Source organism: Kitasatospora sp. NPDC093806, assembly GCF_040683335.1.
Classification (GTDB): domain Bacteria; phylum Actinomycetota; class Actinomycetes; order Streptomycetales; family Streptomycetaceae; genus Kitasatospora.
In genome coordinates, this window is the sequence record NZ_JBFBDO010000043.1 from 1 (window position 1) to 55,112 (window position 55,112).

The 55,112-nt window shown below is 74.2% G+C and carries 55 protein-coding genes (1 of these 55 running past the window's edge); 31 read left to right on the forward strand and 24 right to left on the reverse strand.

The annotated features are described in order from the left end of the window. Positions 1-428: 428 nt before the first annotated feature. Positions 429-1,016 carry a sigma-70 family RNA polymerase sigma factor gene (locus tag AB0N76_RS20780; RefSeq protein ID WP_363559019.1) on the reverse strand — a complete coding sequence of 196 codons (588 nt, stop codon included), beginning with the start codon at positions 1,014-1,016 and terminating at the stop codon, positions 429-431. Here AB0N76_RS20780 and AB0N76_RS20785 point away from each other — a divergent pair. Next, positions 927-1,130, forward strand: coding sequence for a hypothetical protein (locus tag AB0N76_RS20785; protein WP_363559023.1), 204 nt, complete (start codon positions 927-929; stop codon positions 1,128-1,130). The genes AB0N76_RS20780 and AB0N76_RS20785 overlap by 90 nt on opposite strands. A gap of 238 nt (positions 1,131-1,368) precedes the next feature. Then, positions 1,369-1,758 carry a hypothetical protein gene (locus tag AB0N76_RS20790; protein ID WP_363558964.1) on the forward strand — a complete coding sequence of 130 codons (390 nt, stop codon included), beginning with the start codon at positions 1,369-1,371 and terminating at the stop codon, positions 1,756-1,758. 272 nt (positions 1,759-2,030) lie between these two features. Here the strand turns inward: AB0N76_RS20790 and AB0N76_RS20795 are convergent, their stop codons facing one another. Beyond that, entirely contained in the window at positions 2,031-2,873 is an 843-nt protein-coding gene (locus tag AB0N76_RS20795; RefSeq protein ID WP_363558965.1) for an MHYT domain-containing protein, read from the reverse strand. A 367-nt stretch (positions 2,874-3,240) separates the two neighbouring features. Then, complete coding sequence (locus tag AB0N76_RS20800) at positions 3,241-4,743, reverse strand: cytochrome P450 (RefSeq protein ID WP_363558966.1); 1,503 nt, start codon at positions 4,741-4,743, stop codon at positions 3,241-3,243. Between the two features lie 314 nt (positions 4,744-5,057). Here AB0N76_RS20800 and modA point away from each other — a divergent pair, with 314 nt between their 5' ends. The 3 genes from modA to AB0N76_RS20815 all read left to right on the forward strand — a co-directional run bounded on the left by modA (position 5,058) and on the right by AB0N76_RS20815 (position 8,039). After that, positions 5,058-5,897: a molybdate ABC transporter substrate-binding protein gene (gene modA, locus AB0N76_RS20805; protein WP_363558967.1), complete on the forward strand. Its 840-nt coding sequence runs from the start codon at positions 5,058-5,060 to the stop codon at positions 5,895-5,897. Then, entirely contained in the window at positions 5,894-6,805 is a 912-nt protein-coding gene (locus AB0N76_RS20810; protein ID WP_363558968.1) for an ABC transporter permease, read from the forward strand. The genes modA and AB0N76_RS20810 overlap by 4 nt, the downstream gene beginning before the upstream one ends. Before the next feature lie 130 nt (positions 6,806-6,935). Then, positions 6,936-8,039, forward strand: coding sequence for an ABC transporter ATP-binding protein (locus AB0N76_RS20815; protein ID WP_363558969.1), 1,104 nt, complete (start codon positions 6,936-6,938; stop codon positions 8,037-8,039). Between the two features lie 89 nt (positions 8,040-8,128). On the opposite strand, the gene AB0N76_RS20820 is transcribed toward AB0N76_RS20815, so the two are convergent. Together AB0N76_RS20820 and AB0N76_RS20825 are read right to left on the reverse strand one after the other, a co-directional pair. Then, positions 8,129-8,794 carry a response regulator transcription factor gene (locus AB0N76_RS20820; protein ID WP_363558970.1) on the reverse strand — a complete coding sequence of 222 codons (666 nt, stop codon included), beginning with the start codon at positions 8,792-8,794 and terminating at the stop codon, positions 8,129-8,131. Continuing rightward, positions 8,791-10,113 carry a histidine kinase gene (locus AB0N76_RS20825; RefSeq protein WP_363558971.1) on the reverse strand — a complete coding sequence of 441 codons (1,323 nt, stop codon included), beginning with the start codon at positions 10,111-10,113 and terminating at the stop codon, positions 8,791-8,793. Before AB0N76_RS20825 ends, AB0N76_RS20820 begins: the two co-directional genes overlap by 4 nt. Before the next feature lie 230 nt (positions 10,114-10,343). On the opposite strand from AB0N76_RS20825, the gene AB0N76_RS20830 reads away from it, so the two are divergent. The 12 genes from AB0N76_RS20830 (at position 10,344) to AB0N76_RS20885 (ending at position 22,467) form a co-directional block, all read left to right on the forward strand. Beyond that, complete coding sequence (locus AB0N76_RS20830) at positions 10,344-11,252, forward strand: ABC transporter ATP-binding protein (RefSeq protein WP_363558972.1); 909 nt, start codon at positions 10,344-10,346, stop codon at positions 11,250-11,252. Next, entirely contained in the window at positions 11,249-12,028 is a 780-nt protein-coding gene (locus AB0N76_RS20835) for a hypothetical protein (RefSeq protein ID WP_363558973.1), read from the forward strand. Before AB0N76_RS20830 ends, AB0N76_RS20835 begins: the two co-directional genes overlap by 4 nt. A gap of 100 nt (positions 12,029-12,128) precedes the next feature. After that, positions 12,129-12,464: a hypothetical protein gene (locus tag AB0N76_RS20840; RefSeq protein WP_363558974.1), complete on the forward strand. Its 336-nt coding sequence runs from the start codon at positions 12,129-12,131 to the stop codon at positions 12,462-12,464. Positions 12,465-13,022: 558 nt separating this feature from the next. Continuing rightward, positions 13,023-13,964, forward strand: a complete 942-nt coding sequence (locus AB0N76_RS20845; protein ID WP_363558975.1) for a hypothetical protein — start codon at positions 13,023-13,025, stop codon at positions 13,962-13,964. Positions 13,965-13,984: 20 nt separating this feature from the next. Then, positions 13,985-14,746 carry an iron-containing redox enzyme family protein gene (locus AB0N76_RS20850; protein ID WP_363558976.1) on the forward strand — a complete coding sequence of 254 codons (762 nt, stop codon included), beginning with the start codon at positions 13,985-13,987 and terminating at the stop codon, positions 14,744-14,746. 193 nt (positions 14,747-14,939) lie between these two features. Beyond that, positions 14,940-15,869, forward strand: a complete 930-nt coding sequence (locus AB0N76_RS20855; RefSeq protein ID WP_363558977.1) for an aminotransferase class IV — start codon at positions 14,940-14,942, stop codon at positions 15,867-15,869. Next, entirely contained in the window at positions 15,847-17,325 is a 1,479-nt protein-coding gene (locus tag AB0N76_RS20860; protein WP_363558978.1) for a hypothetical protein, read from the forward strand. Before AB0N76_RS20855 ends, AB0N76_RS20860 begins: the two co-directional genes overlap by 23 nt. A 109-nt stretch (positions 17,326-17,434) precedes the next feature. Then, entirely contained in the window at positions 17,435-18,544 is a 1,110-nt protein-coding gene (gene menC / locus AB0N76_RS20865) for an o-succinylbenzoate synthase (protein ID WP_363558979.1), read from the forward strand. Beyond that, a complete protein-coding gene (locus AB0N76_RS20870; protein ID WP_363558980.1) occupies positions 18,544-19,200 on the forward strand; it encodes an RraA family protein in 657 nt (218 codons plus the stop codon). Before menC ends, AB0N76_RS20870 begins: the two co-directional genes overlap by 1 nt. After that, a complete protein-coding gene (locus AB0N76_RS20875; RefSeq protein ID WP_363558981.1) occupies positions 19,197-20,699 on the forward strand; it encodes a M81 family metallopeptidase in 1,503 nt (500 codons plus the stop codon). Before AB0N76_RS20870 ends, AB0N76_RS20875 begins: the two co-directional genes overlap by 4 nt. Before the next feature lie 11 nt (positions 20,700-20,710). After that, positions 20,711-21,280 carry a nitroreductase gene (locus AB0N76_RS20880; RefSeq protein WP_363558982.1) on the forward strand — a complete coding sequence of 190 codons (570 nt, stop codon included), beginning with the start codon at positions 20,711-20,713 and terminating at the stop codon, positions 21,278-21,280. Further along, a complete protein-coding gene (locus AB0N76_RS20885) occupies positions 21,280-22,467 on the forward strand; it encodes an aminotransferase class I/II-fold pyridoxal phosphate-dependent enzyme (protein WP_363558983.1) in 1,188 nt (395 codons plus the stop codon). The genes AB0N76_RS20880 and AB0N76_RS20885 overlap by 1 nt, the downstream gene beginning before the upstream one ends. A gap of 61 nt (positions 22,468-22,528) precedes the next feature. On the opposite strand, the gene AB0N76_RS20890 is transcribed toward AB0N76_RS20885, so the two are convergent. The 6 genes from AB0N76_RS20890 to AB0N76_RS20915 all read right to left on the reverse strand — a co-directional run bounded on the left by AB0N76_RS20890 (position 22,529) and on the right by AB0N76_RS20915 (position 27,846). Beyond that, positions 22,529-23,419 (reverse strand): AraC family transcriptional regulator, encoded by an 891-nt coding sequence (locus AB0N76_RS20890; RefSeq protein WP_363558984.1) that lies wholly within the window; start codon positions 23,417-23,419, stop codon positions 22,529-22,531. A 169-nt stretch (positions 23,420-23,588) separates the two neighbouring features. Further along, positions 23,589-24,341, reverse strand: a complete 753-nt coding sequence (locus AB0N76_RS20895) for a PhzF family phenazine biosynthesis protein (RefSeq protein ID WP_363558985.1) — start codon at positions 24,339-24,341, stop codon at positions 23,589-23,591. 10 nt (positions 24,342-24,351) lie between these two features. Next, complete coding sequence (locus tag AB0N76_RS20900) at positions 24,352-24,834, reverse strand: DUF2000 domain-containing protein (protein ID WP_363558986.1); 483 nt, start codon at positions 24,832-24,834, stop codon at positions 24,352-24,354. Between the two features lie 31 nt (positions 24,835-24,865). Continuing rightward, the gene (locus tag AB0N76_RS20905) at positions 24,866-25,840 is read right to left on the reverse strand and encodes an EamA family transporter (RefSeq protein ID WP_363558987.1); all 975 of its coding nucleotides are present in this window, start codon (positions 25,838-25,840) and stop codon (positions 24,866-24,868) included. A 249-nt stretch (positions 25,841-26,089) separates the two neighbouring features. Beyond that, positions 26,090-26,803 carry an aminoacyl-tRNA hydrolase gene (locus AB0N76_RS20910; protein WP_363558988.1) on the reverse strand — a complete coding sequence of 238 codons (714 nt, stop codon included), beginning with the start codon at positions 26,801-26,803 and terminating at the stop codon, positions 26,090-26,092. Between the two features lie 110 nt (positions 26,804-26,913). After that, positions 26,914-27,846: a hypothetical protein gene (locus tag AB0N76_RS20915; protein WP_363558989.1), complete on the reverse strand. Its 933-nt coding sequence runs from the start codon at positions 27,844-27,846 to the stop codon at positions 26,914-26,916. 158 nt (positions 27,847-28,004) lie between these two features. On the opposite strand from AB0N76_RS20915, the gene AB0N76_RS20920 reads away from it, so the two are divergent. Both AB0N76_RS20920 and AB0N76_RS20925 read left to right on the forward strand, forming a co-directional pair. Next, positions 28,005-28,376: a YbjQ family protein gene (locus AB0N76_RS20920; RefSeq protein ID WP_363558990.1), complete on the forward strand. Its 372-nt coding sequence runs from the start codon at positions 28,005-28,007 to the stop codon at positions 28,374-28,376. A gap of 190 nt (positions 28,377-28,566) precedes the next feature. After that, positions 28,567-29,760: an NAD(P)-binding domain-containing protein gene (locus tag AB0N76_RS20925; RefSeq protein ID WP_363559020.1), complete on the forward strand. Its 1,194-nt coding sequence runs from the start codon at positions 28,567-28,569 to the stop codon at positions 29,758-29,760. 93 nt (positions 29,761-29,853) lie between these two features. On the opposite strand, the gene AB0N76_RS20930 is transcribed toward AB0N76_RS20925, so the two are convergent. After that, positions 29,854-30,216 (reverse strand): helix-turn-helix domain-containing protein, encoded by a 363-nt coding sequence (locus AB0N76_RS20930; protein WP_363558991.1) that lies wholly within the window; start codon positions 30,214-30,216, stop codon positions 29,854-29,856. A gap of 76 nt (positions 30,217-30,292) precedes the next feature. Between AB0N76_RS20930 and AB0N76_RS20935 the strand changes: the two genes are divergently transcribed. Continuing rightward, positions 30,293-31,180, forward strand: a complete 888-nt coding sequence (locus AB0N76_RS20935; RefSeq protein WP_363558992.1) for an NAD(P)H-binding protein — start codon at positions 30,293-30,295, stop codon at positions 31,178-31,180. Between the two features lie 55 nt (positions 31,181-31,235). Here AB0N76_RS20935 and paaE read toward each other — a convergent pair whose 3' ends face one another. From paaE to paaA, 5 genes are all read right to left on the reverse strand, one after another. Next, a complete protein-coding gene (paaE, locus tag AB0N76_RS20940) occupies positions 31,236-32,333 on the reverse strand; it encodes a 1,2-phenylacetyl-CoA epoxidase subunit PaaE (protein ID WP_363558993.1) in 1,098 nt (365 codons plus the stop codon). Continuing rightward, positions 32,334-32,846 carry a 1,2-phenylacetyl-CoA epoxidase subunit PaaD gene (gene paaD, locus AB0N76_RS20945; RefSeq protein WP_363559021.1) on the reverse strand — a complete coding sequence of 171 codons (513 nt, stop codon included), beginning with the start codon at positions 32,844-32,846 and terminating at the stop codon, positions 32,334-32,336. A gap of 173 nt (positions 32,847-33,019) precedes the next feature. Continuing rightward, the gene (gene paaC / locus AB0N76_RS20950) at positions 33,020-33,910 is read right to left on the reverse strand and encodes a 1,2-phenylacetyl-CoA epoxidase subunit PaaC (RefSeq protein WP_363558994.1); all 891 of its coding nucleotides are present in this window, start codon (positions 33,908-33,910) and stop codon (positions 33,020-33,022) included. 17 nt (positions 33,911-33,927) lie between these two features. After that, positions 33,928-34,221, reverse strand: coding sequence for a 1,2-phenylacetyl-CoA epoxidase subunit PaaB (gene paaB / locus AB0N76_RS20955; protein ID WP_030234269.1), 294 nt, complete (start codon positions 34,219-34,221; stop codon positions 33,928-33,930). Further along, positions 34,218-35,252: a 1,2-phenylacetyl-CoA epoxidase subunit PaaA gene (gene paaA, locus AB0N76_RS20960; RefSeq protein ID WP_363559022.1), complete on the reverse strand. Its 1,035-nt coding sequence runs from the start codon at positions 35,250-35,252 to the stop codon at positions 34,218-34,220. The genes paaB and paaA overlap by 4 nt, the downstream gene beginning before the upstream one ends. A gap of 238 nt (positions 35,253-35,490) precedes the next feature. Here paaA and AB0N76_RS20965 point away from each other — a divergent pair, with 238 nt between their 5' ends. Next, a complete protein-coding gene (locus AB0N76_RS20965; protein WP_363558995.1) occupies positions 35,491-36,390 on the forward strand; it encodes an aminoglycoside phosphotransferase family protein in 900 nt (299 codons plus the stop codon). A 149-nt stretch (positions 36,391-36,539) separates the two neighbouring features. Here the strand turns inward: AB0N76_RS20965 and AB0N76_RS20970 are convergent, their stop codons facing one another. The 3 genes from AB0N76_RS20970 to AB0N76_RS20980 form a co-directional block, all read right to left on the reverse strand. Continuing rightward, positions 36,540-38,153, reverse strand: a complete 1,614-nt coding sequence (locus tag AB0N76_RS20970; protein WP_363558996.1) for a M20 family metallopeptidase — start codon at positions 38,151-38,153, stop codon at positions 36,540-36,542. An 872-nt stretch (positions 38,154-39,025) separates the two neighbouring features. Further along, positions 39,026-39,685, reverse strand: coding sequence for a response regulator transcription factor (locus AB0N76_RS20975; protein WP_363558997.1), 660 nt, complete (start codon positions 39,683-39,685; stop codon positions 39,026-39,028). After that, positions 39,682-41,202 carry a histidine kinase gene (locus tag AB0N76_RS20980; RefSeq protein ID WP_363558998.1) on the reverse strand — a complete coding sequence of 507 codons (1,521 nt, stop codon included), beginning with the start codon at positions 41,200-41,202 and terminating at the stop codon, positions 39,682-39,684. Before AB0N76_RS20980 ends, AB0N76_RS20975 begins: the two co-directional genes overlap by 4 nt. A gap of 158 nt (positions 41,203-41,360) precedes the next feature. Between AB0N76_RS20980 and AB0N76_RS20985 the strand changes: the two genes are divergently transcribed. The 6 genes from AB0N76_RS20985 to AB0N76_RS21010 all read left to right on the forward strand — a co-directional run bounded on the left by AB0N76_RS20985 (position 41,361) and on the right by AB0N76_RS21010 (position 45,918). Beyond that, the gene (locus AB0N76_RS20985; RefSeq protein WP_363558999.1) at positions 41,361-42,206 is read left to right on the forward strand and encodes a methyltransferase domain-containing protein; all 846 of its coding nucleotides are present in this window, start codon (positions 41,361-41,363) and stop codon (positions 42,204-42,206) included. Between the two features lie 48 nt (positions 42,207-42,254). Continuing rightward, complete coding sequence (locus AB0N76_RS20990) at positions 42,255-42,557, forward strand: GNAT family N-acetyltransferase (protein ID WP_363559000.1); 303 nt, start codon at positions 42,255-42,257, stop codon at positions 42,555-42,557. Further along, entirely contained in the window at positions 42,557-43,054 is a 498-nt protein-coding gene (locus AB0N76_RS20995) for a (4Fe-4S)-binding protein (RefSeq protein WP_363559001.1), read from the forward strand. The genes AB0N76_RS20990 and AB0N76_RS20995 overlap by 1 nt, the downstream gene beginning before the upstream one ends. 69 nt (positions 43,055-43,123) lie before the next feature. Continuing rightward, positions 43,124-44,137: an aldo/keto reductase gene (locus AB0N76_RS21000; RefSeq protein WP_363559002.1), complete on the forward strand. Its 1,014-nt coding sequence runs from the start codon at positions 43,124-43,126 to the stop codon at positions 44,135-44,137. A 155-nt stretch (positions 44,138-44,292) separates the two neighbouring features. Further along, positions 44,293-44,883: a TetR family transcriptional regulator gene (locus tag AB0N76_RS21005; RefSeq protein WP_363559003.1), complete on the forward strand. Its 591-nt coding sequence runs from the start codon at positions 44,293-44,295 to the stop codon at positions 44,881-44,883. 123 nt (positions 44,884-45,006) lie between these two features. Further along, positions 45,007-45,918 carry an ADP-ribosylglycohydrolase family protein gene (locus AB0N76_RS21010; protein ID WP_363559004.1) on the forward strand — a complete coding sequence of 304 codons (912 nt, stop codon included), beginning with the start codon at positions 45,007-45,009 and terminating at the stop codon, positions 45,916-45,918. 59 nt (positions 45,919-45,977) lie between these two features. Here the strand turns inward: AB0N76_RS21010 and AB0N76_RS21015 are convergent, their stop codons facing one another. Then, positions 45,978-46,244 (reverse strand): GlsB/YeaQ/YmgE family stress response membrane protein, encoded by a 267-nt coding sequence (locus AB0N76_RS21015; RefSeq protein ID WP_363559005.1) that lies wholly within the window; start codon positions 46,242-46,244, stop codon positions 45,978-45,980. 198 nt (positions 46,245-46,442) lie between these two features. Here AB0N76_RS21015 and AB0N76_RS21020 point away from each other — a divergent pair, with 198 nt between their 5' ends. Together AB0N76_RS21020 and bla are read left to right on the forward strand one after the other, a co-directional pair. Then, positions 46,443-47,702: a glycosyltransferase gene (locus AB0N76_RS21020; RefSeq protein WP_363559006.1), complete on the forward strand. Its 1,260-nt coding sequence runs from the start codon at positions 46,443-46,445 to the stop codon at positions 47,700-47,702. A gap of 67 nt (positions 47,703-47,769) precedes the next feature. Next, a complete protein-coding gene (gene bla, locus AB0N76_RS21025) occupies positions 47,770-48,759 on the forward strand; it encodes a class A beta-lactamase (RefSeq protein ID WP_363559007.1) in 990 nt (329 codons plus the stop codon). A gap of 7 nt (positions 48,760-48,766) precedes the next feature. Here the strand turns inward: bla and AB0N76_RS21030 are convergent, their stop codons facing one another. From AB0N76_RS21030 to AB0N76_RS21040, 3 genes are all read right to left on the reverse strand, one after another. Next, the gene (locus tag AB0N76_RS21030; RefSeq protein ID WP_363559008.1) at positions 48,767-49,795 is read right to left on the reverse strand and encodes a TIGR03842 family LLM class F420-dependent oxidoreductase; all 1,029 of its coding nucleotides are present in this window, start codon (positions 49,793-49,795) and stop codon (positions 48,767-48,769) included. A gap of 152 nt (positions 49,796-49,947) precedes the next feature. Continuing rightward, positions 49,948-51,378, reverse strand: a complete 1,431-nt coding sequence (hydA, locus tag AB0N76_RS21035) for a dihydropyrimidinase (protein WP_363559009.1) — start codon at positions 51,376-51,378, stop codon at positions 49,948-49,950. An 11-nt stretch (positions 51,379-51,389) separates the two neighbouring features. Then, complete coding sequence (locus tag AB0N76_RS21040; RefSeq protein WP_363559010.1) at positions 51,390-52,232, reverse strand: nitrilase-related carbon-nitrogen hydrolase; 843 nt, start codon at positions 52,230-52,232, stop codon at positions 51,390-51,392. A 366-nt stretch (positions 52,233-52,598) separates the two neighbouring features. Here AB0N76_RS21040 and AB0N76_RS21045 point away from each other — a divergent pair, with 366 nt between their 5' ends. Next, the gene (locus AB0N76_RS21045) at positions 52,599-53,489 is read left to right on the forward strand and encodes a hypothetical protein (protein WP_363559011.1); all 891 of its coding nucleotides are present in this window, start codon (positions 52,599-52,601) and stop codon (positions 53,487-53,489) included. After that, positions 53,381-55,112, forward strand: partial view of a hypothetical protein gene (locus tag AB0N76_RS21050; RefSeq protein WP_363559012.1) — the 5' portion only. The gene runs 767 nt beyond the window's last position; only the first 1,732 of its 2,499 coding nucleotides appear in the window; it begins with the start codon at positions 53,381-53,383; its stop codon lies beyond the right edge, outside the window. Before AB0N76_RS21045 ends, AB0N76_RS21050 begins: the two co-directional genes overlap by 109 nt.

A 55,112-nucleotide genomic window follows, 5' to 3' on the forward strand; every position in this document is an offset into this window, starting at 1 on the left:
CGGCGTCCAGGGCTGCGGTGTCCAGGGCTGCGGCGTCCAGGGCTGCGGCGTCCAGCGCCACGGCGGCCGCCCGGGCCTGCCGGTAGGCGCCCAGCGCGCCCCGACCACCCATCGAGCCCCGGCCTGTCGCGTCCCGGCTTGTCGCGTCCCGACCTGTCGAGCCCCGGCCGACGCCATGCGGCGACCGCCCGGGCCATGGCCGCCAGCGGTGCGACGCCCGACGGAGCGGCGTCCAGGGCTGCGGTGTCCAGGGCTGCGGCGTCCAGGGCTGCGGCGTCCAGCGCCACGGCGGCCGCCCGGGCCTGCCGGTAGGCGCCCAGCAGTTCGATCCAGCGGCCCTCGTCGGCCAGGGAACGGAGCCGGTGCTCCTCGTACGTGATCACGATTTTCAGCGTACGGGCCGGGGCGGCACGGAAGCTGACTTGCCGTCAGTTCGGTGCGTCGGCCCCGCCGCCGGGCGTCCCGGCCGAGCGGCCACCCGGCTGCCCGCCCGGCGACCCGGCCCCCGCCTCGCGCTCCCGTTCGAGGACGGCCCGCAGCCGGACCAGGGCCCGCCGCCGGGTCACCGCCAGCGTGGAGCGGTGCACGCCGAGCAGCTCGGCGGCCTCCTCCATGCTGTACCCGTCGAGGTCGACCAGCGCCACCGCCCGGGCCTGCTTGACCGTCAGACAGCGCAACAGCCGGACCACCTCCCAGTGCGCCTGCAGCTCGTCCACGCCGCCGCCCGCCGGATCGGCGCCCCCGCCCCGGACGGCCCGGGCGCCCCGCACGCCCCCGGCCGCCGCGGCCGCGCCCGCGCAGTCGGCCGTCCCGGCGCGCTCGGCCGCCGCGCCGGGCTCCGGCCGGAGCACGCGGCGCCGGTCGCGGCGCCACTCGTCGCGGACGATGTTGGCCATCGTGGTGAACGCGTACGCATAGGGCTGCGGATGGCCGAGAAAGCGGTCGGGACGCCGGGCGATGCGGAGATAGGCCTCATGCACGACATCCCCCGCACCGAACGCATTTCCGAGCAGCAGCGCGGCCGCCCGATGGAGCCTCGGCAGCAATTCCGTGAACACCCGGTCGAATTCCGCCGATTCGGCCCCGGAACGGAGATCCGCTCCTCCTCCGCCCTGACAGCCCGCCGTTGACTCCATGCCGCCCCCTCGGAAATCGGCACCCCGAAGGCCTGGTTGGCGAACGCCGGACCAACCGGCCTGTGACGCAGATCACATCATAGTTCGTCATCCCACCGTGTGCACTCATTCGTGTGCAATACGTCACCGACCGCGCGGCGCAAGGGAATTGGGAATCCCGGGGCATTCCGGGATCCCCCGCCGACCCGCCGACCGTCCGGGGACGTACCCCAGGAGCGAGGAGAAAACGCCAATGACCGGATGCATCACCCGGAACATCGCCAAGCTCGGCATGGTGGCCGCCGCCACCCTCGGCGTGCTCGGCACCACCACCCTCCCGGCCGCCGCCGTCACCCTCCCGACCGGTGCCGCCGCCGGAACGACCGTGATCACCGCCAAGCAGGCCGCCACCACCCCCGTCGCGATCACCGCCTCCTACCGCTGCGTCATCACCGCCGACTACGGCTGGCGCTGGGAGGGCAACTGCCGGATCTACTCCGGCGAGCTGCGCACCATCACCTACTGCGCCAACGGCACCTCCAGCACCGGCCTGTGGATCGGCGCCCGGCCCGAGCCGTGGGCGGTCTGGGGCAACTGCCCGGGCTCCAGCTGGACCCGGATCGTGTTCCAGAGCCGCGGCTGACCGTACGGCCTGATCAGGGGTGCCGTCCGGCGCGGGGCGGCACCCCTTCCGTCGGGGCGGTGGCGGCCGCCGTCCGGCCGCCGGCGGCGCGGATCCGGTCCTCGTACGCGGCGAGGTCCCGGTGGTCCTGGCCGGTGGTGACCGCGAGCAGCGCGTCCCGGTCGGCCGGACGCAGGTCGACGGCCGGTCCCGTTCGAACTCCCGGCGGGCGAACACGGCGCCGGCGAACTCTCGCCCCTGCTCGTCGGTGAGGGCGCCCGCGAGCCGGGCGGTCAGGCGGCGCGGTCGTGCCGGTCCTTAGGGTCGGGCCGGTCGGCCGACGACCGGGTCCGGGGGTGGACGGTCGCGAAGTCCTCGATGGCGAACTCACCGGCCTCCCGGTAGGCCGCTCGTTCCTGGGCGGTCGGGGAGAGCGCGACGAAGGCCGAGGTGAGGAAGAGGAAGGAGCCGAGGCCGACGGCCAGCGGGAAGACGAACTCCATCGGGTTGGCCCCGCCGAGCCCGGTGCGGGCCGGTTCCAGGTGGACGTGGATCGCGGCCATGCCGGTGTAGTGCATACAGCTCACCGCGAGGCCCATGACCAGGGACGCGCCGACGGCCGCGTAGACGTTGCGGATGGTGACGGCGGCCCAGAGCGCGGCGGTGGCGGCGCCGACCGCGATGAGCACCGAGAGCGCCACCGTCGCGGCGTCGTAGCGCAGTCCGCCGTGCAGCCGCATGGCGGCCATGCCGAGGTAGTGCATGGCCGCGACGCCGAGTCCGGTGGTGAGGCCGCCGGCCAGCAGGGCGAGGCCGCGGTGGCGCCCGTGGGCGACCGCGGCCAGTCCGAGGCCGGTCACCAGGACGGCCACCAGCAGGCTGAGTACGGTGAGTCCGACGTCGTAGCGGAGTTCGGTGCCGTCGACGGCGAAGCCGAACATCGCCACGAAGTGCATCGTCCAGATGCCGGAGCCGATCGCGGCGGCTGCGGTGAGCAGCCAGTTCCGGCGGGAGGCCCCGGACGCGGCGAGGGCCCGCAGCATGCACCGCAGGCCCAGCGCGGCGCCCGCGCACGCCATGACGTACGAGAGCGCGGGCGTCAGCCAGCCGAAGCTGAAGTGGTTCATGGTGCCCATGGGACCTCCGGTCGACCGGTCGGGCCCGGGGCGGTTCAGGCTGCGCCCGGGCACCCTGGGCCGGGCGGACTCCGGGCGGTGGCGGACCGAGCGGCCGGCCCGGATCGGGGTCGACCGCCTTGTCATATGCCAGCCGCACGTGCGCTTCCGGCCTGGGGTGCGTGGGACGCTATCGGCGGGCCGGAATTGGTTCCGCGAAGATGTGAAAAGCTGCGCGCAGCGGAAGGGTGCTGTGTTCGAATGGACCGGTCCTGTGCCGCCCGGCCGGTGCGCCGGGCGGACGGAGTTGGGCTGACAGAATCTGATATCTGAAATCCGTCAGCTGTCATCTGTTATCTGTCAGTTGTCAGCCGTCGACTGTCAGCCGTCACCCCCGCGACGTCAGCCGGATCCGCATCGGACTGTTCACCTCCAGCGTGATCCCCTGCCCCAGCCGCACCCCACGGTCGATCACGTCGACGTCGAACTCCCGCAGCAGCACGCCCAGCGACAGCACCGACTCCAGCATCGAGAAGTGCTGCCCGATGCAGGCGCGCGGCCCGGCGCCGAACGGGTACCAGGCGAAGCGGTGCCGCTCCTTCTCCCGCTCGGGCAGGAAGCGGTCCGGGTCGAACCGGTCCGGCTCCTCCCAGTGGTCCGGGTGCCGGTGGGCGACCCACGGCGCCACGATCACCTGCGCGCCCGCCGGGATCCGGTACCCGCCGATCACCGTCTCGGCCACCACGCGCCGCCCCACCTGGGTGGCCGCCGGGTAGAGCCGCATCGCCTCCTTCAGCACCCGGGTGAGGTACGGCAGCGCGTCCAGGTCGGCGGCCGTCGGCTCCCGCCCGGCCAGCACCGCGTCGGCCTCCTCCCGCGCCAGGCGCCGCTCCTGCGGGTGCTTGGCGAGCAGGTGCAGCGCGAAGGCCATCGAGGTCGCCGTGGTCTCGTGTCCGGCGAGCAGGAAGACCAGTACCTGGTCCCGGAGTTCGGCCGGATCGAGCCGTTCGCCGTCCTCGCCCCGGGCCCGGGTGAGCAGCTCCAGCAGGTCGTCCGAAACCGGCCCGTCCGCCCGGCCGGCCCCCTCGCCCCCGCCACCCCCGTCGCCCCGGGTGGCCCGCACCGCCCGTTCGGCGATGATCCCGTCGCACACCTCGTACAGCTCGCGCCGCGCCGCGGCACCGCGCCGGTTGGCGGCCGTCGGCCAGGAGCGGGGCAGCAGGACGGGCGCGAAGCCGCGGTCGAGCACGTACTGGCTGAGCACCGGGAAGCAGCGGCCCACCACCTCCACCGCCGCCTCGACGTCCGTCCCGAACAGGATCCGGGAGACCGTGCGCAGCGCGAACCGCGACATCTCCTGCGAGGCGTCGACCACCCCGTCCGGCACCGCCCGCCACCGTTCGGCGAGCGCCGCGCTCTCCAGGGCGATGGCGTTCACGTAGCCGTCCACCCGGCGGCGGGTGAACAGCGGCTGGATCAGCCGGCGCTGGCGCAGGTACTCGGCGTCCTGGCTGGTCAGCAGCCCGTTGCCGACGGTGGTCCGCAGCTCGGCGTAGAAGTTGTTCTCCTTGCGGAAGTTGGCCGCCTCGGTGCCCAGCACCTGGTGCGCGCCCTCCGGGGAGAACACCATGAAGAACTCGGCGCGCAGCCCGGGCGGGCCGGCGGTGAACCGGACGACGTCGCCGTACTCACGGCGGGCGGCGAGGTAGGTCTTGAGCGGCCGCCGGGTCAGGTCGAACAGCGACCCGACCAGCGGGTGTCCGGGCGGCCCGGGCACCCGGGCGACGGCGGTGGCGGTGGTGGCAGGGGCGGCGGGGGTGGCAGGGGCGGCGGTGGCGGCGGCAGTGGTGGGAGCGGCGGTGTCGTCGGAGCCGGCGTCGGCGGTGGTCATCGGCGTATCCCCATCCTTGGCGATGTCCTCGGCGATGTCCTCGATGGCATCCTCGGTGGCGTCCTCGATGGCGTCCTCGTGGCGCTCCCTCCAACGTAACTGACGGGTAATCAGCGGAGAAGGGCGACAGCCGCCGCCACGCCCGGCCGTTTGCGCCTTCCGACAGTCACCCCGCCACCCGCAGCACCCCTCGCCTGTGCGATGAGACAGGCGATTCTCCGCCCGCATCTGCGGCACTATGATCGGCGTAACGGCCGCACCTGCGGCTTTCACCCCGCGCCCCTTCCGGCGCGCCCAGGAGGGGAACCGAAGGAATGACCATCCGCAGACTCACGGTCGCCGCCACGGCGGCCCTCGTCCTCGCCCTCGGGGCGACCGCCTGTGGCAGCGGCGGCGACGGCGACGCGCCGAAGAGCACCGCCACCGCCGGCAACGGCACCGCCCCGACCGCGGGCACGTCGGCCGGCGCTCCGAAGGCCTCCGGCGCGATCACCGTCTTCGCCGCCGCCTCGCTCAAGGAGAGCTTCACCGAGCTCGGCAAGAAGTTCGAGGCCGCCAACCCGGGCGCCAAGGTCACCTTCAACTTCGGCGGCAGCTCCGCCCTCGCCACCAGCATCAACTCCGGCGCCCCGGCCGACGTCTTCGCCGCCGCCAGCCCGGCCACGATGAAGACCGTCACCGACGCGGGCGGCGCCGCCGGCGAGCCGAAGACCTTCGTCCGCAACACGCTCGCCATCGCCGTGCCCAAGGGCAACCCCAAGCACGTCGCCGGCCTGGCCGACCTGGCCGCGCCCGGGGTGAAGGTGGCGCTCTGCGCGAAGGAGGTCCCCTGCGGCGCCGCCGCGCTGACCGCCCTCAAGGCCGCCAACGTGAACCTCACCCCGGTCACCCTGGAGCAGGACGTCAAGGGCGCGCTGACCAAGGTGGAGCTCGGTGAGGTCGACGCGTCGCTGGTGTACCGCACCGATGTGAAGGCCGATGCTGCGAAGATCGACGGCGTGGACTTCCCCGAGGCCGCCAAGGCCGTGAACGACTACCCGATCGCCGCGCTGGCCAAGGCGCCGAACAAGGACGGCGCCGCCGCCTTCGTCGCCTACATCCAGTCGCCCGAGGCCCAGCAGGTGCTGACCGCGGCGGGCTTCCAGGCGCCGTGATCCGTCGCACCACCCGCCCCTCCCCCACCGGAGGCACGCCCGGCGGACCCGACGGCGGGCCCGGCGGCTGGTCCGCCGAAGGGCCCTCCGGCGGGCCGTCCGGCAAGCCGCGCCGTGGGCGGCGGCGGGCGCACCGGGTGCCGGTCGCCCTGCTGCTCCCGGCGCTGCTCGGCCTGGCCTTCCTGATCCTCCCGCTCGTCGGGCTGCTGATCCGGGCGCCCTGGAGTTCGCTCTCGGAGCAGCTCACCAGCCCGCAGGTGTGGGAGGCGCTGCGGCTGTCCCTGGTGTCCGCCACGGCGGCGACGGGGGTGTCGCTGGTGCTGGGGGTGCCGCTGGCCTGGCTGCTGGCCCGGACCGAGCTGCCCGGCCGGCGGCTGGTCCGGGCCCTGGTCACGCTGCCGCTGGTGCTGCCGCCGGTGGTCGGCGGCGTGGCGCTGCTGCTGGTGCTCGGCCGGCGCGGCATCGTCGGCTCCTGGCTGGACTCCGCCTTCGGGCTCACCCTGCCGTTCACCACCACCGGCGTGGTGATCGCGGAGGCGTTCGTCGCGATGCCCTTCCTGGTGATCAGCGTCGAGGGCGCGCTGCGCGCCGCCGACCCGCGCTACGAGGAGGCGGCCGCCACGCTCGGCGCGTCCCGGCTGACCACCTTCCGCCGGGTGACCCTGCCGCTGATCGCCCCGGGGATCGGCGCCGGCGCGGTGCTGGCCTGGGCCCGGGCGCTCGGCGAGTTCGGGGCGACGATCACCTTCGCGGGCAACTTCCCCGGCCGCACCCAGACCATGCCGCTCGCCGTCTACCTCGCGATGGAGTCGGATCCGCAGGCGGCGATCGCGCTCTCGCTGGTGCTGCTGGTGGTGTCCGTCGCGGTCCTGGCCGGACTGCGCGACCGCTGGCTGTCCACGCCGTGACGCCGTCCCCGCCGTTCCCGGCGTCCGTGACATGCGTAGCGTCCGTGGCGTCCGGGGCCACCGGCTGCCCCTCCACCCGCCCGCGCCGCCCGGAGCGCGCTCCGGGCCCCCTCCTCGGGACGCCGCTGCGATGACCCCCGCCACCACCTCCGCCACCGACCGGGCGGGCGATCCCGGCCGGCCCGGCCTGGACGCCCGGCTGCGCGTCGACCGCGCCGCCTTCAGCCTGGACCTCGCGCTCGCCGCCGCCCCCGGCGAGGTGGTCGCGCTGCTCGGCCCGAACGGCGCCGGCAAGTCCACCGCCCTGCGCGCGCTGGCCGGCCTGCTCCCGCTCACCGACGGCCACCTGCGCCTGGACGGGCACGTGCTGGAGGACCCGGCCCGGCGGCTGCACACCCCCGCCGAGGAACGCCCGGTCGGCGTGGTCTTCCAGGACTACCTGCTCTTCCCGCACCTCAGCGCGCTGGACAACGTCGCCTTCGGCCCGCGCTGCCAGGGTCGCCCCAAGCGCGAGGCGCGGGCCGAGGCCGCCGCCTGGCTGGCGCGGATGGACCTCGCCGACCACGCCGACGCCCGTCCGGCCCGGCTCTCCGGCGGCCAGGCCCAACGGGTGGCGCTGGCCCGCGCGCTGGCCGTCCGCCCGCGACTGCTGCTGCTGGACGAGCCGCTGGCCGCCCTGGACGCCCGCACCAGGCTCGACGTCCGGGCCCAACTACGCCGGCATCTGGCCGAGTTCGAGGCGGTCGCGGTGCTCGTGACGCACGACCCGCTGGACGCGATGGTGCTCGCGGACCGGCTGGTGGTGATCGAGCACGGACGCGAGGTGCAGTCCGGCGGACCGGCCGAGATCGCCCGGCGCCCGCGGACCGACTACATCGCCCGGCTGGTCGGACTCAACCTGTACCGGGGCACGGCCGACGGACACCGGGTCACCCTGCCGGACGGGGCCGTGCTGGCCACCAGCGAGGAGCTGTCCGGCCCGGCGTTCGTCGCCTTCCCACCGGCCGCGGTCACCCTGCACGGCGAGCGGCCGCAGGGCAGCGCGCGCAACGTCTGGGAGCTGACGGTCAACGGCCTGGACCTGCACGGCGACCAGGTCCGGGCCGACCTGGCGGGCGCCGTCCCGATGGCCGCCGACCTGACCCCGGCCGCGGCCGCCGAACTCCGCCTCGCGCCCGGCTCGACCGTCTGGGCGGCGGTCAAGGCCGCCCAGACACACGCCTACCCGGCCTGAGCCCCGCCCCGCCCCGCCGGTCATCGACCTCGCACCGGCATCGGCGCTACTCGGCGGGCGGCACTCGGCATCGCCCCACTCGGCGGACGCTACTCGGTCGGCGCCACGAAGCCGGACTCGTACGCGGCGATCACCGCCTGGGTGCGGTCCCGCGCGCCGAGCTTCGCCAGCACGCTGCTGACGTGCGTCTTCACCGTCTGCACGCCGAGGAACAGCTGCTCGGCGATCTCGCCGTTGGTCAGCCCGCGCGCCACCAGGCGCAGTACCTCGGCCTCGCGCTCGGTCAGCGCGGCCCGGGCCATCGTCTCGCGCGCCGCCGGGTTGGCCTGACCGGCCGCGAGGCGGCGGATCTGGGCGGGGAAGAGCAGCGACTCCCCGGCCGCCACCAGCCGGACCGCCTGGGCGATCTCGGCGGGCCGGGTGCGCTTGAGCAGGAAGCCGTCGGCCCCGGCGCGCAGGGCCTGGTAGACGTAGTCGTCGATCTCGAAGGTGGTGACGACCACGATCTTCGGCGCGTACCCGCCGGGGGCGGCGGCGTCCCGGACGAGTTCGCGGGTGGCGGCGAGGCCGTCCGTCCCGGGCATCCGGACGTCCATCAGCACCACGTGCGGGCGCAGCCGACGGGCCAGCGCGACCGCCTCGGCGCCGTCGGACGCCTCGCCGACCACCCGCAGGTCGCCCTGCGCCTCCAGGACGGCCCGCAGTCCGGCCCGGACCAGTTCCTCGTCGTCGGCCAGCAGAATGTCGATCATCACGCGCCCAAGCGTAGGGGCACCCGGACGGCCAGCACCCATTCGCCGGACTCGGCGCCCGCCGTGGCCTCGCCGCCGAGCAGCACGGCCCGTTCGCGGATGCCGCGAAGTCCCTTGCCGCCTCGGCGCGATGCGCCGAGACGCGTGCCGGCCCCGGTCACGGTTCGGGTACCTGCACCGGCGCCACGTGCGGACGCGCCGGACCCCGTCCCGGACGCCCCCGGCGCCGGACCGAGCGCGGTGGCGCAGCGCAGCTCCAACCGGCCCTCGCGGACCGCGATCCGGATGCCGATCGGTTCGCCGGGCGCGTACTTGAGGGCGTTGGTGACGCCCTCCTGGACGATCCGGTAGGCCTCGCGGGAGAGCACCCCGGGCAGCGTCCCGGCCGGGACGTCGACCCGGGCCTCGACGGGGCTGCCGGCCGCCCGGGCGGTGTCGAACAGGGTGGGCAGCTGCTCGATCCCGGGCCGCTCCCGCGCGTCGGGGCCGTCCACGCCGCCTGCCGTGCCGGTGGGCGCGGTGTCCGGGCCGCCGGTGTCGCGGAGCAGGGCGAGGGTGCGTTCCAGGTCGTCCATCGCCTGCCGGCCGGTCTCCTCGATGACTTCGAGCGCCCTGGCGACGAACGCCGGGTCGCCCACCGCCCGCGCGGCGCCCGCCTGAAGGACCGTCACCGTCAGCGCGTGGCCGATGGAGTCGTGCAGTTCGCGGGCCAACAGGTTGCGCTCCAGCAGGCGTTCGGCGCGCAGTTCTGCGGCGGCCAGCCGCTCGGCCGGGGACGGCCCCAACAGCCGCACCGCCATCTCCAGTTGGAGCCGACCGGCCCAGACGGCCAGCCAGCCGAGCGCGAACAGCAGCACCGGCGCCAGCAGCGGGTACCAGGTCTGCCCGTCGGTGGCGGGCGGGCGCCACCCGAACAGTTCGGGGGTCCGGCCGAGTACGAGCTCCACGGCGGTGGCCGGCACCAGGATCGAGGCGACGCCGACGACCGTGCCGAGGGCCGCCCGGCCGACCAGCCAGAGCGCGGTGCGCCACCGGTCGGACCAGCCGCGGGCGGGCTCGGCGGCGATGTCCTGCTCGCGGTCGGGGACGAGCAGCAGCCGCGCCTGCACGCCCTCCGCCCGGCGCATCGCGGGCAGCAGCGCCACGAGCACCAGCAGCGCGACGTCCGTCGGTACCGCCCGGACCAGCACCTCGCCGAGGTCCCACCGGTAGGTGCCCGGATAGACCATCAGGACGACGCCGACGAAGACCCATCCGATCAGGAGGTGCAGCCACCGCGCGTAGGTGGCGGCGCTCAGCAGGGGCGCGATTATCCGGGGCATCGCGCCATCCTGCCAGGTCAGCGCCGTGGCCGGCCTCCCCCCCGGGAGGGAGTCGGGTCCCCTCCCGGGCGGGATCCGCCGGACGGGCCGGCTCCGGTCTGATGGAGGACGTCGGAAGGACCGGAACACCGGCACAGCACCGACACCGGCATCGGTACCGATACCGGCACCGGCACCGGCACCGGCACCGGCAACAGAGCGACGACGCACGGGAACCAGGAGGGACGGACGTGATCAAGGTTGAGGGCCTCAGCAAGGAGTACGGCGGGGTGCGGGTGGTGGACGGGCTCGACTTCGAGGTCCGCCCCGGGGTGGTGACCGGCTTCCTCGGCCCGAACGGCGCCGGGAAGAGCACCACCATGCGGCTGATCCTCGACCTCGACCGGCCCACCGCCGGCCGCGCCCTCGTGAACGGTCGCCGGTACGCCGAACTCGACTCCCCGCTGCGGCAGGTGGGCGCGCTGCTCGACGCGCACGCCCTGCACGGCGGCCGCACGGCGCGCGGCCACCTGCGCTGGCTGGCGGCGAGCAACGGCCTACCGGAGCGCCGGGTGGACGAGGTGCTCGGCCAGGTCGGATTGGCGGACGCCGCTGGGCGGCGGATCCGCGGCTACTCGCTCGGCATGCGCCAGCGCCTCGGCGTGGCCGCCGCCCTGCTCGGCGACCCGCCGGTGCTGATGCTCGACGAGCCGGTGAACGGCCTCGACCCGGAGGGCATCCGCTGGATCCGCACCCTGCTGCGGGAGTTGGCCACGCAGGGGCGCGCGGTGCTGGTCTCCTCGCACCTGATGACGGAGATGGCGCTGACCGCGGACCACCTGGTGGTGATCGGCCGGGGCCGGCTGCTGGCGGACTCCGCGACCCGGGAGTTCATCGACCGGCACGGCCGCACCCGGGTCCGGGTCCGCGCGGTCGACCCGGCCAGGCTGGACGCCCTGCTGCGCGGTTCCGGCCTGGCCGCCGAACCGCTGCCCGACGGCGCCTGGGAGGTCAGCGGCGCGGAACCGGAGCGGATCGCCGCCCTGGCGGCCGCCAACGGCGTGGTGCTGTACGAGATCGCCGTCCAGCAGGACTCATTGGAGGAGGCCTTCATGCGGATGACCACCGACAGCGTCGAGTACCGGGCGGTGGCGGCATGAGCGCCGTGCTCGCCCCGGCCGGGAAGACCCGCGCGACCCGCGCGGTGCCCGCCGCCCTCCGCTCCGAGTGGCTCAAGTTCGCCACCCTGCGCTCCCAGTGGATCGCCCCGGTCTGCGCCGTCGTCCTGACCGTGGGGATCACCGCCGCCGTCAACGCCGCCTACGGGAAGGTCGACCACTCGCTGGGCGAGGATCCGGCCGACGGCCTCTACTACGGCCTGCTGTTCGGCCACGTCGCGGTGGCGGCCCTCGGGATCCTCCTGGTCGGGCAGGAGTTCAACACCCGCATGATCGGCGTCTCGCTGACCGCCGTCCCGCACCGCGGCCGGCTCTACGCGGCCAAGCTCGCGCTGGGCGCCGGGCTGGGACTGCTGACGGGGGTGGTCTCCACGGCCGGCTCCGCCCTGGCGGTCGCCGGCACGGTCGGACTGGACCTGTCGACTCCCGGCCTCGGCCGGAGCTTCCTCGCCGCCGTGCTCTACCACCCGCTGCTGGTCGTGCTCTGCCTCGGACTGACGGCCGTGCTGCGCAACTTCAGCGCGGCGCTCGGCCTGCTGACCCCGATGCTGTTCCTCGGCACGACCCTGCTGGCGGCGATCCCCGGGGTCCGCGAGGCGGGACAGTTCCTCCCCGACCGGGCCGGGCTGTACGCAATGCGCACCCAGCCCGACCCGGCGATCCACTTCGGGCACTGGACCGGCCTGCTGATCATGGCGCTCTGGGCCGGGGCGGCCGCGTACGGCGGACTGCGCTCCCTCCGCCGCTACGAGGTCTGACGTCCGGGAGCGGGACGGCCCACGCCATGTGCAACCGACGAGTTGCACATGGCGTGGACGGCATGGGACCCTCGGGCAACGAATCGAGGAGGTTCAGCGCATGGTCGCCGACAGGATCGAGCGTGAGATCGTCATCGCGGCAGCCCGCGAGCGGGTCTGGGAGGTCCTCACCCGGACGGAGTTCCCGGCCACCCGGATCGAACAGGCCGAGCCGCCGGCCACCCTCACCCTCCGCAGGACGCCGGACGAGCCCGCCACCCTGATCGAGTTCACCCTCACCCCGGAGCCCGGCGGCCACACCCGACTGCGCGTGGTGGAACGCGGACCCGCTGGCCTCCCGCAGGACGACGCCGACTGGACACAGCGGCTGACCGAACTCGCCTGCCGGACGGAGCGCCTCACCCGGCCCACGACCCGACGGGCGACTGACAGCTGACAGCTGACGGATGACAGATGACAGATATTGAAATCTGTCATCCGTCAGCTGTCAGTCATCAGCCGCCATTCCGGCGCCCGATCGCGGCGATTGTGAAGAGAAATTACGCGCGGATTAAACGCGAGTAAAATAGCGTAACCCTACTCTCCAGTTGACCGCAGGTGGCGAGAAGTAGTCGACTCAAAATTCCCACGAGCAATCTTCCAAATCATTGGAGAAAATCGAGCAGAACTCGATGACCGCCAACCGCAGGCTGACCCGGACACATTCACCCAAGCCCCTGGCCGGCACCGGCCACACCGCTCTGACTTCGCACTTCTCCCCCCGAGGCGCCCAGCCCCGGCACTCCTCGCACACCTGTGCCCAGTCGTCCGTGACATTTCCGGGACCAGCGGTGCACAAATGATCGGCCCGCGAGCTTCGGCCAACGTTCGATTGATCCTTGTTCTGTCGAGCACGATCAACGTAGGGTTATTTTGATCGTTGATCTAGGGCAACCCCCGCTGTTCCACCACTCCCGCGCACAGAGCACCATCTCGGATATGCCTGGGGAGAGTGATGAAGCAACCCGATAGGACAACGCTCCTCGATGTCACGCTTCGTGACGGGGGCTACGTCAATCAACACTCGTGGACCATCGAGCAGGCCGTGCGGGTCGTACGGACCTGCGCGAGCGCCCGCATCCCGTTCACGGAGGTCGGCTACCTCCGCCCCCGTCGCCACCGCGTCGACGGGGCCGAGGCGCCGGCGGCCTCCTGCCCGCCCCACTACCTGGACGGTCTCCAGGAGGTGGCCGGATCGACCGGGGTCACGGTGATGGCCCACGTCAAGGACACCGAGCCGAAGGACCTGGCCCGGCTCGCCGACCACGGTGTGCGCCTGGTCCGGGTGCCCACCAGACCGGACCGGGTGGAACGCCTCGCCCCGTACGTCGCGGCGGCGCACGAAGCGGGCCTGGAGTTCGCCGTCAACGTGATCCGGGTCAGCGAGTTGGAGGACGAGACCGTCCTGGCCGCGGCGGCCGCCGCCGCGGCGCTGGACGCCGACATCTTCTACCTGGCCGACTCCAACGGGAGCCTGTTCCCGGAGGACGTGGCCAGGCTCGCCGCGAAGGTCCAGCACGAGAGCGGCCTCACACTCGGCTTCCACCCCCACGACGGCATCAGCATGGGGTTCTCCAACGCGCTCGCCGCGATGCGCGAAGGATTCACGTACGTCGACGCCTCCCTCGCCGGCATGGGCAAGGGGGGCGGAAACCTGGCGCTGGAGCTGGTCGCCTCGTACCTGCGCGCACACCGCGGGCAGGACCTCGTGGTGTCCCCGCTCGTGGAGACCTCCGCCGACCTGCTGGCCCCGTGGAAGGGGGCGGATCTCCGGGCCCAGTTCGAGTCCGTCGCCAGTGGCCTCCTCGACCTCAATCTCGACGCCCTGGAGGAGATCACGCGGGAGAGCCCTGAAGGGCTGCTCGCGCTGATCGACGGCACCACGTCCACCCGTTGACACCGATCAAGGAGAGCAAGATGTCATCCGACACCTTCATCGAGGAGATCGAGGCGATCATCGCCGAGCGGTCCAAGATGACGAGCCCGCTCTACCAGCTCATTCTCGACGGCAAGGCGACCGAGCGACTGCTGCAGACCTTCGTGGCGCAGCGCTGGCCCATCAAGAGCTGGTGGACCCGTAACCTGATGGGCGTCGGGCACCGCGCCGACGACCTGGAGCTGCGCCGTTCCTTCATCGAGAACGCCTACGAGGAGGAGACCGGCGGTCTGACCGACTCCAAGCGTCACGTCGACACCTTCGAGGACTTCGGCCGCGCGGTGGGCGTCGCACCGGAGTCGCTGCCGGGCGTCACGCCGTTCCCGGAGACCGTGGCGATCGTCGAGCACAACAAGAACGCGTGCAACAACACCAACGTCCACTTCACCGTGGGCGCCACCTCCGTACTGATGCTGATGGAGGGTCAGCCGCCGATCACCAACCGGGCCGGCCACAGCATGATGGCCGTCATGCGGGACGCCTACCAGCTTCCCGACTGGGGCTACGAGTTCTTCGTCCACCACGCCTCCGGTGACGCCGACCAGTCCGGCGTCAGCGAGCTGGAGGACGAGCACACCGAGCCGCTGCGCCAGCTGCTCGTCCGCTACTGCGACACGCCGCAGCGACAGGAGGACGCGAAGGCCAGCCTGCGCCAGGCGATCGAACTGCGCCACCGCCACTTCGACGCGATCCTGCGCGAGGGCTACGACCCCACCGAGCCGGTCTTCGTCTACTCCGCGTAGTCGTCGGCCACATCCCGTGCAGGCGGCGGCACTTGCCGCCGCGTCATTCCCTCGGCCGCCGGCCACGGGATCACGGGGCAGTCGTCAGCGAGTGGTCATCGGCCGGATGAGGGCGCCGTAGGCCCCGCGAGGACCGGCAGCACCGCGCGGGAGCGCGCGTCTCAAAGAAACCGGAGAACGATCGGATGACCACGTGACCGTCTACCCGCACGTCTTCTTCCAGGACCGCTGGGTGAGTTCCGCCGAAGCCGTCGTCCCGATCGGCAGTCTGGCCATGCGCTACGGACTGTCGGTGTTCGAGGGCATCCGGCTCTACGCACCACTCGACGGAGGACGTGCCAGAGCGTTCCTGCTGGCGGAGCACCTGGACCGGATGGGGCGTTCGCTGCAGGCGATGCGCTTCCCGGACCCCGGACTCTCCGCCCTGCCGGACATCATCACCGAACTGGCGGAACGGAACGACATCAGGCAGGACGCCTACGTGCGAGTGGCGGCCACACCGCTGAACGCCGGTCAGCTGGGGGAGCCCGCGCTCCCCCGGCTGAGCGTCACCGCCTCCCCGATGGGCCGCAAGCGCTGGCTCAACGAGGGCCGCTCGATGGCCCTGCAGATCAGCGACCGGGAGCGCGGCTCCTCTGCCGTGCACCCCCCGCACGCCAAGAACATCGCCAACTACGCAGGCCCCCGGCTGGCGTGGCTGGCGGCCAAGGAGGCGGGATTCGACGGCTGCGTCCTGGTGAACCGGCACGGCCGGCTCGCCGAGGCGCCCACCGCGGCACTCTTCCTGGTCCGGGACGGCGTGCTGTACACGCCGGCGCTGTCCGAGGACGTGCTCCCCAGCATCACCCGGGCCTGGGTGCTGCGGACGGCGCCCACGCTCGGCATCCCGGTGGAGGAGACGGAGCTGACGCGACAACAGGCCTGGTCCGCCGACGAGGCGTTCCTGTGTGGTACCGGCCTGGAGTTCGCTCCCGTCGCGTCCTTCGACGGCCACCTGTGCCGTCTCCACGAGAAGCAGCCGATCACCCGCCGACTCGTCATCGAGTACTTCCAAGACGTCCGCCGACCGGCCGGCCCGGCCCCCGCCCAGGAGGTGGCCGGTGTCAGCGGCCGACGCGACTGAGGCCCTTCCCGGCGGACCGCCGCCGACCCGCGGCCCCGATCCGGCGACGAAACCCGGCACCACGACCGAACCCGGCGCCCCGAGCGAACCCAGCGCCCCGAGCGAACCCGGCGCCCTGATCGACTGGCACACCGCCCTCGACACCGCCGCCCGCCTCACCGGCCTGGGCGACCGGCTGGCCGAACTCACCGAACGGGCCCAGCGGACGGCCCCGGCCTTCCGCAACCGGGCCTTCCCGCTCTCGCCCCTCCCGCTCTACCTGCGCGGCGAGGCCGTCGAGCGGACAGGCCGACGCCTGGAGGAATACGTCCGGCTGCTGGAGAAGGTCGTCCTGCTCCACCGCGGCGAGAAGCGGGTCCGCGACTGGTACCGGCTCAGCCGGGCGGCGGTCGAGTTGATCGACGCCGAGGGCGAGCGCGGCCCGGGGATCGGCGTGTGCCGGCTCGACGGCTACCTGGAACAGGGCACCGAGCGGCTGAGGATCCTGGAGAACAACGCCGACGCCCCCGCCGGGACGCTGTTCACGCCCAGGATCCACGCCGCCGTCCGGGACGTGCTGCGGCAGGCCGGGGTACCCGGGCAGGAGCACCACGCCCGCACCGCACCGGACGACCGCGCACTGCTGGACGCCCTGCTGGCCGGCCTGCCGGCCGCCCGCTCGGGGCGAACCGCGGAGGTCCGGGTCGCGGTGCTCCAGCCGCGGGGCCGGGCCAACCGGGAGAGCGGCGAGATGGCCGAACTCTTCAGCGCCCCGGGGGTGGAGGCGTTCGTCGCGGACCCACGGGAGCTGAGGGTGGTCGGCGGGCGCGTCCACGCGCGCGGCGGCCCGGTCGACGCGTGCTGGAACAAGATCAACACCGTCGCCTGGGGCACCCTGGTCGACGAGGACCCGGAGCTGGTCCGGACCTGGGTGCGGATCCTGCGCGACACCGACCTGGTCCACCTCAACTCCTTCGGCGCACGGTACATCGCCGAGTCCAAGCTCACCCTGGCCTTTCTGCAAGAGCCGGAATTCGCGGACCTGTTCGAGGACCGGGAGCGGCTGCCGGCCGAGGAGCTGCTGCCCTGGAGCCGCGCGCTGCGGCCCGGCTCCGAGCCGGACGAGCGGCTGCTCGCGGAGCAGCACCGTTTCGTGCTGAAGGAGCCCTACGACATTCGCGGCGACGGGGTCGTGGTCGGCCGCGCGGCCTCCCGGGCCGGCTGGCGGGCCACCCTGGCCGCTGCGGCCGAGCGGGGCGGGATCGTCCAGGAGTTCGTCCCGCCGACCGCGTACCCGGTGGTCCGCACCGACGGGCCGGTCCCCGTGGTGGCCATGCCGGTCAGCCTGGACACCTACCTGATCCACGGGAAGGTCGCCTTCCTCGGGTCCAAGGCGAGCCTCAACGCCCGGGTCAACGTCTTCCAGGGCGGCCAGAAGCTCTCCGTGCACGTGACCCCGCCCGATCCGACGGGATGACGGTCCGACGGAATGACGGTCCGACGAGATGGCGAGCGGGCCGGCAGCCGAGCGGACCAGCGGACCAGCGGACCAGCGGGCGCGAGGACGAGACGATGAGAGGACGAGCATGAAGATCAGCACGATCACCCTACGACTGGTCACCGCGCCGCTGACCCGGCCGTTCGAGAACCGCTGGCAGCGCTACGAGACCTGGACCAAGCTGATCGTCGAGGTGGAGGGTGAGGGCGCGGTCGGACGCGCCGAGTGCACGGCCATGGAGACGCCCTTCTACAACTACGAAACCATCGTGACGGCCTGGTACGTCATCGAGGAGTACCTCGGCCCGCTGCTGCTGGCGGCCGGCGAGGGCGATCCGCTGACCTGCCTGCACCTGTGGCGGGAGATCAACGGGCACGAGGAGGCCAAGGGCGCGCTGGAGACCGCCCTGTGGGACCTCCGGGCCAGGCTCAACGACCGGCCGCTCAGCGTGGAACTGGGCGGCGCCCTGCGGCCGGTGCCGGTGGGCGCGACCGCCGGCATCGAGTCGAGCATCGACGAACTGCTGAGCAACGTCGAAGCCAACGTCCGGGCCGGGTACCGGCGGGTCCGGCTGAAGATCCGCCCGGGCTGGGACGTCGAGCCGGTCCGCGAGGTCCACGCCGCCTTCCCCGCACTGCCGGTGATCGCCGACGCCAACGCCGCCTACGACGAGAGCCACCTCGACGCGCTCACCGCCCTGGACGGGTTCGGACTGCTGGCGGTGGAACAGCCGTTCCCCCGCCACCTGCTGGACGCCACGGCCGAGTTGCAGCACCGCCTCTCCACCGCCGTCTGCCTGGACGAACAGCTGCACTCGGTACGGGAGGCCCAGGAGGCGGCGCGGCTGGGGGCGTACCGGATGGCGAACATCAAGACCGGCCGGGTGGGCGGTCTCGGCGAGTCGGTCCGCATCCACGACTTCTGCGCCGCCGAGGGCATCCCCACCTTCGTCGGCGGCAAGTGGGACCAGGGGATCGGCCGGTGGACCAACCTCGCGCTGGCCACCCTGCCCAACATGACCCTGCCGAGCGACGTCGGCCCCAGCGACACCTACTACGACGACGACGGAGCCGCGCCCCGGCTCGCCTTCGAGCGGCCCGGCTGGGTGAGCCCGCTGCCCGGGGCCGGCACCGGGGTGGAGCCGACGGGCACGCTCGCGGTCGAACGCGAACTGAAGCTGACCAAAGGAGAGCGGTAATGGCGTCCAGTGTCCAGGTCCTCGCCGAACACGGCACCGGAGCGGTGAGCGACGCACTCGACCTGCTGGGCCACGGCGGCACCGGCCTGGCCGGCCTGCGCCGGGTCTCCGGCAGCGGCAGCGTGGCCGGCCCGGCCTACACCCTCCGCTACGCGCCCGTGGAGGCGGGGCGGTCCGCACCGGCCGGGGACTTCGTCGACGACGTCCCCGAGGGCGCGGTGGTGCTGATCGCCAACGGCGGCCGCACCCACTGCACCGTCTGGGGGGACATCCTCAGCTCCGTCGCGCTGCGCCGGGGCGTGGCCGGCACCGTCATCGACGGCGCCTGCCGCGACGTCGGCGAGAGCCGCGCCCTCGGCTACTCGCTCTGGAGCCTCGCGGCGTACATGAAGTCCGGCAAGCACCGGGTCCGGCTCGAAGCGGTGCAGGTGGGCGTGGTCGTGGCCGGCACCCCGGTCTCCCCCGGCGACATCGTGGTCGCCGACGACTCCGGCGCGCTGGTGGTGCCGGCCACGGTGCTGGAGCGCACCGCGGAGACGGTGCTGGAGGTGGCCCGGGTGGAACGGCTGATCCGGGCGGACCTGGAGGACGGCGTCCCGCTGCGGGAGACCCGCGCGCGGCACGGCTACAACGCCCTCGGGCTGGCCGGACGATGAGCGCGCCGCCGCTACGGGCGGTGGTGGGCGGGCTGGTGCACGAGTCGAGCACCTTCATGGTCGAGTACCTGGGGACGGCCGGGCTCGACGCCTTCGACCGCCACCGCGGCCGCGACATGCTCGACGAGTTCAGCGGCACCGCCGCCGTGACCGGCGGCTACCTCGCGGCCTGCGCCGAGGCCGGGGTCGAGGCCGTCCCCGCCTTGCACGCCCGCGCGGAACCGGGGCCGGCGGTCGCCGGGGAGACCTACCGGCAGCTGGAGTCCGAACTGGTCGACGCGGTGCGGGAGGCGGGTGACTGCGGCATCGTCCTGCTCGACCTGCACGGGGCCGGCGTCGTCCACCCGACCGGCTCGCTCGACCTCGCCGTGCTGCGGGCCGTCCGCGCCCGGCTGCCCGACGCGGTCATCGCCGTCACCATGGACCTGCACGCCAACGTCGCCGGGGAACTGGTCGACCTCGCGGACGTGGTGACCGGCTTCCACCGCTATCCGCACACCGACTCGGCCGAGCGCGCCGCACTCGCCGCCCGGTCCGCCATCGCCGCGGCCCGCGGCGAGATCCGCCCGGTGGCCCGGTTCCGGCGGGTGCCCCTGCAACTCCCGCCCTCCCCCACCGTCGAGGGCTTCCCGGGCAGCCGGCTGATGGAGCTGGCCAAGGAGGTCGAGCGGCTCCCCGGCGTGCTCTCCTGCACCGCCTTCCACGGGTTCCCCTACGCGGACACCGAGCAGGCCGCCGCCAGCGTGGTGGTGGTCACCGACGGCGACGCCCGGCTGGCCGAGGAATGCTGCGCCCGGCTCGCCCGCTGGCTGGAGGAGCACCGCGAGCTGTTCCGCCTGGACCTCCTGGAACCGGCCGAGGCGGTCCGGGCGGCCCTGGAGTCGAAGGAGGGCACCGTCGTCATCGGCGACTCCACGGACAACCCGGGGCTGGGCGCGCCCGGCGACAGCACCCATCTGCTCCGGGCACTGCTGGCCGTCCCCGAGCCGACCTGCCTCGCCACCCTGTGGGACCCGCCGACCGTCGCCGCCGCCGTCCGGGCCGGCGTCGGCGCCACCGTCCCGCTCCGGCTCGGTGGGCGCCACGGCTGGGCCAGCGGCCCCCCGGTCGAGGCGGTCGGCACGGTGCGGGCGATCACCGACGGCGTGGTCGTCGGGACGGCGATGCGCAAGGGCAACCGGGTCGACTTCGGCACCTGCGCACGGGTGACCGTCGGCGCCACCGAGGTGATCGTCGCCTCCCAGCGGCGCCAGGTCCTCGACCCGGAGATCCTGCGGCTGCACGGGATCGTCCCGGAGCGCCAGCGGGTCATCGGGGTGAAGTCCAGCAGCCACTTCCGGGCGGGCTTCGCGGACGTCGCGGGCCTCGTGCTGGTGGCGGACGCGCCCGGGCCGACCACCCGCCGGATCGAGTCGATCCCGCGCAGCGGGCCGTCCTCCACACTCTGGCCGATGTCCACCCGGGCACCGGTCCAGTCGTCCGGACCGACCGAGAGGTGACGGGAACCCCGATGGACGTCATGAACGCCGTACTGACCAGGCGCAGCGTCAACCGGCTGGGCGGGCCGCCGCCCTCCGAGGAGCTGATCCTGGAACTCCTCCGGGCCGCGTCGACCGTGCCCGACCACGGCCGGCTGAAGCCCTGGCGGCTCACCGTCCTGCAGGGCGAGGAGCGCAAGGCGCTCGGCGAGGCGCTGGCCGCCGTCGCACCGCCGGAACAGGCCGCCCGGGCCCGCGAGAAGCCGTTCCGGGCGCCGATGCTGATCTCCATCGTCTTCTGCCCCGACCGGCACCACCCGAAGGTCCCCGAATGGGAGCAACTGGCCTCCGCCGCGACCTTGGTGAATACTCTTCACCTGTTGCTCCACAGCCGGGGATGGGGCGCGATCTGGCGGACCGGGGCGGTGATCGACGCACCCGAGGTCCGGGCGTGCGCGGGGGTGGGGGCGACCGAGCGGCTGCTCGGCTGGCTCTACGTCGGCCGGCCCGACCCCGAGGCCGCCCTGCCGCCGCGGCCGCCCTTCGACCCCGGCACCAAGATCCGGTTCCTCGGCAGCGCCGACCCTTCGGAGACCTCCTGATGACCACGGACCCGACGTCCGACGCGTGGCGGCCGGCCGCCCGGGTGCGCTCGTTCCACCCCTCCGTCTTCAGCGCGATGACGGAACTCGCGCAGCGCACCGGGGCGATCAACCTCGGCCAGGGCTTCCCCGACACCGACGGGCCCGAGCTGCTGCTGAAGTACGCGGCCGAGGCCCTGCACGACGGTCGCAACCAGTACCCGCCGGCGGCCGGCCTCCCCGAACTGCGTGAGGCCCTGGCGGAGCACCAGGAGCGGCACGGCCTGCGGTACGGCCCGGAGGAGGTGGTGGTCACCACCGGCGCCACCGAGGCCATCGCGGCGGCGGTGCTGGCCTACTGCGGGCCGGGGGAGCGGCTGCTCACCTTCGACCCCTGCTACGACTCCTACGCGGCCGTCGCCGCCCTGGCGGGCGCCGAGTTGGTCGCCGTCCCGCTCGTGCCGGACGGCGACGGATTCGCGCTGGACGCCGAGGCGCTGCGGGCCGCCGCGGCGGCCCGCCCGGCACGGATGCTGCTCCTCAACTCCCCGCACAATCCGACCGGGAAGGCCTTCACCGGCGCGGAACTCGAACAGATCGCGGCCGTCTGCCGGGAGTTCGACCTGGTCGTGGTGACCGACGAGGTGTACGAGCACTTGGTGTACGACGGTCGCCCGCACCGGTCGATCGCCGCGCTGCCGGAGATGCGGGACCGGACGGTGGTCGTCTCCTCCGCCGGCAAGACCCTCAACGCCACCGGGTGGAAGGTCGGTTGGGCGATCGGGCCGACCCGGCTGACCGGGCCGCTGCTCGGCGCGAAGCAGTTCCTCACCTTCGGTTCCGGCACGCCGTTGCAGTACGCGGTGGCGCAGACCCTGCGCTCCGGCCCCGCGTTCGAGGAGTGGGTGCGATCACTGCGCGACGGGCTGCGCGAACGGCGGGACCTGCTGCGGACCGGGCTGGGGGAGGCCGGGCTGCGGACCTTCCGAGCCGAGGGCGGGTACTTCGTGCTGGCCGACGTCCGCTCCTGGAACTTCGAGGACGACCTGGAGTTCTGCCACCGCCTGCCCGAGCTCGCGGGCGTGGTGGCGGTGCCGGTGAGCGCCTTCCACCAGACCCCGGGCGCGCCGCGCTGGCTGGCCAGGTTCGCGTTCTGCAAGCGGCCGGAGCTCCTCCGCGAGGCGGTCTCCCGGCTGGCGGCGGTCTAGGAACTGCTGCCCGGCCCGCCCGACGGGGCGGGCCGGGCCAGGCGGGCAGGACGGGGCGGGCTCAGCCGGCGGCTTCGCGGGCGAGCAGGAACTGCCCCGGCGTCACCCCGGTGTAGCGCTTGAAGACCCGGGTGAAGTGGGCCTGGTCGTAGAAGCCGACCGTCTGGGCCACCTCCGCGAGCGACCGCCCCTCGGTCAGCAAGGAGCGCGCCCGCCAGACCCTCAGCTGGATCTGGTAGGCGTGCGGCGGTACGCCCATCGTGGCCGAGAACGACCGGACCAGGTGGTGCACGCCCACTCCGCTGACCTCCGCCAGCCGCTGCAACGGGATGTCGGTCTCCGGCGCGGCGTGCAGATAGTCACGGGCGATCCGGACCGCGCTCGTCGGCCGTCCCCGGCCCGGGCCGGGGCTGGGGACGGAGAGGGGGCCGACGCCGGGGCCGTGGCCGTGGCCGGGAAGACCGTCGGCCGCCCGCCCGGTCAGGGCCGAGCCGACCCGCAGCAGGGCCGTGTCCCGGGCGAGCGCGGACGGGGCCGGGGCGGCGAGCACCTCGTGCGCCCGGGCGAGCGCACGGGCCAACCTCCGGTCCTCCACCACCCCGTTGCCGAAGCGGACGGCGGACTCGTGGACGCCCGCGAACCCGCGCAGGGCGTCGGGCGCGAGGTACAGCACCCGGTACCGGTACCCCTCCGGGGTGGCGCCCCGGCCGGTGTGGATCTCGCCCGATCGGATCAGGAAGGCCGAACCGGAGGGCACCACGTGCTTCCGCCCCGCGCACTCGAAGGCGGCCGCCCCGGAGTCCACCAGCGCCAGCGTCATGCCTTCGTGGGCGTGCCGCGCGTAGACGTGCTGGCGGAAGTACGCGTGGAGCAGTTCGACGCCGACCACGGGCCGGAGGAACACGGACCGGTCCGTCCCCGGCACGCCCGCATCGTTCACCTGCGTAGGCATACCGCCAGGCTACAACGACCGGGCCGGGCGCCTTTCTTGTCCCCGCGTCAGAGACTCTTGGGAGCGGCCCGATTGACGATGCGTCGATGACAGGCCGCACACCCGTTCGCCACCGTGGCCATGAGAAGGCCCCCGGTTGAGGGCACGAGCAGGCAAGGGCGCGCCCAGGTCAGGGCGCGACCGCAACCGTTCTCGTCCGCTCCTCCACGACCCGCCCCTCCAGCCGCACCCTGCCGTTCGCCAGCAAGGCGGCCCCGATCACCGAGCCGCGGCCGGAGGCGACGGTGAGCCCCCTGCCCAGCGAGGCCGCCAGCCGCACGGCGGCGGAGCCGCAGGCCTCGTCCTCCTCGACGCCCCAGGCGTGGGCGAAGGTCCTGGCCCGGACCGTACCGGCGGCCCGGTCCGCCCAGGACCAGATCATGGTCCGCTGCCAGTGCTCCCCCGGCTTCGGCGGCCGTGCCCCGTCCACCGCCGCCGGGTGCTCCAGTTCGACCAGTTCCCAGTCCGGCGCGGATCGCGGATCCAGGTCCACGGTGCCGGTGGCGGGCCCCGCCGAGCGGGGCACCGGCTCGCCCAGCCGTACCGGGCGCAGCACCCCCACGCCGGTGCCCCGCTCGCGGCCGAGCAACCAGGCGGTGCCGACCAGCGGATGGCCGGGCGCCGAGATCTCCGCGGCGGGAGTGAAGATCTGCACCCGGCCGCTGTCCGGGTCGTCGACGAACACCGTTTCACTGTAGCCGAGTCCGGCGGTGAGCGGCTGCCGGGCCGGGCCCGGCACCCGCGCACCGTCGAGGACCACCCCGAGCGGGTTGCCGTACCTGCCGTCGGCGTCGGCGAATACCCGCAGGACCCGGACCGGAACGCCCGCTCCTTCGGTGCCCGTCATCCCGTCAGCGCCCGTCATCGCGTCGGTGTCCGTCATCGGGCGACCGTCAGCCGTGCATGGTGGCGCCGCGCACCACCCGGTCGACGTCCTTCTTGTCGCCGCGCACCGCGATGCCCGCCAACAGCAGCTCGGCGCTGGGAACATCGGCGATGGTGGCCCGGTTGTCCTCGTCGTTGTTGGTGGCGAAGATCGCCTCCGGATAGACCGCGACCAGGACCTCGCGCTGCAGGGCGCGCTGGTGGATGGTCTTCATCCGCTCGGCGGTGGTGCTGAAGATCAGCACGGGCTGGCGGAACATCGGCAGGTACTTGACGCCGTCGCCGTCCACGTACGGATCGCCGGTGACACCCTCGACGGTCGCCGCGATGCCGCTGGTGGCGAACGCGGTCACGTTGAGCTTCTGCCAGACCGCGAGGTCTTCCCGCAGCACGACGGCGATCTTGGTGTCCCAGTCAAACCTGGTGGGCGCGTTGGGGGTGTCGGGAGTGTCGGGGGTGTTGGGAATGTCGGGGGTGTTCGGAGTGTTCATGGAGAGCTGAACCAGGCTTTCTCGCGAAGCGTCAGGAAATGTTCTGCTTGTCGAACTCGTCGACGGAAGCGGTCGGCGCGGGGCCGCCGGCGGGCCCGCCCCGGGCCACCACCCGGGTCTCCTGACCCGGACGTCCGGCGGCCAGCACCACCAGGCCCAGGCAGACCACGAAGGCCCCGCCCCACTGGACCCAGGTCGGGCGCTCGTGCACGATGACGAAGGCCAGCACGACCGCGGTCACCGGCTCCGCGAGGTTGAGCGTCGCGACGGCGGTCGGCGAGACCCGGCGCAGCCCCCTCGCGTTGAGCCAGAACCCGAGTGCGCTGGTGACCGCGCCAAGGTAGAGGCCCATCAGCAACCCGGACGGGGTCGTCAGCCAGCCGGCCCCGCCGAACGCCAGCACCGGGAGCAGCAGCACCCCCGAGAGCGCGACCGCCACCGTGGTGACCTCGGTGACCTCGGCCCCGGCGTCCAGCAGTCGTCGGCTGAGCACCGTGTAGAACGCGACGCTGGTGCCGGCGGTCAGGCAGAGCGCGATGCCGATCGCGTCGGAACGGCCGTCGCCGATCGCCCCGCTCGCCGCCACCGTGCCGACGATGGCCAGCGCCGTCGCCGCGTACCAGCGCCGGCCGGGCCGCTCCCCCCGCAGGAGGAAGGCCACCACCCCGGTCGCCACCGGGACCACGGCCACGGTGATGATCGACCCCATCGACACCCCGACCCGGCCTATCCCGCTGAAGTAGCAGCTCTGGTAGACCGCCACCGAGGCGCCGAGCAGCACCGTGGTCCAGGGCAGCGAACGCGCCGCGGCGAACCGTTTGCGCCGGGCCAACGCGAACGCCACCAGACAGAGCCCGCCGATCAGCACCCGCGCGGCCCCCACCGCCGCCGCGTCGACCTCCCCCGGCCCGAGGGTCCGCGCCACCCCGCTGGTCCCGAACAACGCGGAACCGAGCAGCACCGACAGCACCGCGTTCGAGCCGGACCTCCCCGCCTGCCCCGTCATGCCCCGCTCCCCCTTGCACCTGATCGCGCCGTTCACCGTGCCGTGGAGCGCATGCCCACGTCACCGCACACGAAGATGCCTCGGGGGCGGCCAATCCGTCTTGTACGAAATTGACCGCGGTGATCGTCACGCGCGCGGCGAGGCGTCACCGCCCGCGGTGACAGGACTCCCGAGCCCGCGAGCCGCTCGCCCGCCTCCGTCCCCTCCCGGCGCGCTGACCCGGCTCGAAGACCTCGGCGGGGTCAGCCGTCAGCCGCGCAGCGCCGGGTGGTCCGCGATCACCGTGCAGCTTCCCGGGGCGATCTCCGTGAAGCCCGCGTCCTGCACCAGCGGCAGTCCGCTCGCCACCAGTTCGGCCCAGTTCTCCGGCGTCGCCGTGCGGACGGCGAGCGCGAAGCCGCTCTCGGCCCACTCCTTGCGCTGCGCGTCGTCCAGCCGCCACCAGGCGAGCTGTGCGGCGTGGCCGGTCTGGGCCATCGTCTTCCCGGCGCTCATCTCCAGCTCCGGGTTGAGCCACAGCACGGGCGTCCCCGGCGCCGGGGCGTCGACCGGACCGGTCTCCTCCAGGTCGGTGCCCGACACCTGGAGCTTGGCGAGCTCCTTCGGCCAGCCGTCGAGCGGAATCGGCGGGAACACCCGCACCTCCGCCTCCCGCCCCGACACTGTGACCCCGGGCAGCTCGCCGGCCTTGCGCCACTCGCCGCCGCGCGCCCGCCGGACCACCTTGCGGATCCGCGCGTCCTCCCAGGCCGCGACCCGCTCCGCCCACTCGCCGTCGGCCTCGGTGACCCGGGGGTCGCTCAGCAGGGTCAGCACGGCCCTGGCCGAGGTCTCCAGCGCGTCGGTCCGCCCGGGCGGCTCGGCCTTCTCCAGCCGGACGACCAGCGGCAGCACGTGCTGCGGCCGGGCGTCACGGTCCTCGGGCGTCGGGGCGGGAACGGGGGCGTCGAACGGAGAAGTCACCCGACCAGCATGCCAGCCCCCGCCGCGCGGCGATCACGCCGGTGCCCCGCCCCGCCCGGGCCGCCGCGACGGTTCGGCGCGGCGGTTCGGCGCGGCGGCGCGGCAACCGGTCAGCGCCGGTAGCCGCGCTGCGGGTCGCGCTCCTCCGCGTCCTCGTAGGGCAGGAACCAGCCCTCCGGGTGGGTGGCCGTGAGCAGCAGCTCGGCGCGCTGTTCCGCGTTCAGCTCCGGGTCGCCGTCGTCCGGCCCGTAGACGCCGAACAGCTCGTCGTGGCAGCCGTCCCAGTCGTAGTCGTACAGGTCGGCCGGCAGGTCGCCCATCATGTCGGCGACCGATTCGGGCTGCGCGCCGAGCAGCGCGCGGGCGTCGACCAGGGCCATCCGCAGCGCGATCTCCTCGGCCAGACAGCGCGGCAGCGGCCACTCGCCGAGCGCGAGGTCGTCGGCGAGGTCGTCGAAGGTGCGGCCCATCGTGCGACGCCAGGCCCGGTGCAGCCGCCAGGTGCGCTGCGGCAACCGGCCGAAGACGGTCCAGTCCGCCTCCTCGCCGTCGACGACCGGTTCGTCCTCGTGCTCGTCGAGGTCGTCGTAGGCGGCGTCGGCCAGCCCGATCAGCTGGGCATGGAGCAGGCAGGCGGTGCGCGGGGTCAGCGTCCAGTCGCCGGCCGCCCCGCCGCCCTCCTCCTCGTCGCCGTCCAGCGGGAACAGTTCGGCGAAGTCCGGCGCGAAGTCCTCGGTGACGCTGATCTCCAGCGTTCCACCGATCGCCTCGACCCCCGGGATCGCCGCCACCAGCCGGTCCGGGTGCAACAGCGCGCCGAGTGCCGCGTTGGCGTCCTCGGACACCTCGCGGAGCAGCTCCCGGCGCTGTCCGGCCGGATCGATGCCCTCGAAGTCCAGTTCCTCCACGGCCGCGACGGCCGCGGCGCGCAGCGCCGGCCAGTCGGTGATCCGCAGGCCCAGGACCACTGTCGCCTCGACCTCCTGCGCACCGGAGTCCTCCGCCGCGCCCGGCCCCTGTGGATGATCACTTCGCTCGCCCATGGGGCTACGGTACGGCTTTTCGGGCGTACGATCACCGGTCTGTACCGGCTACCCTACGCGTTCTCGCCGTTACCGCGTCGCGCTCGCTCCGGCGCCCTCCCCGACGACCCCCGCGCGCCTCTGTTCGAGGACGTCGCGACACCCGCAGGATGGGCCCCATGGCAAACATCGACGAGTACGGCGGCGGGCAGCGCCCGGACGCCCAGGTGCTGGTAGTGACCACCAATGACATCCCCGGCTACCGGGTCGACCACGTGATCGGCGAGGTCTTCGGCCTGACCGTGCGCAGCCGGCACATCGGCAGCCAGATCGGGGCCTCGCTGAAGTCCCTGGTCGGCGGCGAGCTGCGCGGCCTGACGAAGACCCTCGTGGAGAGCCGCAACGAGGCCATGGAGCGGCTGGTCGAGCAGACCAAGGCGCGCGGCGGGAACGCGGTGCTGATGTTCCGGTTCGACGTCACGGAGGCGGCGGACGTCGGCACGGAGGTCTGCGCCTACGGCACGGCGGTGGTGATCTCCCCGGCCACCTGACCCCCGGCCGTCTGGGCGGCCGTGTTCGAACGGCGGCCCCGGCATCGGCACGCCGGGGCCCACCGTCGCTCGCCCTCCTTCTCGCCCCCTCGTTCGCCGGGAACACGGCCCGCCCGGCCGATGTTTCACGGGCGTGACTGTTTACGGTGCAACCAACCTCGACGCCGCACGAGCCTCGGCGAGCCAAGCGGTGAGCGGCGCGGCGAGCGACGCGGCGGGCCATGCGGCGGGCCACGCCGTACGGCGGGTCGACGTCGTGGTGATCGGTGCCGGCCAAGCGGGCCTGTCCGCCGCGTACCACCTGCGCCGCCGCGGCTTCACCCCCTACTGGGAGGACGCCGGCGAGATCCGCGACGGGGCCCCGGGTGGCGACGGCGGATTCGTCGTCCTCGACGCCGACGCCGCCCCCGGCGGCGCTTGGGCCCACCGCTCGCCCTCCCTGCGGATGGCCACCGTGCACGGCTTTCACGACCTGCCCGACTTCGAACTTCCCGAACCCGACCCGAACGCTCCCGCTCGCGAGGTCGTGCCGGGGTACTTCGCGGCGTACGAGGCCAAGCACGCGCTCCCGGTGGTGCGCCCGGTGCGCGTCCTCGCGGTGCGCTCGGAGTCCGCGCGGCCGGACGCCCGGCTGCTGATCGAGACCGACTCCGGCACCTGGTCGACCCGGGGCCTGATCAACGCCACCGGCACCTGGTCCCGCCCGTTCCTGCCGCACTACCCGGGGCACTTCGGCGGGCGGCAGCTGCACTACGCCGAGTACCGGGGACCCGAGGAGTTCGCGGGCAAGCGCGTGCTGGTGGTCGGCGGCGGGGCGTCCGCGATCCAGGTGCTGTCGGAGGTCGCGGCGGTCGGCGAGACGGTCTGGGTGACCCGGACCCCACCGGTCTACCACGCTGGGCCGTTCACCCCCGAGTACGGGCGCACGGTGGTCGCCAAGGTCGAGGAGCGGGTCCGCCAAGGGCTGCCTGTGCGCAGCGTGGTGAGCGTGACCGGCCTCGGGCCGTCGGTGGCCTACCGCCGGGCCGAGGAGTTGGGCGCGCTGCGCCGCCGCCCGATGTTCGACCGCCTCACCGAGCGCGGGGTCGCCTGGGGCGAGGAGGAGCTCGCGGTCGACGCGATCGTCTGGGCGACCGGTTTCCGCCCCGAGGTCGGCCATCTCGCCCCGCTGGGCCTGCGCTCGCCCGGCGGCGGCATCGCGCTCACCGGTACCCGCGCCACCCTCGACCCGCGCGTCCACCTGGTCGGCTACGGCCCGTCCGCCAGCACCGTCGGCGCCAACCGGGCCGGCCGGACGGCGGTCAACGAACTGGTCAAGCTCCTCGGCGACCCGGGCACGGCCGCCGCCGTCGGCGAAGGCGCGCGGGTGGCGGCTGAGGACTGAGGGCTGACGGCTGACCGCCGACGGCTGACAGATGACAGATGACAGATGACAACTATCAGCTGACAGATTTCAGCTGACGGATTCTGTCAGCTGTCAGTCCGCCACCCGGAGTTGTCCGCGATGCGCCTCCGCCCAGCCGCCCAGGTCGCGCAGCACCGCGTGCAGTGACTCGCCGAGAGCGGTGAGCGCGTACTCGACCCGGTACGGGGGCTCGGGGCGGGCGGTTCGGCTCACGTATCCCTCGTCCTCCAGCGTGCGCAGCACGCGGGTCAGCATCCGGCGGCTCAGGTCCGCCACCGACCGGTCCAACTCGTTGTACCCGTAGGGACGTTCGACCAACAGGCTGATCAGCACGACGCTCCAGCGATCCCCGATCCGGTGCAGGACCGCCGTCGCCGGACACTCCCGGCGATCCGGCGAGGTGACGCGGACCGGCGCGCTCGCGCCAGTGGACACGGATGTTCCTTCTTTCGGCAACCCACTCACCCGACTCATGATCGCTCCAACAGGACCACGGAGTCGAGGAGTTCACATGTTCGCAGTAACCGGCGCGTCCGGGCGGCTGGGCCGGCTGGCCCTCGGCGCGGTGCTCGACCTGGTCGCCGACCGGGGCGAGGTAGTCGCGCTCACCAGGAACCCGGGAGTCGTGGCCGCCACCCCGGACCGGCCCGAAGTCCGGTTCCGGGAGGCCGACTTCGCCCGCCCCGACACCCTGCCCCGCGCCTTCGCCGGCGTCCGTCGGCTGCTGCTGGTCAGCACCGAACGGTCCCCCGACCGCCTCCGGCTGCACGCGGCCGCGATCGAGGCGGCCGTCGCCGCCGGGGTGGAGCACCTCGTCTACACCTCGGTGGTCCGGGCCGCCGACCCGGGCAACCCGGTCCCCGAGGCCCGCGACCACGGCCGGACGGAGGAACTGCTCGCCGACTCCGGTCTCGGACACACCGTGCTGCGCTTCAACGTCTGGCCGCAGATGCTGCTGCTCACCGGGCTGGCCCGGCTCGCGGTCGGCGCGGGCGAGCTGCCCAGCAGCGCGGCGGACGGCCGGGTCGGCTACATCAGCCGCGAGGACACCGCCTGGGCCGCCGCGCGGGTGCTCACCGGCGCGGTCGAGGTCCCCGGCACCGTCCTGGACGTCACCGGCCCGGGCCTGACCGACGCCGAGGTCGCCGCCGCGCTCACCGGGGCGACCGGCCGGCCGGTGCGGCACCGGCCGGTGGCCGACGCGGAGGTCGCCCCGGCGCTGATCGCGCTCGGCGTGCCCGAGCCGCTGGCCCGGGCCTGGGGCGAGAACGACCCGTTCCGCCGGGCCGGCTGGTTCGACATCCCCGACGACGGCACCACGCACCGGCTGCTCGGACGGGCACCGGTCGCGCTCGCGGACTTCCTCGCCGCCCACCGGGCCGAGCTGCTGCCCGGCTGACCCGGTCCGACCTGGTCCGACCCGTCCGACCCAGCTGACCCGGACGGGTACCGGGTCAGCGGTCGTAGTCGACCGTCACCCGGTCGGTCACCGGGCGGGCCTGGCAGGTGAGGACGTAGCCGGCCGCCAGTTCCTTCTCCTCCAAGGCGAAGTTGCGCCGCATCTCCACCTCCCCCTCCGTGACCAGGGCGCGGCACGTCCCGCAGACCCCGCCCTTGCAGGCGAACGGCAGGTCCGGCCGGGAGCGCTGGGCGCCGTCCAGGATCGACCGGTCGCGCGGGAGGGTGAGCGTGCTGCCCCGCCCGTCCAGGACGACGGTGACCTCGCTGCGCGCGGCCGCGTCGGCGCCGCCGGCCGCGTCGAGGGCGTCGTCCGGGCGCTCGGCGACCGGCTCGTCCTCGGCGTGGAACAGCTCCTGGTGCACCCGGGCCGTCGGCACGCCCAGCCCGGCGAGCAGGTCCCGCGCCCCGGCGACCATCCCGAACGGGCCGCACAGCCACCAGTGGCCGACCGAGTCCACGTCCACCAGCGCCTTCAGCAGCGCCTCGACCCGCGCCGGGTCCAGCCGCCCGCTGAGCAGTTCGGCGTCCCGGGTCTCCCGGGACAGCACGTGGACAAGCTGGAAGCGCCCCAGGTAGCGGTCCTTCAGGTCGGCCAGCTCGTCGGCGAACATCACGGTGTCGCTGCGGCGGTTGCCGTAGAGCAGGGTGACGGTGGAGGCGCGGTCGGCGGCCAGCACGGACGCGGCGATGGAGAGCATCGGCGTGATGCCGGAGCCGGCCGCGAGCAGGACGTGGTCGGCCGGTTCGGCGAGGTCGGGGCTGAACAGGCCGGACGGCGTCAGCACCTCGACCTCCTCCCCCGGTCGCGCGTCGCGCACCAGCCAGCGGGAGAACAGCCCGCCGGGCACCTCGCGCACGGCGATCCGCAGCGGGCCGCCGACGGGGGCGCAGATCGAGTACGAGCGGCGCTCGTCGACGCCGTCCACCACCCGGCGCAGCGTCAGCGTCTGCCCAGGCCGGAACGCGAACGCGTCCGCGAGCCCGTCCGGCACCGCGAAGGTCACGGCGACGGCGTCGTCGCAGAGCCGCTCCACCCCGGCGATCCGCAGGGGGTGGAAGGTCGGGCGGCGGGCGGGTCGGACGGCGGCCATTCAGATCTCCTTGACGCGTTCGAAGGGCTCGCGGCAGTCGCGGCAGCGCCACAGCGCCTTGCAGGCGGTGGAGCCGAAGCGGGACAGCTCCTCGGTGTCGGTGCCGCCGCAGAGCGGGCAGAGGACGGGGGTGGCGGCCGGGGTCCGGGCCGCTGTCTCGGCGTGCCTGGTCGGGCCGAGGCTCAGCAGGACGCCGCCACCGGGCCGGGGCGGGGCGATGCCGGCCTCGGCCAGTTTGCGCCGTCCCTCGGCGGTGATCAGGTCGGTCGACCAGGGCGGGTCCAGCCGCAGCCGCACCCGGACGTCCGCGAAGCCGGCCGCGCGCAGCCGTCGGTCGACGTCGGCGGCCATCTCGGCGACGGCCGGGCAGCCCGAGTAGGTCGGGGTGAGCCAGGCGGTCACCGCGCCGGCCACGGCCGCTTCGTCGGCCGGGGACTCGGCCTCGGCGCCCGCGAGCTCGGCGCCCTCGACCTCCACGTCGGCGAGTACGCCCAGGTCGGCGAGGGTGAGCATCGGCAGCTCCGGGTCCGGGACGGCCGCCGCCACCTCCCAGGCCCTGCTCCGCGCGCTTGCCCCCGCTACCCCAGCGGCCCCAGCAGCACCAGTGGCCCTAGCAGCCCCGATGGTCCCAGCAACCCCAGCAGCCCCGGCAGCCCCCGCAGTCCGGGCGGTCCCGGCCACGGCCGTCACCACGTCGCACCCGGGTGCGCGCGGGCCAGCACCTGCAGCTCCGCCAGCAGCAGGCCCAGCGCCTCGGTGTGCACCCCGTCCCGGCCGGCCCGGCCGCCGACCGTCGCCAGCGCCGCCGCGTCCGGCACGGCGAGCCCGGCCTCGGCGACCACGGCGGCCAGCGAACGCAGCACCGGCTCCCGCAGTGTCGCCGGGTCCACGCCCACCCGCAGCTCGACCGGGTGCGCCGTGAACAGCTCCTCCAGCAGCGGCCAGACCGCGTCCAGCCCGGCCTGCATCCGCGCGGCCGAGTACGGCGTCCCGTCACCGAGCCGCAGCGTCCAGGCGGTGGCGTACTCCCGGTGGTAGGCCAGCTCCTTCACGCCGCGCGCCGCGACCGCCGCCAGCACCGGGTCGGCGTGCCCGGCCAGCGCCTCGTACAGGGCGCACCGGGCGGTGGCGAACACCAGCAGCCGGGCGATCGAGTACGCGAAGTCCCCGTTCGGCGCCTCGACCAGGCGGACGTTGCGGAACTCGTGCTCCTCGCGCCAGTACGCCAGGTCGTCCTCGGTGCGCCCGGAACCGTCGGCCTGGCCGGCCCGGGTGAGCAGCTGGCGGGCCTGGCCGAGCAGGTCGAGGCCGAGGTTGGCGAGCGCGACCTCCTCCTCCAGTTCGGGGGCGCGGGTGCACCACTCGATCAGGCGCTGGGAGAGGACGAGCGCGTCGTCGCCCAGCATCAGGCAGTAGGCGGCGAGCTCGGCGCCGTCCAGGCCGGCCGGCACGGCGGTGTCCACGCCGAGCAGCGGGTCGGCGAAGCCCGTCCCGTATGCCCAGCGGCCCTCGCCCTCGGGCCCGGGGGACGCCTCGGCGAGGCTCAGGTAGACGTGGTCGTCGTGGTCATCGGTCATGGTTCGGCTGCTCCCGGTCAGATGTGCGGGACATCCTCGGGGATGTCGTAGAAGGTCGGGTGGCGGTAGACCTTGTCACCGCTGGGCTCGAAGAAGGGGTCGCGCTCGTCCGGGGTGGACGCGGTGATCGCGTCGGAGCGGACCACCCAGAGGCTGACGCCCTCGTTGCGGCGGGTGTAGAGGTCGCGGGCGGCGAGCAGGGCCATCCGGTCGTCGGACGCGTGGAGCGATCCGACGTGCACGTGGTTCAGGCCTCGCCGGGGGCGCACGAACACCTCGTAGAGCGGCCAGCCGGCCTTGGACTCGGTCACTTTCCGTTCTCCTCCTGGGCGTGCTCCGGGGCGTGCTCGGCCACCGGTTCCGGGTGCTGGTTCTCGGCGCGGCGCTTCTCCGCGCGGCGCTTCTGCGCGTACGCGACGGCGGCCTCGCGGACCCAGGCGCCGTCCTCGTGGGCCGACCGTCGGCGTTCCATCCGCTGGGCGTTGCACGGGCCCTGGCCGCGGATGACCCGGGTCAGCTCGGACCAGTCGGGCTCGCCGAAGTCCCAGCTGCCGCGGTCCTCGTTCCAGCGCAGCGCGGGGTCGGGGAGGGTCACGCCGAGGTGCTCGGCCTGCGGCACGGTCATGTCGACGAAGCGCTGGCGCAGCTCGTCGTTGGAGTGCCGCTTGATCCGCCAGGCCATCGAGCGCGCGCTGTTCGGCGAGTCGGCGTCCGAGGGGCCGAACATCATCAGCGACGGCCACCACCAGCGGTCCACCGCGTCCTGGACCATCCGCCGCTGCGCCTCGGTGCCGCGCATCAGCGTCATCAGGAGCTCGTAGCCCTGGCGCTGGTGGAACGACTCCTCCTTGCAGATCCGGACCATGGCGCGGGCGTACGGGCCGTAGCTGCAGCGGCAGAGCGGGACCTGGTTGCAGATCGCGGCGCCGTCGACCAACCAGCCGATCACGCCGACGTCGGCGAAGGTGAGGGTCGGGTAGTTGAAGATCGACGAGTACTTCTGGCGGCCGGAGATCAACTTCTCCGTGAGCTCGGCGCGGTCCACCCCGAGGGTCTCGGCGGCGGCGTAGAGGTACAGGCCGTGGCCGGCCTCGTCCTGGGCCTTGGCGAGCAGGATCGCCTTGCGGCGCAGGGAGGGGGCGCGGGTGAGCCAGTTGCCCTCGGGCTGCATGCCGATGATCTCGGAGTGCGCGTGCTGGGCGATCTGCCGCACGAGGGTGGCCCGGTAGGCGTCGGGCATCCAGTCGCGGGGCTCGATCCGCTGGTCGGCGGCGACGACCGCCTCGAACCGCTCCTCCGCCTCGGCCTGCCCGGGCTGCGGCGCCTGCCCCGGCTCTCCCACCTGGCCCGCTCGCGCCGTCCGCTCGGGGAGCGGCTCGGCCACCTCTGCTGTCACCACGATCCCCTCTCAGTCTCTGCTGGCCCGGCCTGGCCGGTCGCCCGCGACGGGCAACCGACTGACCGTTCGGTCGGTACCATTCTGCGCGGTCGGACGGGGGGCTGACAAGGGACCTCGGCCGGCGTCGCCCCGCGGCGGAAAATCGGTGGCCTCCCGGCCGCCCCGCGCGGAGACTTCCGAGGTGACGCTTCACCCTGACGAGATCCCGGCCGACGAGGCACTGGTCCGGTCCCTGCTGGCGGCGCAGCGGCCGGAGTGGGCCGACCTCCCGCTGACGCGGGCGGGCGCGGGCACCGACAACAACATGTTCCGACTGGGCGACGAGCTGCTCGTCCGGCTGCCGCGGACCCCGGGCACGGGGCAGGCCGTACGGAAGGAACAGGAGTGGCTGCCCCGGCTGGCGCCGTTCCTCCCCCGCACCATCCCCGCGCCGGTCCACGCCGGGGCGCCGACCGGGGCCTTCCCGTTCGCCTGGTCGGTCTACCGCTGGATCGACGGCGCGGAGCCCGGGCCGGACACCGTCCGGGACTGGGCCGCCTTCGGTGCCGACCTGGCGGCCTTCGTGCGGCAGCTGCACGGCACCGACCTCATGGGGGCGACCCGTGCGGCGGACCTCAGCTGGTACCGCGGCGGCAGCCTGCGGGCGTGCGACGAGTGGGTCGAGCGGTGCTTCGTGGACTGCCGGCCCCTGGTCGGCGGGGAACTGGACGTCGACGCCCTGGCGGAGCTGTGGCGCGCCGCGCTCGCCCTGCCGGAGCCCGCCGGGCCGCACGTGTGGCTGCACGGCGACCTCAAGCCCACCAATCTGCTGGTCCGGGAGGGGCGACTGCACGCGGTCATCGACTTCGGGGCGCTCTCGGTGGGCCTCCCGGACGCGGAGCACTCGACGATCTGGGACCTGCCGCCGCTGGCCCGGCAGGCCTACCGGGACGCGCTGGACCTCGACGAGCCGACCTGGGAACGCGCCCGCGCCTGGGCCATCGCGGTCGGCCTCAGCGGGATCTCCTACTACTGGCAGAGCTTCCCGGCCTTCGTCGCCGAATGCCGGGCCCGACTCCGGGCGATCCTGGCCGACAGCTGACGATCGACGGGTGGCGGCCGACGGCTTGTGAATGACGGCTGACGGATGACGACTGACGGCTGACAGATTTCAAAATCTGTCAGCCGTCATCTGTCATCCGTTATCTGTCAGCTGTCATCTGATATCTGTCAGCCGATACTTGTCAGCGCTCATCCCTCCGACCGGTCGCGCAGCCACGGGAGCGGCACGGCGAGGAGTGCGGCCAGCAGGGCGATCCGCGGCGCCAGCTGATCGATCCGGATGTGCTCGTGCCGGGCGTGGGCACCCCCGCCGATGGCCCCGAAGCCGTCCAGGGTGGGCAGCCCGCGCGAACCCGGCAGGTTGGTGTCACCCGCCCCGCCCGCCGGCGCGCCGTCCAGCTGCTGGCCGAGCGCCGCGGCGAGCGAACGCACGTGGCGCAGCAACGGGTTGGCCGACCGCTCCGGCCAGGCCGGCCGGCTGGACAGCACCTCGGTCCGCACCCGTGCCCCGGGCCGGAGCGCGGACAGCCGGGCGAGGCTGTCCAGGGTGCGACGCTGCGCCTCGGTGGTGGCGAACCGCAGGCCGAGTTCGGCCTCCGCCCGCCCTGCCACCACATTGGCCCGACTGCCGCCGCTGATCCGGCCCGCGTTGAGCTCGGTGCCGGGCTGGGTGACCAGGCCGCGCACCGCGACCAGCTGGTCGACGAGCTCGTCCACCGCCGAGACGCCCTCGGCGGCGTCGTTGCCCGCGTGCGCCTCGCGTCCGGTGACGGTGAGCCGCACCCGGGTGGAGCCGCGGCGGGCGGTCTTGAGCCGTCCGTCGGCGTGCGGCGGTTCGAGGCCCAATACCGCGGCCGCACCACGCAGTTGGCGTTCGACCAGGCGGCGTCCGTCGGGGCTGCCGACCTCCTCGTCGGAGACCACGACCAGGCGGACGGTCCGGTGCGGGCGCTGACCGAGGTCGGCGAGCAGGGCGAACGCGCCTTCCAGGATGGCGAGTCCGCCCTTCATGTCGACCACGCCGGGCCCGCTGAGGGTGCCGTCCTGCTCGGTGACCGGCCAGTCGGAGAGGATCCCGGCGGGCCACACGGTGTCGTGGTGGCCGACCACGAGCAGGTGCGGCAGTGCCTCGTCCCGGCCTTCCCACTGGAGTACCAGGTGGTCGCCGGCCGGGCCGGGTTCGCGCTGAACGGTGGCCCCGGTGGCGCGGAAGCCGGCCGCCAACTCCTCGGCGAGTGCGTTGAGTCGGGGTGCGTCCCCACTGGGGGACTCGATGCCGGCCAGGTCCGCGCAGCGTCGCCGGACCGCGCCGGCCAGGGTTCTGGCACGCGTGGTGAGGGCCTGGGGCAGACCGGGAAGAGCGGCGGTGGGGCCGGGTTGGCCCTCGCTGTCGGGGGCGGCCGAGGTGTGGGGGGCCGGCGCGGAAGGTGGCGCGGCGGCGGGCGTGGGGGCGGCCGGGGCGAGGGCGGTTCGGGCGGTGCCGGTTCTGGTCGTACCGGGCTCGGCCGCACCGGGTGTGGTGTCGGCGGTCCTGGTCGGCTCGGCCGCGGTGGCGGCCTTGGTGGTGCCGGAGCCGGTCGCGGTGGCGACGGCGGCAACGGTGGTGGTGCCGGCGATGGCGGTGGCAGTGGTGCCGGTAGCCGTAGGGACAGCGGCCGCAGGGGCGGCGGCCGTGGAGGCGCTGGCAGTAGCGACGGTGCTGGCAGTGGTGGCGTTGGCAGTGGTGGTGGCGTTGGCTGCGTTGGCGACAGCGGTCGGGGTGGCCGCCGGCGCGGTGGACGGACGGACGGCTTGAGGACTCAACGCTCGCCTCCGCGGCCGCCGCCGGTATACAGCGGCCGCACGGGCCGGCCGGGATTCCCGGACCGGACCACGCGAGCCGGGCGGACCGGAACGGCTGGAACAGTGGACCACCGGAAGGGTCCGTCCGGTCCAAGTGCGCTGGAACGGCTGGGCGGCGTCTGTGGCATTGCGTCCTCCTCGCTCGATCCGGTGGCCCCGATCGTCCCGGAGCCACCGTGGACGGCGGCTTCGTGTCCGGTGGGCGCAGAACGACGCACCACCGCAGGGAAGCCGAGATGTGAGCCTAGAAGAACCGTTCGGTTTCCTGCGAGGTGGCCCTGCTCCCAGCGTGCCGGGACCGGGATCCACCGCGGTGCGCGGCCGCGGGACGGCGGTCGGCGCAGGGCGTGCGGGCCTGGCTCGGCACGCGGGCGCGGTCGCCGGATCGCGCCCACCTCCACCATGGACCCGGCGCCGGGGTTCGGCAGCGCAAGACGCCAAGGCACGGCTTTTCCAAGCCAGATGGGTGACGGCGAGTCGGCGGTCGGGACTACTCGGCGACCGCCGGGCGACGGTTCGGCGGCATCCCGGCGACGGCCCGGTGACAGCCTGGTCGGATCCGGCCGGTGTGGGCGGGTGCGAGCCGGGGCGAGTCATGACAAACCCGGTCGGGCGGGCTGTGTTCGGACGGAGCGTGCTCGAACAAGGCGCGTTCAAGCCAGGCTGTGTTCGGGACGACGCCTGATCGGGCGGAGCGTCCGGAGTCCGACCCGCGCGGCCGACGGGGCCACCGGAACCGGCGCCCGGCGGTGGCCCGGCACCCGGCGGGCGAGCCGGGCCGATGGCTGCGCCGGGGCCGGGTCCGGGGCCTGGGGCCGGTTGCCGACGGTCGGTCAGGTGAAGTCGTCGACCACCCCGGCGTCCCGCGCGAGCAGCGCCGCCTGGACCCGGTTGCCCACACCCAGCGCGGTCAGGATCCGGCTGACGTGCGCCTTGACGGTGCTCTCGCGCATCCCGAGGACGTCCGCGATCTCGGCGTTGGAGAGGCCGAGGGCGAGTTCGCGCAGCACATCGGTCTCGCGCGGGGTGAGCCCGGCCAGCCGGCCGCGGGCGGCGACCGCGCGCGGTGCGCCGGTGCGGTGGTAGCGGTCGATCAGCCGGCGGGCGGCGGCCGGGTGCAGCATGCCCTGACCGCCCGCGACGATGTGGACGGCGCGGGCGATCTCGGCGGGCGGGGTGTCCTTGAGTAGGAACCCGTCGGCTCCGGCGGCGAGTGCCCGGTAGACGTACTCGTCGAGGTCGAAGGTGGTGAGCGCGATGACGCGCGGGCCGTCGGGCAGCTCGCGCAGCCGGCGGGTGGCGGCGATGCCGTCGAGCCGGGGCATCCGGATGTCCATGAGGGCGACGTCGACGCGCCGGCGGCCCGCGAGTTCGACGGCCTCCAGGCCGTCGGCGGCCTCGGCGACCACGACGAGTTCCGGGTCCTGGGCGAGCAGGTCGACGAGGCCGAGCCGGACCAGCGCGTCATCGTCCACGACAATGGTGCGGATCACGTGGCCTCACTCGGTGGGATCGGGCCGGGCCATCGGACCGCGGCCGGGGCGGACGACTCGGGCTGGTACTCGGACTGATCCGCGGGCTGATGCTCCGGCCGGTGTTCGGATCGGCGTGCGGGCCGCCGGGTGGGTGGTCGGTCAGGTGCTCGGTCAGGTGCCCGGACGGGCGGGCGCTGCGGCGCCGGGAGGCGGGCGGCGAGGCGGAATCCGCCCCGGCCGTCGGGGCCGGCGTCGAAGTGCCCGCCGAGTGCGCCGACCCGTTCGCCGAGACCGACCAGTCCGTAGCCGCCCCCGGTGCAGGCGCCGGCCGGGGCCGGGTCGCCGGGACCGTTGTGCACCTCGACGGTGGTGGCCGGTGCGCCGTAGCGGACGCGCACGGTGACCGGCGCGGTGTGCGCGTACTTGCGGGCGTTGGTGAGCGCCTCCTGGACGACCCGGTGGACGGCCAGGCGGTGGGTGGTCGGAATGCTCTCCGGGTCGCCGGCGAGGGCGAGTTCCACGATCTGGCCGGCGTCGGTGGCCTCGCCGACGAGTTCGGCGAGGTCGCGCAGGGCGGGCGCGGCGACCGGGTCCGGTCTGTCGCCGCCCGGCGCGGCCGGGGGGACGAGAAGAGGACCGGGGGCGGAGACGGGGTCGGCTGCGGTGGCACCGTCGAGGAGGGTGGCGGACGGACCGTCGGAGTCCGCCGCGCCCCCGACCGCCTCGCCGCCGGTGCCGGTGCCGGTGCCGTACTCGGACGGGTCCGCCCGGAGGGCGCCGAGGACGTCGCGCAGGTCGTCGAGCGAACGGGCGGCCGTGGCCCGGAGCAGCTCCAGGCGGTGGGCGAGCCGCTCGGGGTCGTCGGCCACCGTGCCGGCCCTGGCCTGGTCGCGCAGCACACCGGCGTGCAGGACGAGGAGGCTGAGCCGGTGCGCCAGGACGTCGTGCATCTCGCGGGCGATCCGGGCGCGCTCGGTCGAGCGGGCCTGCTCGGCGCGGAGTTCGCGCTCGCGGCGCAGCGCGTCGACCTTGGCGTGCAGGGTCCGGATCAGGACGCGGCGCCCGTGCAGCCAGAGCCCGAGCGAGAGCGCGGCGGCCGCGACGACCAGTTGGGACCCGGCGGTGCCGGCCCAGGCGACCACGGACTCGGCGCGGACCACGCTGAGCAGCGCGGTGGCCGCGCCGACGGCGAGGGCCGGACCGGGGCGGCCCGTCGTGGCCAGGTGGTAGGCGCTGAACAGACCGGGAAAGGCCCGGTTGAGCAGGCCGCTGACGAGGGCGGGGAGCACGGCCGCGGCGACCGGGTGGCGGCGGGCGAGGAGCAGGGAGAGCGAGGCGAGGGCGGCGCCGGCGATCCGCAGGGGGCGCAGCGGGAGTTCGGTGTTGTACCACTGGACGAAGGTCTCCTCGGCGGCGAGCACGAGGACCGTCCCGAGCAGGAGCGTCTCGGTGAGGCGGTTCCGACCGGGCGCGTACCAGCCGAGCGCGGCGGGACGGGGGCGGCGGGACGGGCGTGCGGGCTGGTCCGTGCTCATCGGGCCTCCTTCCCGTCGCCGTCCAGGGCCCGATGCTACGGCTTGGCACAGGGGCGTGACCCCTGACGAACGTCCATGGGGACCCTCGACTTTCGTCGGGGGTACGGGCGGTCCGTCGGCCGATTCGGGGCGGTTCGGGCGTCCGTAGCTTCGGTGCCATGACGACAGATCAGCTCAGCCCGGAGCCCGTTCCCGGTACCGACACCGCCGCCGCCGACGCCCGGCCCGGCGACGCCCGTCTCACCGACGCCCGTCCCGGCAGCGACCGGTGGTTCTTCCTCTCCGAGGCCCTCCGCACCTTCCGGCTGACCGGCGCGCTGGCGCCGAGCGGAGCGGACCTCGTCAACGCCCTGGTGGTGCCGGCGACCAGCCGTCCGGACCGTCCGATCTCGGTACTGGAGGTGGGGGCCGGGACGGGGGTGGTGACCCGGCGGCTGGTCCGGGTGCTGCGGGCGGGCGACCGTCTGCACGTGGTGGAGGCCAACCCGCGGTTCGCGGAGTGGCTGCGGGCGGACCCGGAGCTGGCGCGGCGCGGACCGGACCTGGAGTGGCGGCTGTCGGCGTGCCGGGTGCAGGACCTGCCGGAGTGCCGGGAGCGGGACGGGGAGCGGGAGCGGGAGCGGTACGACGTGATCGTCTCCGGGCTTCCGTTCACCAACTTCGAGCCGGAGGAGGTGCGGCACATCCTCGACCTCTACCTGCGGCTGCTGGTGCCGGGCGGGGAGCTGACCTACTTCGGCTACCTGGGGACGTCGGCGGCGCGCCTGGTGACGTCGGGGCCGAGGCGGGGGGCTCGGCACCGGGCGGTGGTGCGCCTGCTGCGGCGGTTCGAGGAGGAGCACGGGCTGGGGAGCCGGACGGTGTGGCGCAACGTCCCGCCGGCCCGGGCGCAGCTGCTGCGCGCTCCCGGCCGGAGCCGGAGCAGTTGCGGGACCGCCGCCGGCTCCGTCCTGGCTGCGGGCGCCGACGGTCCGGCGGGCGGGGTGGCGGCGACCGCTCGATGATGGACCGGGGCCGGCCCCGGCTCCATGCCGAGCAGTGAGGAGCCTCCGATGACGGTCACGATTCGTGACGCCGAGGACGCCGACCGGTTCGAGGCCTGGGTCGACGACACCCTGGCCGGATTCGCGGAGTACCTGCGCAGTGCGGAGCTGGTGGTGTACCCGCACACAGAGGTCGGTCCCGCCTTCGAGGGGCAGGGCATCGGCGGAGCGCTGGCCCGGGCGGCGCTGGACGACGCGCGGAAGCGGGGGCTGGCCGTGCTGGCGACCTGCCCGTTCATCAAGGGGTGGATGCTCCGGCACCCCGAGTACATCGATCTGGCGTACGAGAGCCGGAGCCGGGTGGCGGACTGATGCGCGGCGGCCACGACGACACCGGCGGCGGCGACAACGCGGCCGACGGCGGCGGGGAGGCCGGCGGACGCCGGCCCGGTGCGCGGACGTACCGGGCACCGGGAATCGCCGTCTCCTTCGACCCCGAGGTCTGCCGGCACGCCGCCGAGTGCGTCCACGGGCTGCCGTCGGTGTTCGACACGGCGCGCCGGCCGTGGATCATGCCGGACGCGGCCGAGCCGGGGGTGATCGCCGAGGTGGTGCGGCGCTGCCCGACGGGTGCGTTGACGTACCGGCGCGCGGACGGCGCGACGGAGATCCCGGACCGGCCGACGACGGTGCGGCGGACGGCGGACGGGCGGCTGCTGCTCCGGGGCGAGCTGCGGGTGACGGGCCCGGACGGCGAGGTCCGGGAGACACCGCGGACGATGCTGTGCGGCTGCGGCCGCAGCTCCGGACAGCCGTACTGCGACCGGAGCGGGCGGTGCGGCGGCGAGGGCGGCCCGGTGGACGACTGACAAATGACAGCTGACAGATTTCAGATGACAGATTTTGAAATCTGTCAGCGGTCGTGGCACCGTAGAAGCATGCCCACCACGACCCCCCTCCCCCAGCGCGCACTCGGCGCGACCGGCCCCACCACCTCCGCCCTCGGCCTCGGCTGCATGGGCATGTCAGATCTCTACGGCCCCGCCGACGAGGCCGAGAGCATCGCCACCATCCACGCCGCCCTCGACGCGGGCCTCACCCTGCTCGACACCGGCGACTTCTACGGCATGGGCCACAACGAGCTGCTGATCCACGACGCGCTGCGCGGCCGCGACCGCGAGAGTGTCCGGATCAGCGTGAAGTTCGGCGCCCAGCGCGGGCCGGACGGCCAGTGGCTCGGCTACGACGCCCGCCCCGCCGCCACCAAGACCGCCCTCGCCTACACCCTGCGCCGCCTGCGCACCGACCACGTCGACATCTACCGCCCGGCCCGACTGGACCCGGCCGTCCCGGTCGAGGAGACCGTCGGCGCGATCGCCGACCTGGTCCAGGCCGGCTACGTCCGCCACATCGGCCTCTCCGAGGTCGGCGCCGACACCCTGCGCCGCGCCGCCGCCGTCCACCCGATCAGCGACCTGCAGATCGAGTACTCCCTGCTCTCCCGCGCCGCCGAGGCCGAGATCCTGCCCACCGCCCGCGAGCTCGGCATCGGCGTCACCGCCTACGGGGTGCTCTCGCGCGGCCTGCTCAGCGGCCACTGGCAGAACGACCGGGAGCTGTCCGGCGCCGACTTCCGCGGCCACAGCCCGCGCTTCCAGGGCGACAACCTCACCCACAACCTCCGGCTGGTCGAGGCGCTGCGCGCGGTCGCCGCCGAGCGGGGCGCGAGCGTCGCGCAGATCGCGATCGCCTGGGTCGCCGCGCGCGGCGAGGACGTCGTCCCGCTGGTCGGCGCCCGTCGCCGCGACCGCCTCGCCGAGGCGCTCGGCGCGCTGGACGTGGCCCTCACCGCGGCGGACCTCGCCGCCATCGAGGCAGCGGTCCCCGCCGGGTCCGCCGCCGGGGACAGGTACGCTGCCGCCCAGATGGCCCATCTCGACAGCGAGCGCTGAGCCGCGGCGCCAGCCGCGCCCGCCGCCCGCCGTCGGGCGGGGCCGTCCGCACCCGTACCGAGCACCGGGCCCGCCCGGCAGCCCCGCCCGTCAACCGGTCGTCCGCCCGCCACCCCCGGCGGGCGGACGCATCACCCGTAAGGACGTACCTCCCCGTGACCACGGACAGCGCCCTCACCGCCGAGCAGATCCTGAGCGCGACGGAAGACGTCCTCAGGCGGTTCGGCCCGGCCAAGGCCACCGTCGTGGACGTCGCCCGCACCCTCGGGGTCAGCCACGGCAGCGTCTACCGCTTCTTCCCGAGCAAGGCGGCCCTGCGCGAGGCCGTCACCCAGCGCTGGCTGGACCAGGCCCACTACGACCTGCGGTTCATCGCCGACGAGCCCGGCCCGGCCACCGAGCGCCTGCACCGCTGGCTGACCACGCTGTTCGCCGCCAAGCGGAAGAAGGCGCTGGACGACCCGCAGCTGTTCGCCACCTACATGACGCTGGTCGGCGAGACCAGCAACACCGTCGAGGCTCACCTGAACACGCTGATCGACCAGATCGCGCAGATCGTCCAGGAGGGCATCGAGGCCAAGGAGTTCCGGCTCGCCCACATCAACTCGACCGCCCGCGCGGTGTTCGAGGCGACCGCCCACTTCCACGACCCGGCGCACGCGGCCGAGTGGTCCGACCCGGTGGTCGAGGAGCGCTTCGAGGCCGTCTGGAAGCTCATCCTCGGTGGCCTCGCTGTCAAGCCCTGAGCGCCCCAGAGCCGGCCAGAGCCACAGAGTCGCCCAGGGCCCGACGGGCGCCGAAAACCGCTGGCCGCCCACCCGGCCGACCGGCAGACTGGCACGCACGGTCAATCTCACCTGGAGGATGACATGCGCGCCCCCGGCCCCGCCCTGGACAGCCTGCAGGGCCTCACCCTCGGCGACGCGTTCGGCGACCGCTGGTTCGCCGTCCCCGTCGACGAGGCGCCCGCCGCGCTCGCGGCCCGGCTGGTCCGGCCCGCGCCCTGGCACTGGACGGACGACAGCGCCATGGCGCTCGTCCTGGTCCACCACCTGCGCGAGCACGGCGAGATCCGGCAGGACGCGCTGGCCCGGGAGTTCGCCGCGGAGTACACCGCGGACTACGGGCGCAAGTACGGCCCGTCCATGCACGAGGTGTTGCGGGAGGTCCACGGGGGCGCCGACTGGCGCGAGGTGACGGCCGGCCGGTTCGGGGGCCAGGGCTCGTACGGGAACGGCGCGGCGATGCGGGTGGCGCCGCTCGGCGCGTGGTTCGCCGCCGACCTCGGCACCGTCGCCCACCAGGCCGAACTCCAGGCCCGCACCACGCACTTCCACCCGGAGGCGGTGGCCGGGGCGGTCGCCGTCGCGCTCGCGGCCGCGCTCGCCACCCGCAGCCGGGGACAACAGCCGCCCGGGCGGGCCGAGTTGCTCGACGAGGTGGCCGGCCACCTGCCGGACGGCGAGGTGCGCTCGGGGCTGCGGATCGCCGCCCGACTGCCGACTCACACCTCCGTCCGGCACGCGGCGCAGGTACTCGGCTCCGGATACCGGATCTCGGCGCCGGACACCGTGCCGTTCGCCCTCTGGTCCGCCGCCGGGCACCCGGACTCGCTGCCCGACGCCCTCTGGCACACCCTGGAGGGCTGGGGCGACATGGACACCACCACCGCGATCGCCGGCGGCGTGGTCGCCGCCCGGACCGGCCTGGCCGGGGTGCCCGCCGCCTGGCTGGAGGCTCGCGAGGACCTGCCCGCCTGGGTGGCCGCCGCAGCCGGCTGACCACCCGCCACCCGGCTCCCGTCCCCGATTCGCGGGCGGTCAGGGGGCGGGCCGCGGGCTCAGCTGCGGGAGTGACCGAAGAAGATCCGGAAGAGCACGAGCAGGACGAGGGCGCCGCCGATCGCCGAGGCCCAGGTGGCGAGGTCGAAGAAGTGGGCCGTCACCGGCCGGTGCAGGAACGTGGCCGAGATCCAGCCGCCGACGAAGGAGCCGGCGATGCCGATCAGGGTGGTCACCACCGGGCCGCCCGGGTCCCGGCCCGGCAGCAGGAACTTGGCCAGTGCTCCGGCCACCAGGCCCAGCACGATCCATGCGACGAAGCTCATGTGTCCTCCGACCTTCCCGGCGATACGGCGGCCCCGTGCACGCCGTACCACCTGGAGGGACGCGCGACCGCGGCCGCCCGGTTCCGCGAGCCGCACGCCCCGCCCGGACGCCCGGGCCCGCCCCGGCCCGCCCAGGCCCGACCCGGCGGCGGGCGTGGCGCCCTTCTCCCCGCCCGGCGCCCCCGCGATACTGCGGCCATGCGCATCCTGATCGCCACCGCCGGTTCGCGCGGCGATGTCGCCCCGTTCACCGGGCTCGGCGCCCGACTGGCCGCGGCCGGCCATCAGGTGGCCCTCGCCACCCACACCACCTTCGCCGACTCCGTGCGCGCCGCCGGGCTGGAGTTCCGGCCACTGCCCGTCGACCCGCGCGCCGAACTCGCCTCCGAACGCGGCCAACGGCTCCTGCGGGCCGGCCCCGGACCGCTCGGCGTCCTCCGACTCGTCGGCCTCGCAAGGTCGTTCATGCCCGCGCTCGGCGCCGGAATCGCCGCCGCGGCCGAACCGGGCGTCGACCTCCTGCTGACCACCAGCACCACGGCCGACCTCGGCCAGGTGGTCGCCGAGGCGGCCGGCATCCCGTTGATCGCCCTGCACCTCCAACCCCTCTCCCCCACCCGCGAGTTCGCCCCGGCGGTCACCGGCACCAAGTCGCTCGGCGGAGCCGGCAACCTGCTCGCCGGATACGCCGTCCAGGCCGCCGTGGACCACCTGTTCGCCCCGGCCGTCCGCGGCCTGCGCCGCCAACTCGACCTGCCGCAGCGGAGCGTGGCCGACGCCCGGCAGAACCGGACGGTCCTGCACGGCTTCTCGCCGCTGGTCGTGCCCCGCCCCGCCGACTGGTGCCCCTCCCTCCACATCACGGGCTACTGGTGGCCGAGGCCCGATCCCGACTGGCAACCCCCTTACCGCCTGGTCGACTTCCTCGCCGCCGGGCCGCCACCGGTCTACATCGGCTTCGGCAGCCTCGTCGTCCCCGACCCGGAACGGCTCACCGCGACCGTCCTCGCGGCCGTCCGCGCCGCCCGCGTCCGCGTCGTCCTACAGGCCGGCTGGAGCGGTCTCACGGTGCCCGGCGACGGCGCCGAGGCCGTCGATGACGACGACGTCCTCGCCATCGGCGACACCCCGCACGACTGGCTCTTCCCCCGGATGGCCGCCGTCGTCCACCACGCGGGCGCCGGCACCACGGCGGCGACCCTGCGCGCCGGCACGCCCAGCGTGCCCGTCCCGGCCCAGTTGGACGCCCCGTTCTGGTCCGCCCGGCTGGCCCGGTTGGGCACCACCGCCGGCCCCGTCCCGCTCGCCCAACTGACCCCGGTTCGCCTCGCCACCGCCATCCGCCAGACCCTCGACAACCCCCACCACCGCCACTGCGCCCGCGCCCTGTCCACCGCCCTCACCGCCGAGGACGGCCCGGCCAGGGTCCTGACCGCCATCGACCGCCTGACCGGATAGCCGGGCAGCCGGACAGCCACACAGCTGGACATTCGGCCGCCCCAGGCTCGACGACGAGGAGACGCCCATGACATCCATCGACCCGCGCCCCAGGCGACGCCGACTGCTCGGTGGAGCGGCCGCGGCCGCGCTCGGCACCGTGCTCACCTCGGCGGAGCAAGCCTCCGCCCGGGGCACCGGCGCGGACGGCGGAGACGTCACGGCGCGGCTCCGCGCCCTCGAACGGGCGCACGCGGCGCGGCTCGGCGTCGCCGCGCACGACACGGTCACCGGCCGGACGGTGCTCTACCGCGCGGACGAACCGTTCCCCATGTGCTCGACCTTCAAGACGTTCGCCGTCGCCGCGGTCCTCCGGGACCTCGACCGGGACGACAACCAGGACACCCACCAGGACGCCCACCAGGAGACCGACTTCCTCGCCAAGCGCCTCCGGTACACCGAGCAGGACGTCACGGAGTCGGGCTACGCGCCGATCACCGGCCTGCCGGCGAACCTCGCCGGCGGCCTGACCGTCGAGGAGTTGTGCGCGGCGGCGATCGAGTACAGCGACAACGCCGCGGCCAACCTCCTGCTGCGCGAGATCGGCGGGCCGACGGCGGTCACCCGCTTCTGCCGCTCCCTCGGCGACCGGGTCACCCGGCTCGACCACTGGGAACCGGCGCTGAACTCCGCCGAACCCGACCGGGAGAGCGACACCTCCAGCCCCCGCGCCCTCGCCCGCGGCTACGCCCGGCTCATCGTCGGGGACGCGCTCGACACCGCCGACCGGCGGCGGCTGACCGGCTGGCTGCTGCGCAACACCACCGGCGGCCACCGGCTGCGCGCGGGCCTGCCGGACGGCTGGACCGTCGCGGAGAAGACCGGCACCGGCCGGTACGGCACCACCAACGACGTCGGCGTCGCCTGGCCGCCCGGCCACGGGCCGATCGCGATGGCGGTCCTCTCCACCAAGTCCGATCCCGCCGCACCGGCCGACGAGCCGCTGCTCGCCGAGGCGGCCGCGATCCTCGCAACGGCGCTGCGGCGGCCTTGGAACCCTCTCCCTTCGAGCACCTGACGCAGCGTCAGCGATCCGCTGCCCGCAACCGGGGGATGAGGTCGGTGCCGTAGGCGTCGATGGTGGACTCGACCGCGTCGTGCATCGCGTAGATCGCGAACTGGTCGACGCCGAGGGCGCGGAGCTGTTCGAGGCGGGCGAGGTGGGTTTCGACGGGGCCGATGACGCAGAAGCGGTCGACGATCTCGTCGGGGACGAAGCTGGTGTCGGGGTTCCCGGCGCGGCCGTGGTGGCTGTAGTCGTAGCCCTGGCGGTCCTTGATGTAGGCGGTGAGGGCCTCCGGGACGAGGTCGGAGTGCTCGCCGTAGTGGGTGACCAGGTCGGCGACGTGGTTGCCGACCATGCCGCCGAACCAGCGGCACTGCTCGCGGGCGTGGGCCAGGGCGGCCGGGGAGTCGTCGGCGGTGACGTAGGCCGGGGCGGCGACGCAGACGGTGAGCGCGTCGGGGTCGCGGCCGGCCTCGGCGGCGGCCCGGCGGACGGCCTTGACCATGTACTCCGTGAGGTAGGGGTCGGCGAGTTGGAGGATGAAGCCGTCGGCCTGCCGGCCCGTCAGGGCGAGCGCCTTGGGTCCGTAGGCGCCCATCCAGACCGGCAGCGCGGCGCCTTCGCCGACCCAGGGCAGGTGCATCTCGGTGCCGTCGACCTCGGCCGTCCGGCCCTCGGCCAACTCCTTGACGGCGTGGATGGCTTCGGACAGCCGGGCGAGAGTGGCGGGCCGGCGGCCGGCGACCCGCATCGCGGAGTCGCCGCGGCCGATGCCGCAGACGGTCCGGTTGCCGTACATGTCGTTGAGCGTGGCGAAGAGCGAGGCGGTGACCTCCCAGGTGCGGGTGGAGGGGTTGGTGACCATCGGGCCGACGGTGAGGGTTTCGGTCTCGGCGAGGATCCGGCTGTAGATGACGAAGGGTTCCTGCCACAGGACGCAGGAGTCGAAGGTCCAGCCGTGGCTGAAGCCGGCCCGCTCGGCGCGGATCATGCGGTCGATGAGCAGGCGGGCGGGCGGGTCGGTCTGCAGGACGAGGCCGATGTCCATGGCGGGCTCCGGAAGTCGAGGGAGAGGCGGAGGGGAGAGCAGCGGGAGGCCCCGCCCGGAGCGGACCCCCGGGCGGGACGCGTTCGGGACGCGTTCAGGACGCGTTCAGGACGTGGCCGGAGCGCAGTCGGGAGCGGTCGGACGGCGCCGGGTCAGTCCAGGTACCGGCAGGTGTCCCGGCGCAGGAAGGTGCCGTGGCCGGCCCGGCCGAGCCAGGTGCCCCGGTCGAGGACGACGGTGCCCCGGGACAGGACGGTGCGGGCACGCCCGGTGAGGGTGCGCCCCTCGTACGCCGAGTAGTCGACGTTCATGTGGTGGGTGGCGGCCGAGACGGTCTGGACGGCCGTGGGGTCGTAGACGACCAGATCGGCGTCGGCGCCGGGGGCGACGGTGCCCTTGCGCGGGTGCAGGCCGAACATCCGGGCCGGGGTGGTGCAGGCGATCTCGATCCAGCGGCGGCGGCTGATGTGCCCGTCCACGACGGCCTGGTGGAGGAGGTCCATCCGGTTCTCCACGCCGGGCAGGCCGTTGGGGATCTTCGAGAAGTCGCCGCGGCCGAGCTCCTTCTGGCCGGTGTAGCAGAACGGGCAGTGGTCGGTGGAGACCACCTGGAGGTCGTTGGTGCGCAGGCCGCGCCAGAGCGCCGCCTGGTGCTCGCGGGGCCGCAACGGGGTGCTGCACACGTACTTGGCGCCCTCGAAGCCGTCCGTCCCCTCCTCGGCGAGGTTGTCGGTGGAGAGGAAGAGGTACTGCGGGCAGGTCTCGCCGAAGACGGGGTGACCGTCGTCGCGGGCGCGGGCGAGTTCGGCGAGGGCGGAGGCGGCGGAGACGTGGACGACGTAGAGCGGACTGCCCGCGACCTGGGCGAGCTTGATGGCGCGGTGGGTGGCCTCGGCCTCCAGGAGTTCGCGCCGCACCTCGCCGTGGACCCGGGGCGCGGTGCGTCCGGCGGCGAGGGCCTGTTCGACCAGGACGTCGATGGCGATGCCGTTCTCGGCGTGCATCATGATCAGCCCGCCGTTGGCGGCACCGCGCTGCATGGCGCGCAGGATGCGGCCGTCGTCGCTGTAGAAGACGCCGGGGTAGGCCATGAACAGCTTGAAGGAGGTGGACTCGCCGGATTCGACGAGGGTGTCCATCTCCTTGAGGACGGCGTCGGTGACGTCGGAGACGATGGTGTGGAAGGCGTAGTCGATCGCGCAGTTGCCCTCCGCCTTGGCGTGCCAGGCGTCGAGTCCCTCGCGCAGGGCGCCGCCGACGGGCTGGACGGCGAAGTCGACGATGGTGGTGGTGCCGCCCCAGGCGGCGGCGCGGGTGCCGGTCTCGAAGGTGTCGGAGGCGTGCGTGCCGCCGAACGGCAGCTCCATGTGGGTGTGGGCGTCGACGCCGCCCGGGATGACGTAGTGACCGGTCGCGTCGATGACGGTGTCGGCGGTCCAGGCCGCGGCGGCCTCGCTGCCGGTGACGGCGAGCGCGGCGATCCGCTCGCCCTCGATCAGGACGTCGGCGTGGAGCTCCTCGGTGGCGGTGACGACGAGGCCGCCGCGGACGACGGTGCGGGCGCCGGGGTCGCGCGTGGTCATCGGGCTGCTCCTCACGCCTGGGTCAGCGGACCGTACGCGTCCGGGCGGCGGTCGCGGTAGAACGCCCACTGCTGGCGGACCTGTTCGATCAGGCCGAGGTCGAGGTCGCGGACGACGAGTTCCTCCGCCTTGTCGGAGGCGGGCTCGCCGACGAACTGGCCGCGCGGGTCGACGAAGTAGGAGGTGCCGTAGAAGTCGTTGTCCCCGTACTCCTCGGTGCCGACGCGGTTGATGGCGGCGACGAAGTACTCGTTGGCGACGGCGGCGGCGGGCTGTTCGAGCTGCCAGAGGTAGGCGGAGAGGCCGCGGCTGGTGGCCGAGGGGTTGTAGACGATCTGCGCACCGGCCAGGCCCAGGGCGCGCCAGCCCTCGGGGAAGTGGCGGTCGTAGCAGATGTACACGCCGACCTTGCCGACGGCGGTGTCGAAGACCGGCCAGCCGAGGTTGCCGGGCTTGAAGTAGTACTTCTCCCAGAAGCCCTTGACCTGCGGGATGTGGTGCTTGCGGTACTTGCCGAGGTAGCTGCCGTCGGCGTCGATCACGGCGGCGGTGTTGTAGTAGACGCCGGTCTGCTCCTCCTCGTAGACCGGGACGACGAGGACGAGGCCGAGCTCGCGGGCGAGTTCGCGCATCCGGCGGACGGTGGGCCCGTCCGGGACGGCCTCGGCCCACCGGTAGTGCTCGGGCTCCTGCACCTGGCAGAAGTACGGGGCGTTGAAGACCTCCTGGAAACCGAGGATCTTCGCGCCCTGGGCGGCGGCCTCGCGGGCGTACCGCTCGTGGAGGGCGATCATGCTCTCCTGGTCGCCGGTCCAGCGGGTCTGGACGAGGGCGGCACGGACGATCTGCGACATGGGTACCTCCGCAACTCCGCGGCCCGTCCGGGAGGGTACGGGCCCGCGGTCTGAGGGTTGACGGGGTCTACGTGCGTAGAAAGTTGGTGCGTCGACCGTAGGCCCGGCCTCGGTCGCCTGACAATACGTCGGACGTAACGCGCCGGGGGCGGTCTTGTTACGCGGACACGCGGGGTCTCGTAGGTGGGATGAAACGGTCATCTACCCCGTGAGCACACTCCTTACTCATTCGAGTGAATCCATGCGCGAGGTGGTGCAGATCGGGGCAGGAAGGTCCATGATGCTGCTCCGGTTCGTCACCGGAGGGTGCGTCACCGGAGGATCCGCTACCGCCGGATCCGTCACCGCAGGGGGAGGTGATCCGCCGTGACGGCTGTGCCGGGCCGGAAGGCCGCGGTGCCGCCCTGGGCCGGGGTGCTGCTCGGGCTCGGCGCGCCCGTGCCGGCCGCGCTGGGCTGGCTGCTGTTCGTCCGCTGGACGCCCGCCGGCCAGGGCGCCCGGGATGTCCGGCTCCAGCTGGCCGGCTCGCGGTCCGCCGCCGAGGCCGTGATCGCCGGCCGGGCGGACGGCTTCCGCGCCTCGCTGGACGCCGACCTCTGGCTGATCGCCGGCTACGCGCTGACCCTGGCGGCGGCCGGGCTGCTCGGCGGGTACGTGTTCACCCGGGCGCACTGGCGGCTGACCGCGGTCCTGGCCGGCCTCGCCGGGGTCCTGGCCGGGGCCTGCGACCTCGCCGAGGACGTCCTGCTGGACGCCGGGCTGGGCCGGTCCGGCCCGGGTCCGGCCGGCGGCGACGCGCCGTTCGCCGCGGCCGCCGCGTTCGCCACCGTCAAGTGGCTGCTGCTCCTGCCGGCGGGCGCGGTCGCCGCGGTCGTCTGCGCCGCCACCGTGCACCGGGCGGTGCGCGGGCTGCTCCGGCGCCCGCCGGAGGACGGCGGCGAGCGGCCCGACGGAGCGGTGCCCACGGGGGACGCGGAGCAGGCCGACCAGGCCGGGCGGACCGACCAGGCCGACCCGGCCGACCGGGCCGACCAGGCCGACCAGGAACGGCGGCCGGGCGGCCACCGCCCGCCGCGCGCGGTGGCGACCGGCCACGGCGGGAGCACGGGCCGCTCACCCGGCAGGCCCGCTGGCACAACGCCGCCCGGGTGCCGCCGGGCCGCGAGCACGCCCGGCTCGGCTTCTGCGTCTCCGGCGGCGGCATCCGCTCGGCCTGCGTCACCCTCGGCGCGCTCCAGGCGCTCCGCCCCTGGCTGAAACAGGCCCGCTACCTGGTCTCCGTCTCCGGCGGCGGCTACACCGTCGGCGCGCTGCAACTGGCGCTGAGCGACTCCGCGCCCGGCGGGCCGGTCCACGCGCGGTCGGGGCTGACCGCCGACACCGTCCTCGAACCCGGCTCGCCCGAGGAGGACCACCTCCGGCGCCACTCCAAGTACCTGGCGGACGGGGCCGGCGAGTGGCTGATAGCGCTCGGCACCCTGCTGCGCGGCCTGGTCGCGGCGCTCGGCCTGCTGCTCGCCGCCGTCCTGGTGCTCGGCCTCGGGCTGAGCCGCTTCTACCACCTCGTCCCGCTCACCGACCTGGACGGGCTGGCCGCCGTCGGCCTGCACACCGGCGGTCCCGGCACCGCCGGCGGGCCGGCCGGCCACGTTCCCGGGCTGGTCCTGCGCGATCCGGCCCTGTTGGCGCTCGCCGGACTGCTCGCGGCCGCCGCCACCGGCTGGCTGCTCTGGCTGCTGACCTTCTCCTGGCTCGGCTGGAACACCCTGCTGCCGCGCGCCCTGCGCCGGTTCTCGCACGGCGCGCTCGCCTTGGCCGCGCTGCTCGCGCTCGGCGTGCTGGCGGTGCCCGGCCTGGCCTGGGGCGCGGTCCGACTGCAACAGACGCTCGCGGTCGGCGCCCAGCGGACCGGGGCGGGCATCAGCCTCACCGTGCTGCTCAGCTACCTGGCGCTGCTGCTCGGCATCCTCTGGCACGGCCGCCACGCCATCGAGCAGGGCGCGGCCGTGCTCGGCGGGCTGGTGCGCGGGGCCCGACGGGTCGGCGGCGGCCGCACCGGGCGGATCGCCGAGTACCTGGTGCTCTGGTCGGCGCTGACGGCGCTCTCCGTGGGCACCCTGCTGACCTTCGGGTGGGCCGTGGCCACCGGGCACCACTGGCCGGCCGCCGTCCAGGTGCTGCTGCCACTGGTCCTGGTCACGGTCGGATTCAACCTCGACCAGACCTGGATGGGTCTGCACCCGTTCTACCGGCGCCGACTCGCCTCGGCCTTCGCCGTCCGCCGGGTGGTCGAGAACGGCGGGGACGGGAGTGGGAGCGGCGGCGGGGAGTCGCTGGCCCGGCCGTACCACTTCTTCCGCGAACAGACCCGGCTCAGCCACTACGGCGCCCGGCACCCGGACTTCCCCCAGGTGATCTTCGCGGCGGCGGCCAACCTCTCCGGCAGCGCGCGCACCCCACCGGGGCGGCGGGCGGTGTCGTTCACCTTCTCGTCCGACTACGTGGGCGGGCCGGACGTCGGGTACGCGCGCACCGACCTGCTGGAGCGCCGGACTCGCCGGCACATCGCCCGGGACCTCACCGTGCAGTCCGCGATGGCCGTCTCAGGCGCGGCGTTCTCCTCCGCGATGGGCCGTCAGTCCCGCGCCTACCAGGGGCTGTTCGCGGTCACCAACGCGCGGCTGGGCACCTGGCTGCCCAACCCGGCGGCGCTCGGCCCGCTCTGGGCGGCCGACCGGGACTGGCGGTACGCGCCGCAACCCGCCGTCCGCCGGCTCCCGTACCAGCTGCGCGAGGCCTGCGGACGGTACCCGATGGACGCCCGGTTCCTGCTCACCACCGACGGCGGGCACTACGAGAACCTCGGACTGGTCGAGCTGC

Excerpts from the sequence above, each read along its gene's own strand:
- AB0N76_RS20800 (WP_363558966.1), bottom strand. The coding sequence starts at position 4,743 with ATGACCACCGCCGACGCCGGCTCCGACGACACCGCCGCTCCCACCACT.
- hydA (WP_363559009.1), bottom strand. The coding sequence starts at position 51,378 with ATGACCACGCGCGACCCCGGCGCCCGCACCGTCGTCCGCGGCGGCCTC.
- AB0N76_RS20905 (WP_363558987.1), bottom strand. The coding sequence starts at position 25,840 with ATGACGGGGCAGGCGGGGAGGTCCGGCTCGAACGCGGTGCTGTCGGTG.
- AB0N76_RS20785 (WP_363559023.1), top strand. The coding sequence starts at position 927 with ATGGCCGAGAAAGCGGTCGGGACGCCGGGCGATGCGGAGATAGGCCTC.
- AB0N76_RS20825 (WP_363558971.1), bottom strand. The coding sequence starts at position 10,113 with ATGCCCCGGATAATCGCGCCCCTGCTGAGCGCCGCCACCTACGCGCGG.
- AB0N76_RS21040 (WP_363559010.1), bottom strand. The coding sequence starts at position 52,232 with ATGTCGCAGATCGTCCGTGCCGCCCTCGTCCAGACCCGCTGGACCGGC.
- menC (WP_363558979.1), top strand. The coding sequence starts at position 17,435 with ATGAAGATCAGCACGATCACCCTACGACTGGTCACCGCGCCGCTGACC.
- AB0N76_RS20985 (WP_363558999.1), top strand. The coding sequence starts at position 41,361 with ATGACGACAGATCAGCTCAGCCCGGAGCCCGTTCCCGGTACCGACACC.
- AB0N76_RS20995 (WP_363559001.1), top strand. The coding sequence starts at position 42,557 with ATGCGCGGCGGCCACGACGACACCGGCGGCGGCGACAACGCGGCCGAC.
- AB0N76_RS21010 (WP_363559004.1), top strand. The coding sequence starts at position 45,007 with ATGCGCGCCCCCGGCCCCGCCCTGGACAGCCTGCAGGGCCTCACCCTC.
- AB0N76_RS20840 (WP_363558974.1), top strand. The coding sequence starts at position 12,129 with ATGGTCGCCGACAGGATCGAGCGTGAGATCGTCATCGCGGCAGCCCGC.
- AB0N76_RS20880 (WP_363558982.1), top strand. The coding sequence starts at position 20,711 with ATGGACGTCATGAACGCCGTACTGACCAGGCGCAGCGTCAACCGGCTG.
- AB0N76_RS20915 (WP_363558989.1), bottom strand. The coding sequence starts at position 27,846 with ATGGGCGAGCGAAGTGATCATCCACAGGGGCCGGGCGCGGCGGAGGAC.
- AB0N76_RS20885 (WP_363558983.1), top strand. The coding sequence starts at position 21,280 with ATGACCACGGACCCGACGTCCGACGCGTGGCGGCCGGCCGCCCGGGTG.
- AB0N76_RS21020 (WP_363559006.1), top strand. The coding sequence starts at position 46,443 with ATGCGCATCCTGATCGCCACCGCCGGTTCGCGCGGCGATGTCGCCCCG.
- modA (WP_363558967.1), top strand. The coding sequence starts at position 5,058 with ATGACCATCCGCAGACTCACGGTCGCCGCCACGGCGGCCCTCGTCCTC.
- AB0N76_RS20935 (WP_363558992.1), top strand. The coding sequence starts at position 30,293 with ATGTTCGCAGTAACCGGCGCGTCCGGGCGGCTGGGCCGGCTGGCCCTC.
- AB0N76_RS20790 (WP_363558964.1), top strand. The coding sequence starts at position 1,369 with ATGACCGGATGCATCACCCGGAACATCGCCAAGCTCGGCATGGTGGCC.
- AB0N76_RS20850 (WP_363558976.1), top strand. The coding sequence starts at position 13,985 with ATGTCATCCGACACCTTCATCGAGGAGATCGAGGCGATCATCGCCGAG.
- AB0N76_RS20990 (WP_363559000.1), top strand. The coding sequence starts at position 42,255 with ATGACGGTCACGATTCGTGACGCCGAGGACGCCGACCGGTTCGAGGCC.
- AB0N76_RS21015 (WP_363559005.1), bottom strand. The coding sequence starts at position 46,244 with ATGAGCTTCGTCGCATGGATCGTGCTGGGCCTGGTGGCCGGAGCACTG.
- AB0N76_RS20835 (WP_363558973.1), top strand. The coding sequence starts at position 11,249 with ATGAGCGCCGTGCTCGCCCCGGCCGGGAAGACCCGCGCGACCCGCGCG.
- AB0N76_RS20815 (WP_363558969.1), top strand. The coding sequence starts at position 6,936 with ATGACCCCCGCCACCACCTCCGCCACCGACCGGGCGGGCGATCCCGGC.
- AB0N76_RS20900 (WP_363558986.1), bottom strand. The coding sequence starts at position 24,834 with ATGAACACTCCGAACACCCCCGACATTCCCAACACCCCCGACACTCCC.
- paaC (WP_363558994.1), bottom strand. The coding sequence starts at position 33,910 with ATGACCGATGACCACGACGACCACGTCTACCTGAGCCTCGCCGAGGCG.
- AB0N76_RS21000 (WP_363559002.1), top strand. The coding sequence starts at position 43,124 with ATGCCCACCACGACCCCCCTCCCCCAGCGCGCACTCGGCGCGACCGGC.
- AB0N76_RS20875 (WP_363558981.1), top strand. The coding sequence starts at position 19,197 with ATGAGCGCGCCGCCGCTACGGGCGGTGGTGGGCGGGCTGGTGCACGAG.
- AB0N76_RS21030 (WP_363559008.1), bottom strand. The coding sequence starts at position 49,795 with ATGGACATCGGCCTCGTCCTGCAGACCGACCCGCCCGCCCGCCTGCTC.
- AB0N76_RS20890 (WP_363558984.1), bottom strand. The coding sequence starts at position 23,419 with ATGCCTACGCAGGTGAACGATGCGGGCGTGCCGGGGACGGACCGGTCC.
- AB0N76_RS20845 (WP_363558975.1), top strand. The coding sequence starts at position 13,023 with ATGAAGCAACCCGATAGGACAACGCTCCTCGATGTCACGCTTCGTGAC.
- AB0N76_RS20870 (WP_363558980.1), top strand. The coding sequence starts at position 18,544 with ATGGCGTCCAGTGTCCAGGTCCTCGCCGAACACGGCACCGGAGCGGTG.
- AB0N76_RS20920 (WP_363558990.1), top strand. The coding sequence starts at position 28,005 with ATGGCAAACATCGACGAGTACGGCGGCGGGCAGCGCCCGGACGCCCAG.
- paaD (WP_363559021.1), bottom strand. The coding sequence starts at position 32,846 with ATGCTCACCCTCGCCGACCTGGGCGTACTCGCCGACGTGGAGGTCGAG.
- bla (WP_363559007.1), top strand. The coding sequence starts at position 47,770 with ATGACATCCATCGACCCGCGCCCCAGGCGACGCCGACTGCTCGGTGGA.
- AB0N76_RS20795 (WP_363558965.1), bottom strand. The coding sequence starts at position 2,873 with ATGGGCACCATGAACCACTTCAGCTTCGGCTGGCTGACGCCCGCGCTC.
- paaE (WP_363558993.1), bottom strand. The coding sequence starts at position 32,333 with ATGGCCGCCGTCCGACCCGCCCGCCGCCCGACCTTCCACCCCCTGCGG.
- AB0N76_RS20980 (WP_363558998.1), bottom strand. The coding sequence starts at position 41,202 with ATGAGCACGGACCAGCCCGCACGCCCGTCCCGCCGCCCCCGTCCCGCC.
- AB0N76_RS20895 (WP_363558985.1), bottom strand. The coding sequence starts at position 24,341 with ATGACGGACACCGACGCGATGACGGGCGCTGACGGGATGACGGGCACC.